55 protein-coding genes (1 of these 55 cut by a window edge) are annotated in these 55960 nt (G+C 71.3%); 14 read left to right on the top strand and 41 right to left on the bottom strand.

The annotated features are described in order from the left end of the window. The 17 genes from ACFOVU_RS01600 to ACFOVU_RS01520 all read right to left on the bottom strand — a co-directional run. Nucleotides 1-899 carry the 5' portion of a polyprenyl synthetase family protein gene (locus ACFOVU_RS01600; protein WP_378529459.1) on the bottom strand. 106 nt of this gene lie to the left of the window's left edge, so the window shows 899 of its 1005 coding nt (coding positions 1-899); it begins with the start codon at nucleotides 897-899; its stop codon lies off the left edge, out of view. Between the two features lie 139 nt (nucleotides 900-1038). Further along, nucleotides 1039-2685: an NADH-quinone oxidoreductase subunit NuoN gene (gene nuoN, locus ACFOVU_RS01595; RefSeq protein ID WP_378529951.1), complete on the bottom strand. Its 1647-nt coding sequence runs from the start codon at nucleotides 2683-2685 to the stop codon at nucleotides 1039-1041. Between the two features lie 8 nt (nucleotides 2686-2693). Further along, complete coding sequence (locus ACFOVU_RS01590; protein WP_378529458.1) at nucleotides 2694-4253, bottom strand: NADH-quinone oxidoreductase subunit M; 1560 nt, start codon at nucleotides 4251-4253, stop codon at nucleotides 2694-2696. Next, complete coding sequence (nuoL, locus tag ACFOVU_RS01585; RefSeq protein ID WP_378529457.1) at nucleotides 4253-6202, bottom strand: NADH-quinone oxidoreductase subunit L; 1950 nt, start codon at nucleotides 6200-6202, stop codon at nucleotides 4253-4255. The genes ACFOVU_RS01590 and nuoL overlap by 1 nt, the downstream gene beginning before the upstream one ends. A gap of 14 nt (nucleotides 6203-6216) precedes the next feature. Further along, nucleotides 6217-6516: an NADH-quinone oxidoreductase subunit NuoK gene (gene nuoK / locus ACFOVU_RS01580; protein ID WP_378529456.1), complete on the bottom strand. Its 300-nt coding sequence runs from the start codon at nucleotides 6514-6516 to the stop codon at nucleotides 6217-6219. Next, the gene (locus tag ACFOVU_RS01575) at nucleotides 6504-7346 is read right to left on the bottom strand and encodes an NADH-quinone oxidoreductase subunit J (protein ID WP_378529455.1); all 843 of its coding nucleotides are present in this window, start codon (nucleotides 7344-7346) and stop codon (nucleotides 6504-6506) included. Before ACFOVU_RS01575 ends, nuoK begins: the two co-directional genes overlap by 13 nt. Further along, the gene (gene nuoI, locus ACFOVU_RS01570) at nucleotides 7343-7870 is read right to left on the bottom strand and encodes an NADH-quinone oxidoreductase subunit NuoI (RefSeq protein ID WP_378529454.1); all 528 of its coding nucleotides are present in this window, start codon (nucleotides 7868-7870) and stop codon (nucleotides 7343-7345) included. The genes ACFOVU_RS01575 and nuoI overlap by 4 nt, the downstream gene beginning before the upstream one ends. Then, complete coding sequence (gene nuoH, locus ACFOVU_RS01565; protein ID WP_378529950.1) at nucleotides 7863-9224, bottom strand: NADH-quinone oxidoreductase subunit NuoH; 1362 nt, start codon at nucleotides 9222-9224, stop codon at nucleotides 7863-7865. Before nuoH ends, nuoI begins: the two co-directional genes overlap by 8 nt. Further along, nucleotides 9224-11689 (bottom strand): NADH-quinone oxidoreductase subunit G, encoded by a 2466-nt coding sequence (locus tag ACFOVU_RS01560; protein ID WP_378529453.1) that lies wholly within the window; start codon nucleotides 11687-11689, stop codon nucleotides 9224-9226. Before ACFOVU_RS01560 ends, nuoH begins: the two co-directional genes overlap by 1 nt. A gap of 34 nt (nucleotides 11690-11723) precedes the next feature. Then, nucleotides 11724-13025, bottom strand: a complete 1302-nt coding sequence (gene nuoF / locus ACFOVU_RS01555) for an NADH-quinone oxidoreductase subunit NuoF (protein ID WP_378529452.1) — start codon at nucleotides 13023-13025, stop codon at nucleotides 11724-11726. Further along, nucleotides 13022-13732: an NADH-quinone oxidoreductase subunit NuoE gene (nuoE, locus tag ACFOVU_RS01550; RefSeq protein ID WP_378529451.1), complete on the bottom strand. Its 711-nt coding sequence runs from the start codon at nucleotides 13730-13732 to the stop codon at nucleotides 13022-13024. The genes nuoF and nuoE overlap by 4 nt, the downstream gene beginning before the upstream one ends. Further along, on the bottom strand, nucleotides 13729-15030 hold the full coding sequence (locus tag ACFOVU_RS01545; RefSeq protein WP_378529450.1) for an NADH-quinone oxidoreductase subunit D: 1302 nt from the start codon (nucleotides 15028-15030) through the stop codon (nucleotides 13729-13731). Before ACFOVU_RS01545 ends, nuoE begins: the two co-directional genes overlap by 4 nt. Before the next feature lie 40 nt (nucleotides 15031-15070). Then, the gene (locus tag ACFOVU_RS01540) at nucleotides 15071-15805 is read right to left on the bottom strand and encodes an NADH-quinone oxidoreductase subunit C (protein ID WP_378529949.1); all 735 of its coding nucleotides are present in this window, start codon (nucleotides 15803-15805) and stop codon (nucleotides 15071-15073) included. Between the two features lie 32 nt (nucleotides 15806-15837). Next, nucleotides 15838-16398 carry a NuoB/complex I 20 kDa subunit family protein gene (locus ACFOVU_RS01535; protein ID WP_378529449.1) on the bottom strand — a complete coding sequence of 187 codons (561 nt, stop codon included), beginning with the start codon at nucleotides 16396-16398 and terminating at the stop codon, nucleotides 15838-15840. 99 nt (nucleotides 16399-16497) lie between these two features. After that, nucleotides 16498-16857, bottom strand: a complete 360-nt coding sequence (locus ACFOVU_RS01530; protein ID WP_378529448.1) for an NADH-quinone oxidoreductase subunit A — start codon at nucleotides 16855-16857, stop codon at nucleotides 16498-16500. Between the two features lie 165 nt (nucleotides 16858-17022). Continuing rightward, nucleotides 17023-18336 (bottom strand): geranylgeranyl reductase family protein, encoded by a 1314-nt coding sequence (locus ACFOVU_RS01525; protein ID WP_378529447.1) that lies wholly within the window; start codon nucleotides 18334-18336, stop codon nucleotides 17023-17025. Nucleotides 18337-19006: 670 nt separating this feature from the next. Further along, nucleotides 19007-19717 (bottom strand): demethylmenaquinone methyltransferase, encoded by a 711-nt coding sequence (locus tag ACFOVU_RS01520; RefSeq protein ID WP_378529446.1) that lies wholly within the window; start codon nucleotides 19715-19717, stop codon nucleotides 19007-19009. Between the two features lie 187 nt (nucleotides 19718-19904). Here ACFOVU_RS01520 and ACFOVU_RS01515 point away from each other — a divergent pair, with 187 nt between their 5' ends. Further along, nucleotides 19905-21242 carry a hypothetical protein gene (locus tag ACFOVU_RS01515; protein WP_378529445.1) on the top strand — a complete coding sequence of 446 codons (1338 nt, stop codon included), beginning with the start codon at nucleotides 19905-19907 and terminating at the stop codon, nucleotides 21240-21242. Between the two features lie 195 nt (nucleotides 21243-21437). Here the strand turns inward: ACFOVU_RS01515 and ACFOVU_RS01510 are convergent, their stop codons facing one another. Beyond that, complete coding sequence (locus tag ACFOVU_RS01510; protein WP_378529444.1) at nucleotides 21438-22244, bottom strand: maleylpyruvate isomerase family mycothiol-dependent enzyme; 807 nt, start codon at nucleotides 22242-22244, stop codon at nucleotides 21438-21440. A 413-nt stretch (nucleotides 22245-22657) separates the two neighbouring features. Here ACFOVU_RS01510 and ACFOVU_RS01505 point away from each other — a divergent pair, with 413 nt between their 5' ends. Continuing rightward, nucleotides 22658-23791, top strand: a complete 1134-nt coding sequence (locus tag ACFOVU_RS01505; RefSeq protein ID WP_378529443.1) for a DUF222 domain-containing protein — start codon at nucleotides 22658-22660, stop codon at nucleotides 23789-23791. Here the strand turns inward: ACFOVU_RS01505 and ACFOVU_RS01500 are convergent. The 5 genes from ACFOVU_RS01500 to ACFOVU_RS01480 all read right to left on the bottom strand — a co-directional run bounded on the left by ACFOVU_RS01500 (nucleotide 23727) and on the right by ACFOVU_RS01480 (nucleotide 28996). Beyond that, complete coding sequence (locus ACFOVU_RS01500) at nucleotides 23727-25226, bottom strand: tyrosine-type recombinase/integrase (protein ID WP_378529442.1); 1500 nt, start codon at nucleotides 25224-25226, stop codon at nucleotides 23727-23729. The genes ACFOVU_RS01505 and ACFOVU_RS01500 overlap by 65 nt on opposite strands. Beyond that, nucleotides 25223-25423 carry a helix-turn-helix transcriptional regulator gene (locus tag ACFOVU_RS01495; RefSeq protein WP_378529948.1) on the bottom strand — a complete coding sequence of 67 codons (201 nt, stop codon included), beginning with the start codon at nucleotides 25421-25423 and terminating at the stop codon, nucleotides 25223-25225. The genes ACFOVU_RS01500 and ACFOVU_RS01495 overlap by 4 nt, the downstream gene beginning before the upstream one ends. A 246-nt stretch (nucleotides 25424-25669) precedes the next feature. After that, nucleotides 25670-27259 (bottom strand): replication initiator, encoded by a 1590-nt coding sequence (locus ACFOVU_RS01490; protein WP_378529441.1) that lies wholly within the window; start codon nucleotides 27257-27259, stop codon nucleotides 25670-25672. 335 nt (nucleotides 27260-27594) lie between these two features. Then, nucleotides 27595-28152 carry a class IV adenylate cyclase gene (gene cyaB, locus ACFOVU_RS01485; RefSeq protein ID WP_378529440.1) on the bottom strand — a complete coding sequence of 186 codons (558 nt, stop codon included), beginning with the start codon at nucleotides 28150-28152 and terminating at the stop codon, nucleotides 27595-27597. A gap of 22 nt (nucleotides 28153-28174) precedes the next feature. Beyond that, on the bottom strand, nucleotides 28175-28996 hold the full coding sequence (locus ACFOVU_RS01480) for a helix-turn-helix domain-containing protein (protein ID WP_378529439.1): 822 nt from the start codon (nucleotides 28994-28996) through the stop codon (nucleotides 28175-28177). A 149-nt stretch (nucleotides 28997-29145) separates the two neighbouring features. On the opposite strand from ACFOVU_RS01480, the gene ACFOVU_RS01475 reads away from it, so the two are divergent. The 6 genes from ACFOVU_RS01475 to ACFOVU_RS01450 all read left to right on the top strand — a co-directional run bounded on the left by ACFOVU_RS01475 (nucleotide 29146) and on the right by ACFOVU_RS01450 (nucleotide 33104). Next, nucleotides 29146-29397 carry a hypothetical protein gene (locus tag ACFOVU_RS01475; RefSeq protein ID WP_378529438.1) on the top strand — a complete coding sequence of 84 codons (252 nt, stop codon included), beginning with the start codon at nucleotides 29146-29148 and terminating at the stop codon, nucleotides 29395-29397. After that, the gene (locus ACFOVU_RS01470; RefSeq protein WP_378529437.1) at nucleotides 29394-29786 is read left to right on the top strand and encodes a hypothetical protein; all 393 of its coding nucleotides are present in this window, start codon (nucleotides 29394-29396) and stop codon (nucleotides 29784-29786) included. Before ACFOVU_RS01475 ends, ACFOVU_RS01470 begins: the two co-directional genes overlap by 4 nt. Before the next feature lie 198 nt (nucleotides 29787-29984). Then, nucleotides 29985-30116, top strand: coding sequence for a hypothetical protein (locus ACFOVU_RS01465; RefSeq protein WP_378529436.1), 132 nt, complete (start codon nucleotides 29985-29987; stop codon nucleotides 30114-30116). 596 nt (nucleotides 30117-30712) lie between these two features. Further along, the gene (locus tag ACFOVU_RS01460; protein WP_378529435.1) at nucleotides 30713-31105 is read left to right on the top strand and encodes a hypothetical protein; all 393 of its coding nucleotides are present in this window, start codon (nucleotides 30713-30715) and stop codon (nucleotides 31103-31105) included. A gap of 572 nt (nucleotides 31106-31677) precedes the next feature. Next, nucleotides 31678-32163, top strand: coding sequence for an HNH endonuclease (locus tag ACFOVU_RS01455; protein ID WP_378529434.1), 486 nt, complete (start codon nucleotides 31678-31680; stop codon nucleotides 32161-32163). Between the two features lie 674 nt (nucleotides 32164-32837). After that, entirely contained in the window at nucleotides 32838-33104 is a 267-nt protein-coding gene (locus ACFOVU_RS01450) for a hypothetical protein (RefSeq protein ID WP_378529433.1), read from the top strand. A gap of 66 nt (nucleotides 33105-33170) precedes the next feature. Here the strand turns inward: ACFOVU_RS01450 and ACFOVU_RS01445 are convergent, their stop codons facing one another. Both ACFOVU_RS01445 and ACFOVU_RS01440 read right to left on the bottom strand, forming a co-directional pair. Then, complete coding sequence (locus tag ACFOVU_RS01445) at nucleotides 33171-34325, bottom strand: M20 family metallopeptidase (protein WP_378529432.1); 1155 nt, start codon at nucleotides 34323-34325, stop codon at nucleotides 33171-33173. Nucleotides 34326-34436: 111 nt separating this feature from the next. Then, the gene (locus tag ACFOVU_RS01440; RefSeq protein WP_378529431.1) at nucleotides 34437-35987 is read right to left on the bottom strand and encodes an AbgT family transporter; all 1551 of its coding nucleotides are present in this window, start codon (nucleotides 35985-35987) and stop codon (nucleotides 34437-34439) included. Nucleotides 35988-36121: 134 nt separating this feature from the next. Here ACFOVU_RS01440 and ACFOVU_RS01435 point away from each other — a divergent pair, with 134 nt between their 5' ends. Beyond that, nucleotides 36122-37174 (top strand): Lrp/AsnC family transcriptional regulator, encoded by a 1053-nt coding sequence (locus ACFOVU_RS01435; protein WP_378529430.1) that lies wholly within the window; start codon nucleotides 36122-36124, stop codon nucleotides 37172-37174. Nucleotides 37175-37217: 43 nt separating this feature from the next. Here ACFOVU_RS01435 and ACFOVU_RS01430 read toward each other — a convergent pair whose 3' ends face one another. After that, nucleotides 37218-37592, bottom strand: a complete 375-nt coding sequence (locus ACFOVU_RS01430) for a DUF4229 domain-containing protein (RefSeq protein WP_378529429.1) — start codon at nucleotides 37590-37592, stop codon at nucleotides 37218-37220. A gap of 397 nt (nucleotides 37593-37989) precedes the next feature. Between ACFOVU_RS01430 and ACFOVU_RS01425 the strand changes: the two genes are divergently transcribed. Together ACFOVU_RS01425 and ACFOVU_RS01420 are read left to right on the top strand one after the other, a co-directional pair. Then, on the top strand, nucleotides 37990-38184 hold the full coding sequence (locus ACFOVU_RS01425) for a BldC family transcriptional regulator (RefSeq protein WP_067971446.1): 195 nt from the start codon (nucleotides 37990-37992) through the stop codon (nucleotides 38182-38184). Between the two features lie 74 nt (nucleotides 38185-38258). After that, complete coding sequence (locus tag ACFOVU_RS01420; RefSeq protein WP_378529428.1) at nucleotides 38259-38609, top strand: PLD nuclease N-terminal domain-containing protein; 351 nt, start codon at nucleotides 38259-38261, stop codon at nucleotides 38607-38609. Between the two features lie 112 nt (nucleotides 38610-38721). Here the strand turns inward: ACFOVU_RS01420 and ccsB are convergent, their stop codons facing one another. The 12 genes from ccsB to ACFOVU_RS01360 all read right to left on the bottom strand — a co-directional run bounded on the left by ccsB (nucleotide 38722) and on the right by ACFOVU_RS01360 (nucleotide 49962). Then, on the bottom strand, nucleotides 38722-39708 hold the full coding sequence (ccsB, locus tag ACFOVU_RS01415; protein ID WP_378529947.1) for a c-type cytochrome biogenesis protein CcsB: 987 nt from the start codon (nucleotides 39706-39708) through the stop codon (nucleotides 38722-38724). A 45-nt stretch (nucleotides 39709-39753) separates the two neighbouring features. Continuing rightward, nucleotides 39754-41337 carry a cytochrome c biogenesis protein ResB gene (gene resB / locus ACFOVU_RS01410; RefSeq protein ID WP_378529427.1) on the bottom strand — a complete coding sequence of 528 codons (1584 nt, stop codon included), beginning with the start codon at nucleotides 41335-41337 and terminating at the stop codon, nucleotides 39754-39756. A gap of 2 nt (nucleotides 41338-41339) precedes the next feature. Further along, the gene (locus ACFOVU_RS01405) at nucleotides 41340-42176 is read right to left on the bottom strand and encodes a cytochrome c biogenesis CcdA family protein (protein ID WP_378529426.1); all 837 of its coding nucleotides are present in this window, start codon (nucleotides 42174-42176) and stop codon (nucleotides 41340-41342) included. Beyond that, nucleotides 42173-42835 carry a TlpA family protein disulfide reductase gene (locus tag ACFOVU_RS01400; protein WP_378529425.1) on the bottom strand — a complete coding sequence of 221 codons (663 nt, stop codon included), beginning with the start codon at nucleotides 42833-42835 and terminating at the stop codon, nucleotides 42173-42175. The genes ACFOVU_RS01405 and ACFOVU_RS01400 overlap by 4 nt, the downstream gene beginning before the upstream one ends. Nucleotides 42836-43017: 182 nt before the next feature. Then, a complete protein-coding gene (locus ACFOVU_RS01395) occupies nucleotides 43018-43221 on the bottom strand; it encodes a helix-turn-helix domain-containing protein (protein WP_114400174.1) in 204 nt (67 codons plus the stop codon). Between the two features lie 239 nt (nucleotides 43222-43460). Then, nucleotides 43461-44297 (bottom strand): phosphatase, encoded by an 837-nt coding sequence (locus ACFOVU_RS01390; RefSeq protein ID WP_378529424.1) that lies wholly within the window; start codon nucleotides 44295-44297, stop codon nucleotides 43461-43463. A 149-nt stretch (nucleotides 44298-44446) separates the two neighbouring features. Next, complete coding sequence (locus tag ACFOVU_RS01385; RefSeq protein ID WP_378529946.1) at nucleotides 44447-45607, bottom strand: acetoin utilization protein AcuC; 1161 nt, start codon at nucleotides 45605-45607, stop codon at nucleotides 44447-44449. A gap of 138 nt (nucleotides 45608-45745) precedes the next feature. Then, a complete protein-coding gene (proC, locus tag ACFOVU_RS01380) occupies nucleotides 45746-46540 on the bottom strand; it encodes a pyrroline-5-carboxylate reductase (protein ID WP_378529423.1) in 795 nt (264 codons plus the stop codon). A gap of 105 nt (nucleotides 46541-46645) precedes the next feature. After that, nucleotides 46646-47578, bottom strand: a complete 933-nt coding sequence (locus tag ACFOVU_RS01375; protein WP_378529422.1) for a proline dehydrogenase family protein — start codon at nucleotides 47576-47578, stop codon at nucleotides 46646-46648. Between the two features lie 52 nt (nucleotides 47579-47630). Then, a complete protein-coding gene (locus ACFOVU_RS01370; RefSeq protein ID WP_378529421.1) occupies nucleotides 47631-48368 on the bottom strand; it encodes a DedA family protein in 738 nt (245 codons plus the stop codon). 119 nt (nucleotides 48369-48487) lie between these two features. Further along, complete coding sequence (locus ACFOVU_RS01365) at nucleotides 48488-49078, bottom strand: TetR/AcrR family transcriptional regulator (protein ID WP_378529420.1); 591 nt, start codon at nucleotides 49076-49078, stop codon at nucleotides 48488-48490. Between the two features lie 5 nt (nucleotides 49079-49083). After that, nucleotides 49084-49962, bottom strand: a complete 879-nt coding sequence (locus ACFOVU_RS01360; protein WP_378529419.1) for a sugar phosphate isomerase/epimerase family protein — start codon at nucleotides 49960-49962, stop codon at nucleotides 49084-49086. Nucleotides 49963-50207: 245 nt separating this feature from the next. Between ACFOVU_RS01360 and ACFOVU_RS01355 the strand changes: the two genes are divergently transcribed. Then, a complete protein-coding gene (locus ACFOVU_RS01355; RefSeq protein WP_378529945.1) occupies nucleotides 50208-50795 on the top strand; it encodes a class I SAM-dependent methyltransferase in 588 nt (195 codons plus the stop codon). Nucleotides 50796-50830: 35 nt separating this feature from the next. Here ACFOVU_RS01355 and ACFOVU_RS01350 read toward each other — a convergent pair whose 3' ends face one another. After that, the gene (locus ACFOVU_RS01350; RefSeq protein ID WP_378529418.1) at nucleotides 50831-51727 is read right to left on the bottom strand and encodes an SGNH/GDSL hydrolase family protein; all 897 of its coding nucleotides are present in this window, start codon (nucleotides 51725-51727) and stop codon (nucleotides 50831-50833) included. Nucleotides 51728-51927: 200 nt separating this feature from the next. Between ACFOVU_RS01350 and radA the strand changes: the two genes are divergently transcribed. Further along, nucleotides 51928-53295, top strand: coding sequence for a DNA repair protein RadA (radA, locus tag ACFOVU_RS01345; RefSeq protein ID WP_378529417.1), 1368 nt, complete (start codon nucleotides 51928-51930; stop codon nucleotides 53293-53295). A 34-nt stretch (nucleotides 53296-53329) separates the two neighbouring features. Here the strand turns inward: radA and ACFOVU_RS01340 are convergent, their stop codons facing one another. After that, nucleotides 53330-54073 carry a hypothetical protein gene (locus tag ACFOVU_RS01340; protein WP_378529416.1) on the bottom strand — a complete coding sequence of 248 codons (744 nt, stop codon included), beginning with the start codon at nucleotides 54071-54073 and terminating at the stop codon, nucleotides 53330-53332. 99 nt (nucleotides 54074-54172) lie between these two features. On the opposite strand from ACFOVU_RS01340, the gene ACFOVU_RS01335 reads away from it, so the two are divergent. Beyond that, nucleotides 54173-55048, top strand: a complete 876-nt coding sequence (locus ACFOVU_RS01335; RefSeq protein ID WP_378529415.1) for an A/G-specific adenine glycosylase — start codon at nucleotides 54173-54175, stop codon at nucleotides 55046-55048. 22 nt (nucleotides 55049-55070) lie between these two features. Here the strand turns inward: ACFOVU_RS01335 and ACFOVU_RS01330 are convergent, their stop codons facing one another. Then, entirely contained in the window at nucleotides 55071-55805 is a 735-nt protein-coding gene (locus ACFOVU_RS01330; protein WP_378529414.1) for a DUF3105 domain-containing protein, read from the bottom strand. Nucleotides 55806-55960: the final 155 nt, after the last annotated feature.

The raw sequence follows: 55960 nt of genomic DNA, 5'->3' as shown, positions 1-55960 counted from the left end.
CCCGTGGACGCGCGCGCCTGCTCCATGGCCGGGTGGGCGCGCAGCAGCCGCAGCGCCTCGGCGGTCTCGTCGTCGTCGAGCGGGCGCCCCAGCAGCCCGCGCAGCCGTTCGTCGGCGGGGTCGGTGCTGCGCAGCGCGTAGAACATCGGCAGGGTGAGGACGCCCTCGCGCAGATCGGTGCCGGGGACCTTGCCCGACTCCGCTGTGTCGCTGCTGACGTCGAGGATGTCGTCGGAGAGCTGGAATGCCATCCCCAGGGCGTCACAGGCCCGGGTGATGGTGTCGATGGCCTCGGGCTCGGCCTTGCCGAACGTGGCGCCGAACTCCGCGGAGGCCGCGATGAGGGACGCGGTCTTGTCGGCGATGACGTTGGTGTAGTGGGTCAGCGGGTCGGTGCCGTCGCGCGGCCCGGAGGTCTCGAGGATCTGGCCCTGCACGAGCCGGCCGAAGGTGCGCGCCTGCATGCGCACCGCCTCGGTGCCCAGGTCGGCGAGCATCTCCGAGGCGCGGGCGAAGACGTAGTCGCCCGCGAGGATCGCCACGGTGTTGCCCCAGATCTGGTTGGCGCTGGGCTCGCCGCGGCGCAGCTCGGCCTCGTCCATGACGTCGTCGTGGTAGAGGGTGGCGACGTGCGTCAGCTCGACCACGGCGGCGGCGCGGATGAGGTCGGGCGCCGTGGGGTCGCCGAAGTGGGACGCGAGCAGGACGAGCGTGGCGCGGAACCGCTTGCCGCCGGCGGAGACCAGGTGGGTGGCTGCCTCGGTCAGGATGGGGTCGCTCGCCGCGACCGCCTCGCGCAGGACCTTCTCGACCTGGTCGAGGGAGTCCTGGACCTCCCGGGCGAGGCCGGCGTCGACACTCGGCAGAGCGAGGAAACCGCTCGGGACAGCACCGCTCACCTGAAAGCTCCACATGTCAACGGCGCGCGATATCTCCAACCGGACATATCGCGCGCTCTCGGGATGAACATAATCCGACTGCCAAGTTAGCGGACCCGGATTCAACCGCCAAAGCCACGTCCCCGGGCCGCTCCCGACGTTACCGGGTGAACCCGTCGGCGGTGGCCGCAGCCGGTTCGGCTCCCTCCTGCCCGGGCTGGGGGACGAGATTGTCCAGGACCGGCGTGGGGTACACGCCGAGCAGGAACGTCGCCGCCGCCCCGACGGCGATGGCCGATCCCGTGAGGGCGCCGGCCCTGACCACCTTCGGCCCCGCCTCTGCCGGTTCGGCGAAGAACATCAGCACGATGATGCGGACGTAGAAGAAGGCGGTGACGGCGCTGCTGAGCACGCCGACGACGACCAGCGGGGTCGCCCCAGCGGCCATCGCCGCCTGGAACACCGCGAACTTGCCGATGAACCCGCTCGTGAGCGGGATCCCCGCGAAGGCCAGCAGGAACAGCGCCAGCGCGCCGGCGAGCATCGGCGAGGTGCGCCCCAGCCCGGCCCATTGGGTCAGCTCCCCGGCCTCGGGCCCGGTCTCGTGCGTGCGGACGAGGGTGACGACGGCGAACGCGCCGATCGTGGTGAACCCGTAGGCGGCCAGGTAGAACATGGCGCCCGCGACGCCCTCGGGGCTGGCGGCGATGACCGCGGTCAGCACGAACCCGGCGTGCACGACCGAGGAGTAGGCCAGCAGCCGCTTGATGTCGCGCTGGGTGACCGCAACGACCGCGGCGAGCACCATGGTGAGGATCGCCACCACCCACAGCATCGGCCGCCACTGCTCCACCGAGCCGCCGAACGCCGAGTAGAACACGCGCAGCAGCGCGCCGAACGCCGCCACCAGCGTGCAGGAGGCCATCAGCGCCGTGATGGGGGTGGGGGCGCCCTGGTAGACATCGGGCTTCCAGTTGTGGAAGGGGACCGCGCCGACCTTGAACAGCAGGCCCACGCCCACCAGCCCGATCCCGATGAGCAGCACCGCCTCGCCGCCCTGCCCGAACAGCGGGGAGGAGCCCGAGGTGATCACGTCGTTGACGTCGGCGAAGTTGACCGAGCCGGCGTAGCCGTACACCAGCGCGATGCCGAACAGGAAGAACGCCGAGGAGAACGCGCCCAGCAGGAAGTACTTGACCGACGCCTCCTGGGAGAACAGCCGCCGGCGGCGGGCCAGCCCGCACAGCAGGTACAGCGGGAGGCTCAGCACCTCCAGCGCGATGAACATCGTCAGGAAGTCGTTGGCCGCCGGGAACAGCTGCATCCCCAGCACCGCGAACATCACCAGCGGGTAGACCTCGGTGTGCTGCGAGCCCGCCAGGACGTGGCCGCGCTCCTCCTCGCTGCCGGGCACGGTGGCCGCCTGCGCGGCGAACGCGCTCTCGCCGCGCCGGTTCTCGGCGATGAGCAGCAGGCTGATCACCGCCAGGACCAGGATGGTCCCCTGGAGGAACAGCGCGACCCGGTCGACCGCCACGCTGCCCATGGCCAGCGTGACACCGGCCTCGCCGGGCGGCAGCGACCCGACCTGGAGCACCGTGAGCACGAACGCCGCGGCCAAAGCGATCAGCGCCAGCCCGAACTGGACGGCGCGGCGGCGGGCCTGGGGCACGAACGCCTCGATGACCACCCCGGCGACGGCGGCGGCGAAGACCACCAGCATCGGGGAGAGCAGCCAGTAGTCGATGTGCGGGGGCGCCTGGGTGACCGTCGGCGCGGCGAGGGCCGCGGCGGGCGCCGGGTGGATCGCGGGGATCACTCGGTCTCTCCTTCCTGGCCTTCGGCGCTGAGGCCGGCGGCGTCGATCTCCGGCGCGGGGTCGGTGGTGCCGACCTGGCGCATGGTCTCCGCGACCGCGGGGTTGATGACGTTCAGCAGCGGCTGCGGGTAGACGCCGAAGACCACGATCAGCGCGAGCAGCGGGGCGACCGCCCACACCTCCCGCCCGGACAGGTCGCGCAGCTTGGCCAGCGCTTCAGGCGTGGGCCCGGTCATGGTGCGCTGGTACATCCACAGGATGTAGAGCGCGGCCAGCACCACGCCCACGGCGGCGATGACCGCCGGGACGGGGTAGGCGGTGAACGTGCCGATGAACACCAGGAACTCGCTGACGAACGGCGACAGCCCGGGCAGGGCGAGGCCCGCCAGGCCGGCCACCAGGAACGATCCGGCCAGCACCGGGGCGACCTTCTGCACGCCCCGGTAGTCGGCGATCTCCGCCGAGCCGCGCCGCGCGATGAGGAAGCCCACGATCAGGAACAGCGCCCCCGTGGCGAAGCCGTGGTTGACCATGTACAGCGAGGCCCCGGACTGCCCCTGGGTGGTCATCGCGAAGATGCCCAGGGTGATGAACCCGAAGTGGGAGACGGAGGTGTAGGCGATGAGGCGGAGCATGTCGCTCTGCCCGATGGCCAGGATCGCCCCGTAGACGATGCTGACCACGCTGAGCACCAGCACCGGCCAGACGAACCAGGCCGACGCCTCGGGGAACAGCTCCAGGCAGTAGCGCAGCATGCCGTAGGTGCCGACCTTGTCGAGCACGCCGACCAGCAGCACCGCTGTGCCGGGCCGCGACGACCCGGCCGCCGACGGCAGCCAGGTGTGCAACGGCCACATCGGCGCCTTGATCGCGAAGGCGATGAAGAAGCCGAGGAACAGCCAGCGGGCCACCGACGTGTCCAGGCCGGCGAGCCCGCCCTGGGGGCCGACCAGGTCGCTCCACAGGAACGTGCCGCCGTAGACGAAGACCCCGATCACGGCGACCAGCATGAGCAGCCCGCCGAGGAGGCTGTAGAGCAGGAACTTCACCGCCGCGCGGCGCCGTCCCTCGCCCCGGCCGTAGCGCCCGATCATGAAGTAGACCGGGATCAGCATGGCTTCGAAGAACACGTAGAAGAGGAAGACGTCGGTGGCCGCGAAGACCCCGATCATCATCGCCTCGAGGACCAGGATCAGCGCGAAGTAGCCCTTGCCCCGGTCGTCGGCGTCGTCGTTCTCCCGCCACGCCGCCAGCACCACCAGCGGCACCAGCACCGCCGACATCAGGATCAGCAGCAGGGCGATGCCGTCGACGCCCACGGCGTAGCTCACGCCGAACCGCGGGATCCACGGGTAGACCTCGGTGAACTGGAGGCGTTCGGCCGACGACGGCACGAACGCCGAGGCCATCGCGACCAGCAGCAGCAGGGTGGCCAGGGTGACGCCCAGGGTCACGCGCTTGGCCTGCTCCGCCTGTTCGCGCGGCATCAGCGCCACACCGAGGCCGCCCAGGGCGGGCAGCGCGATGGCGAGGGTGAGCCAGGGGATGTCGGTCATCAGATCCTCACAGCCAGCGTTGCGACGACGATGACGGCCCCGAACAGCATCGTCAGTGCGTAGGTCCGGGCGAACCCGGTCTGGGCGCCGCGCAGCCCCTGGGAGCCGTCGCGCACGCTCGTCCCGACCCCGTTGACCAGGCCGTCGACCACCTTGGTGTCGAAGGCGACCAGGGCCTTGGTCAGCACCTGGCCGGGGCGCATGAACAGCCCCTCGTTGACCTCGTTGCCGTACAGCTCCTTGCTCGCGGCGACGGTGACGACGTTGCCCGCCGGGGCGGTCCGCGCCACCGGCACGCGCGCGTACTTGAACCACGCGACCGCGACGCCGACGATCATCAGGCCCAGGGCCGCGAGGCTGGAGGCGCTGGTGAGCATGGTGGCGAGGCTGAACTCGTGGTGGTCGTCGGGTGCGCCGACAACGGGTTCGAGGAAGGCCGCGAACCGGTAGCCGAATACCAGGATCCCGCCGAGCGCGACCGACCCGGCCGCCAGCACGATCATCGGCACCGTCATCGACCGCGGCGACTCGTGGGGGTGGGCGTCCTCGGCCCACCGCTTCTCCCCGAAGAACGTCATGATCATGACCCGGGTCATGTAGAACGCGGTGAGCCCGGCGCCCAGGAGCGCCGCGCCGCCGAGGATCAGCCCGCTGGTGCCCCCGCTGGCGAAGGCGGCCTCGATGATGCCCTCCTTGGTCCACCACCCCGACATGAACGGGAACCCGATGATGGCGAGGTAGCCCAGGCCGAAGGTCACGAAGGTGACGGGCATGGCCTTGCGCAGGCCGCCGTACTTGCGCATGTCGACCTCGTCGTTCATGCCGTGCATGACCGACCCGGCGCCGAGGAACAGCCCGGCCTTGAAGAAGCCGTGCGTGATCAGGTGGGCGATCGCCACCGCGTAGCCGACCGGCCCCAGCCCGGCGGCCAGGATCATGTAGCCGATCTGGCTCATGGTGGACCCGGCCAGGGCCTTCTTGATGTCGTCCTTGGCGCAACCGATGATCGCACCGGCGAGCAGGGTGGCCGCGCCGACGATGGCCACGGCGAGCTGCGCGGCCGGGGCCACCTCGAACACCGGGCCGGAGCGGACGATGAGGTAGACGCCGGCGGTGACCATGGTGGCCGCGTGGATGAGCGCGGACACCGGGGTGGGGCCCTCCATGGCGTCCAGCAGCCAGGACTGCAACGGCAGCTGTGCCGACTTGCCGCACGCGCCGAGCAGGAGCAGCAGCCCGATCGCGGTCATGACGCCCGGCGAGCCCTCGCCCGAGGCGCCGAGCACCTCGCTGTAGGCGACCGTGCCGAAGGTGGTGAACATCAGCATGATCGCGATCAGCAGGCCCATGTCGCCGACCCGGTTGACCAGGAACGCCTTCTTGGCGGCGACCGCCGCGGAGTCCTTGTACTGCCAGAACCCGATGAGCAGGTAGGAGGCGAGGCCGACGCCCTCCCAGCCGAGGAACAGCAGCGCGAAGTTGTCGGCCAGCACCAGCACCAGCATGGCGGCCACGAACAGGTTGAGGTAGGCGAAGAACCGCCGCCGCCCCTCGTCGTGGGCCATGTAGCCGATGGAGTAGATGTGGATGAGCGAGCCGACACCGGTGATCAGCAGGACGAAGCTGATCGACAGCGGGTCCAGCAGCAGGTTCACGTCGATGGTGAAGTCGCCGACGGAGAACCAGGTGTAGACCGGGACCGACAGGCTCCGCTCTTGGGCCGGCAGGCCGATCAGCTGGACCAGCGCCACCACCGCCCAGGCGAAGCTCGCCAGGGGGAGGGCGGTGGCCAGGATGTGGCCCCAGCGGTCGGTGCGTCGGCCGCCCAGCAGCAGGATCGCCGCGCCCAGGAGCGGGAAGGCGATCAGCAGCCAGGCGTTGCCCAGGATCGCCCCGCTCGCTTCCGTGGTGATCACGTGCTGCTCGGCGGCGAGGTATACGTCAGACACAGCCACGTCGCCTTCTAGTGCTTGAGCAGGTTGGCGTCATCGACAGACGCCGACCTGCGTGTCCGGAAGATCTGCATGATGATCGCCAGTCCCACGACGACCTCTGCGGCCGCGACGACCATCACGAAGAACGCGATGACCTGGCCTTCGATGTCGCCGTGCATCCGCGCGAACGCGACCAGCGCCAGGTTGCAGGCGTTGAGCATCAGCTCCACGCACATGAAGACGATGATCGCGTTGCGCCGTACCAGCACGCCGACGGCGCCGATGGTGAACACGATCGCGGCCAGCACGATGTAATTCATCGGGTCCACGAGCGCTCCCCCTCCCGTTCTTCGGCCTCGGACGGCCGCACGCCCTCGGGGTCGCCCTCCTTGAGCCGCGTCGCGTCCGACGCGCTGCCGGCCAGCGGGATCCTGCCCTGCTGGACGTCGCGCGGGACGTCCGATTGCAGCTCCGGGTCGCGCGCGGCGAGCACCGGGTTGAGCGAGAGCGAGGACACCGATCCGTCGGGCAGCAGCGCCGGCATGTCGATGGCGTTGTGCCGCGCGTAGGTGCCCGGCCCCGGCAGCGGGGTGGGGTGGTCGCCGCGGATGCGCTCGCGGGAGACCTCCCGCTGCGTGCGGCGCTTCTTGATCCGCGTGGCGTGGGCCAGGACGAGCGCCCCCAGCACCGCGGTGATGAGCAGCGCGCCGGTGGCCTCGAAGGCGATGACGTGGCGGTAGATGACCTCGCCGGCGATCCACGGGACGTTGCCGCCCGCTTCGGCCACCCCCGCGCCCAGCCCGGCGGGCGGGCCCGCAGTGATGCGGGTCAGGCCGGTCGCCAGGGCGCCGAGGAAGCAGATCGCCACGACCGCGGTGAGCAGGCGCTGCCCGCGGATGGTCTCGACGAGGGAGTCCGCGGAGCTGACGCCCACGAGCATCAGCACGAACAGGAAGAGCATCAGGACCGCGCCGGTGTAGACGACGATCTGCACGACCATCAGGAACGGCGCTTCGTTCACGCCGTAGAAGATCGCCAGGCCGAGCATCACGCCGGCCATCATCACGGCGGAGTGCACGGCCTTGCGGCTGAACACGACGCCGATCGCGCTGAGGACGATGACCGTGCCGATCACCCAGAACGCTGCGCTCTCGGTCATGGGGTCTCCCCGTTCTCAGGGACGATGCGCCCGGACCGGTAGTAGTCGTCCTCGTGGTCGCCCATGCGCATCGGGTGCGGCGGCTGCTCCATGCCCTCCATGAGGGGGGCGAGCAGCTGCTCCTTGGTCCAGATCAGGCTCTCGCGCTCGCTGTCGGCCAGCTCGTACTCGTTGGTCATGGTCAGCGCCCGCGTGGGGCACGCCTCGACGCACAGGCCGCACAGGATGCACCGCAGGTAGTTGATCTGGTACACCCGGCCGAAGCGCTCCCCCGGGGAGAACCGCTGCTCCTCGGTGTTGTCGCCGCCCTCCACATAGATGGCGTCGGCCGGACAGGCCCACGCGCACAGCTCGCAGCCGATGCACTTCTCCAGGCCGTCGGGCCAGCGGTTGAGCTGGTGGCGCCCGTGGAAGCGCGGCGCGGTCGGGCGCTGCACCTCGGGATACTCGACGGTCGGCACCTTCTTGAACATGGTGTGGAAGGTGACGCCGAACCCCTTCACAGGGTTGAGCCAGTCAAGCACCGGTAACCTCCTCACGCTTTCCGGTCGGGGCCGGTCGGTTCAGTCGGGGTGCCTCGGCCGGGACGCTGCTGCCGTAGTGCGGCGCGGTCGCAGGCGGTACGGGGAACCCGCCGTACATCGGTTCCTCGCGCATGCGCCGCAGCTCCTCGGCGTTGTCCTCGGCGTCGGCCTGGCGGCGGCGCGCGGACGAGCGGGCCCCGGCGTAGAGCGCCGCGCCGACCACGGCCACGAACGCCACGGCGACGCCGCCGACGGCGACGGCCGGGGCGCCCTCGTTCTGGAGGATGCGCATCGCGGCCACGGCGGTGATCCACACCAGCTGCACGGGGATGAGGATCTTCCAGCCCAGCTGCATGAGCTGGTCGTAGCGGACCCGGGGCACGCTGCCGCGCACCCAGATGAACAGGAACATCACGACCAGGAACTTGCCGAGCCACCACAGCACCGGCCACCAGCCGTCGTTGGCGCCGGGCCAGAACGCGGTGATGGGCGGCGGCGCCAGGTACCCGCCGAGGAAGAAGGTCACCGAGATCGCGGCGACGGTCACCATGTTCACGTACTCCGCGAGGAAGAACATGGTGAACTTCATCGACCCGTACTCGGTCATGAACCCGCCGACGATCTCGCCCTCGCCCTCGGCGAGGTCGAACGGCAGCCGGTTGGTCTCCCCCACCATCGTGACCAGGTAGATCAGGAACGACGGGAAGAGGATGAGGCCGAACCAGACCGGTTCCTGTGCCTCGACGATGCCCGATGTGGTGAGCGTGCCGGAGTAGATGAACACCGCCACGAACGACAGCGCCATCGCGATCTCGTAGCTGATGACCTGCGCCGACGCACGCAGCCCGCCCAGCAGGGCGTACGGCGACTGCGAGGCCCAGCCGCCCAGGACGATCCCGTAGACGCCGACGGAGGCCGTGGCCAGCACCAGCAGCGCCGCGATCGGCAGGTCGGTGAGCTGCAACGGGGTGACGACCCCGAAGATGCTGACCTCGGGGCCGACCGGGATCACCGAGAACGCGACGAACGCGGGGACCGCGGCGATCATCGGCGCTGCGATGTAGACCGCCCGGTCGACCCCGCGCGGGATCAGGTCCTCTTTGAGCGACAGCTTCACGCCGTCGGCCAGCGACTGGAGGAGCCCCCAGGGGCCGAAGCGGTTGGGCCCGTGCCGCTGCTGCATCCGGCCCATGACCTTGCGGTCGGCCATGATCATCATGAGCACGCAGACCATGAGGAACACGAAGATCACGAGCGCCTTGATCAGCGTGATCCACCACGGGTCGTTGCCGAAGGCGTCGAGCCCGGGTTCGGCGGCCAGCACGGCGCCGGCCGCAGTGGGGACGTTCGTCATCACGCGCCGCTCCCTTCCGCATCGGCGGCGCCGGCGCTGATGCCGACGACCGTCCCCGCGGCGGCACCCAGGTCTCTGCGGACGTCGCAGTCGCGGGAGTTGGCGGGCAGCCACACCACGCCGTCGGGCATCTCCGCGACCACAGCGGGCACGCCGACCGACCCGGCGGATCCGGTGACCCGGAGCCGGCCGCCGTCGGCCAGGCCGATCGCGGCGGCGGTGGCGGCCGAGACGCGGGCCATGGGCGACCGCGCGGTCCCGGCGAGGTAGGGCTCGCCGTCCTCCATCCGGCCGTTGCCCAGCAGCTGGCGCCAGGTGGCCAGCACGGCCTGCCCCGGCTCGGGGGCGGGCGGCTCGGCGGGGCGGGTCAGCGGGTCGGGGACCCGCTCCCCGGTCCAGGCGCCCAGCGCCGCCAGCTCGGCGCGGGCGGCGGCGGAGTCGGGCAGCCCCAGGTGGACGTCCATCTCGTCGGCGATGGCCGACAGCACCCGCAGGTCGGAGAGGATGCCGGGGATCTTCAGCGCGTCGCCGAAGGGCCGGTCGCGCCCCTCCCAGTCCAGGAAGGTGCCGGACTTCTCGGCGACCGCCGCGACCGGGAACACCACGTCGGCGCGGTCGGTGACGCTGCTCGCCCGCAGTTCCAGGCTGACGATGAACGGCACGCGGGCCAGCGCGGCGCGCGCGGCCGCCGGGTCGGGCAGGTCGTCGAGGTCGACGCCCGCGATGACCAGGGCGTCGAGCTGGCCGTCGGCCGCCGCGGCGATGATCTCGTCGGTGCCGCGCCCCTCGCGTCCCGACAGCGAGGCCACGCCCCAGGCGCGGGCGACCTCGGCGCGGGCGGTGGCGTCGGCGACGGGCCGCCCGCCGGGCAGCAGGTTGGGCAGCGCCCCGGCCTCGATGGCGCCGCGCTCGCCGGCCCGGCGCGGCACCCACGCCAGGGCGGCGCCGGTGCGGTCGGCCAGCCGGGTGACCGACGACAGCGCGCCGGGGGTCTCGGCCAGGCGCTCCCCGGCGAGGATGACGGCGCCGTCGGCGCGCAGGTCCTCCAGGGTCTCGGGCGAGATCTCGTCGAGCCGGTCGAGGGTGCGGGCCTCGGCGCCGGGCGCGGCCGGGATCAGTGTTCCGCTGGTCTTGGTGAGGCCGCGGCTGGCGAACGCCGCGATCGAGTGGACCCGGGTGCCGTTCTTGCGGACCGCCTTGCGCAGCCGCAGGAAGACGAGCGGCGACTCGTCCTCGGGTTCGAACCCGGCGAGCAGCACAGCGGGGGCGTTCTCCAGGCGGTCGTAGTCGACCGTGATGCCGGTCCCGGCGACCCGCGCCGCCAGGAAGTCGGCCTCCTCCTCGCTGTTGGCGCGCGCCCGCATGTCGATGTCGTTGCCGCGCAGCGCGATCCGGGTGAACTTGGCGTAGGCGTAGGCGTCCTCGACGGTGAGGCGGCCCCCGGTGAGGACGCCGACCCGGCCGCGGGCGCGCTCCAGGCCGCGGGCGGCCATGGTCACGGCCTCGGTCCAGGAGGCGGTCTCCAGCGCGCGGCTGTCCTCGTCGCGGACCAGGGGGTGGGTGAGCCGGTCGGGGCGGCTGGCGTAGGTGAACGCCCACCGGCCCTTGTCGCAGTTCCACTCCTCGTTGACCTGCGGGTCGTCGCCGGCGAGGCGGCGGGTGACCTTGCCGCGCCGGTGGTCGGTGCGCTGGGCGCACCCCGAGGCGCAGTGCTCGCACATGCTGGGGGTGCTCACCAGGTCGAACGGGCGCGACCGGAAGCGGTACGCCGCACCGGTGAGCGCGCCCACCGGGCAGATCTGCACCGTGTTGCCGGAGAAGTAGGACTGGAAGGGCTCGCCCTCGGCGATGCCGACCTGCTCGTCGGCGCCCCGCTCCAGCAGCTCGATGAAGGGGTCCCCGGCGATCTGCGCCGAGAACCGGGTGCAGCGGGCGCACTGGATGCAGCGCTCGCGGTCGAGCAGCACCCCGGTCGACAGCGGGATCGGCTTGGGGAAGGTCCGCTTGACGTCGGTGAAGCGGGTCTCGCCCGCCCCGTGGGACATCGCCTGGTTCTGGAGCGGGCACTCGCCGCCCTTGTCGCAGACCGGGCAGTCCAGCGGGTGGTTGATCAGCAGGAACTCCATGATCCCGCGCTGGGCCTTCTCGGCCACGGGCGAGGTCAGGTGGGTCTGGACCACCATGCCGTCCATGACGGTGATGGTGCAGGACGCCTGCGGCTTGGGCATGCCCCGGCCGTTGCCCATGTCGGGGATCTCGACCAGGCACTGCCGGCAGGCGCCCACCGGGTCGAGCAGCGGGTGGTCGCAGAAGCGCGGGATCTGGATGCCCAGCAGCTCCGCGGCCCGGATGACCAGCGTCCCCTTGGGGACCTTGATCTGGAACCCGTCGATGGTGACGGTGACGAGATCCTCCGGCGGTACGGCGGGCACCCCGCCCGATGTCGTATTGGTCGCGACGGTCATCGCTCGCCCTCCTCTCCTGTCCGCAGCACGGTGCTCATGCTCCCCCGCCCCACACGGTCGATTTCGCGTGGTCGAACGGGCAGCCGCCGCGCTCGACGTGGTCGATGTACTCCTGCCGGAAGTACTTGATCGACGACATGACGGGGCTCGCGGCGCCGTCGCCCAGCGCGCAGAAGGCGCGGCCGAGCAGGTTGTCGCAGATGTCCAGCAGCTTGTCGAGGTCGGCCTCGGTGCCCTCGCCGTTCTCCAGCCGGTCGAGGACCTGGACCATCCAGAAGTTGCCCTCGCGGCAGGGCGTGCACTTGCCGCAGGACTCGTGGGCGTAGAACGCGATCCAGCGCCCCACGGCCCGGACGACGCAGGTGGTCTCGTCGAAGATCTGGAGGGCGCGGGTGCCGAGCATCGACCCGGCGGCGCCGACGGACTCGAAGTCCAGGGGCGTGTCCAGGTGCTCGTCGGTGAAGATCGGGGTGGACGAGCCGCCCGGGGTCCAGAACTTCAGCGAGTGGCCGGCGCGGACGCCGCCCGCCATGTCGAGGAGCTCGCGCAGGGTGATGCCGAGCGGCGCCTCGTACTGGCCGGGGCGGGTGACGTGCCCGGACAGGGAGAAGAAGCCGAACCCGGCGGACTTCTCGGTGCCCATGGAGGTGAACCAGTCGGCACCGTTGTCCACAATGCTGGGGACACTGGCGATGGACTCCACGTTGTTGACCACGGTGGGCGACGCGTAGAGCCCGGCCACCGCGGGGAACGGGGGCTTGAGCCGCGGCTGCCCGCGGTAGCCCTCCAGGGAGTCCAGCAGCGCGGTCTCCTCGCCGCAGATGTAGGCGCCGGCGCCGGAGTGCACCACCACCTCAAGGTCGAACCCGCTGCCGAGGATGTCCTTGCCCAGCAGGCCGGCCTCGTAGGCTTCGGCGACCGCGTGCCGGAGCCGGCGGATGACGTGCAGCACCTCGCCGCGCACGTAGATGAACGCCTGGGAGCACTTGATGGCGTAGGCGGAGATCGCCACGCCCTCGATCAGCTCGTGCGGGTTGGCGAGCATGAGCGGGATGTCCTTGCAGGTGCCCGGCTCGGACTCGTCGGCGTTGACCACCAGGTAGCGCGGGTTGGGGTTGTCCTTCGGCAGGAAGCCCCACTTCATCCCGGTGGGGAACCCGGCCCCGCCGCGCCCGCGCAGGCCCGACGCCTTGACGAGGTCGACCAGCGCATCGGGCTCCATCGTCACGGCCTTGCGCAGCGCCCCGTAGCCGCCGGTGGCCCGGTAGCCCTCCAGGGTGAAGGAGTCGGGGCGGTCCCAGTTGCGGGACAGGATGGGGGTCAAGGTGTTGCTCATGACGCGGCGCCGCCTTCCTGCGTGTCCTTGGCCGGCAGCGCGGCCGGGTCCGGCGCCGTCCACCCGCGCTCGCGCGCCAGCCGCAGCCCGGTCAGCGAGGGCTCGCCGGCCTGGGTGCCTTCGGTGGCGCGGCCGTCGGGGAACCCGGCGAGGATCCGCGACGCCTCCTTCCACGTGCACAGGCGGTCGGGCCCGCGGGTGGGGGTGACATCCTTGCCCAGGCGCAGGTCGTCGACCAGGCGCTTGGCGGATTCGGGGGTCTGGTTGTCGAAGAACTCCCAGTTGACCATCACGACCGGCGCGAAGTCGCAGGCCGCGTTGCACTCGATGTGCTCCACCGCGACCTTGCCGTCGTCGGTGACCTGGTCGTTGCCCACGCCGAGGTGGTCCTTTAGGGCGGTGAAGATCTCGTCGCCGCCCATGACCGCGCACAGCGTGTTGGTGCACACGCCCACGTGGTAGTCGCCGGTGGGCCGGCGCTTGTACATCGTGTAGAAGGTCACCACGGCGGTGACCTCGGCGGTGGTCAGGCCCAGCTGGTCGGCGCAGAAGCGGATGCCCTTGCTGCTGACGAACCCCTCCTCGGCCTGCACCAGGTGCAGCAGCGGCAGGAGCGCCGAGCGCTCGCGCGGGTAGCGGGCGATGATCTCCTTGGCGTCGACCTCCAGCCGCGCGCGGATCTCGTCGGAGAACACGGGGGTACTCACCGGTCCACCCCTCCCATCACAGGGTCGATGCTGGCCACCGCCGCGATGACGTCGGCCACCGTGCCGCCTTCGCACAGGGCCGCCACCGCCTGGAGGTGGGTGAAGGACGGGTCGCGGAAGTGCACGCGGTGCGGGCGGGTGCCGCCTTCGCTGACGGTCATGCAGCCCAGTTCGCCCTTTGCGCTCTCCACCGCCGCGTACGCCTGCCCGGCCGGGACCCGGAAGCCCTCGGTGACGAGCTTGAAGTGGTGGATCAGCGCCTCCATGGAGCCGCCCATGATGTGGGCGATGTGCTCCGGGGAGTTGCCGAGGCCGTCGGGGCCGAGGGCGAGCTTGGCGGGCCAGCCGATCTTGGCGTCCTCGATCATGACCGGGCCCGGCTCCAGCCGGTCCAGGCACTGCTCGATGATCCGCATGCTCTGCTCCAGCTCGGCCATGCGTACCCGGTAGCGGGCATAGACGTCGCAGCCGTCGGAGACCGGGATGTCGAAGTCGTAGGTCTCGTAGCCGCAGTAGGGCTTGGCCTTGCGCAGGTCCCACGCCAGCCCCGCGGAGCGCAGCATCGGGCCGGTGACCCCCAGCGCCATGCACCCGGCGACGTCGAGGTAGGCGACGTCGCGGGTGCGGGCCAGGAACAGGGGGTTGGCGTCGAGGAGCTTGCGCATGTCCGAGATGCGCTTGGGCATGTCGGTGAGAAGCTCGCGGATCTTGCCGACCGCGCCGTCGGGGAGGTCCTGGGAGACCCCGCCGGGGCGGATGTAGGCGTGGTTCATCCGCAGGCCGGTGATGAGCTCGAAGATGTCGAGGACCATCTCGCGCTCGCGGAAGCCGTTGGTCATGATCGTGGTGGCGCCCAGCTCCATGCCGAACGTCGCCATCGCCACGAAGTGCGACGAGATCCGGTTGAGCTCCATCATCAGCACCCGGATGACCGTGGCCCGCTCCGGGATGCGGTCGGTGATGCCGAGCAGCCGTTCGACCGACAGGCAGTAGGCGGCCTCATTGAACAGCGGCGTGAGGTAGTCCATGCGGGTCACGAACGTGGTCCCCTGGGTCCACGTCCGGTACTCCATGTTCTTCTCGATGCCGGTGTGCAGGTAGCCGATGCCGACCCGCGCCTCGGTGACGGTCTCGCCGTCGAGGGTGAGGATCAGCCGCAGCACCCCGTGGGTCGAGGGGTGCTGGGGGCCCATGTTGACCACCAGCCGCTCGGCGCCGCCGGCCTGGGCCGCGGCGACGACCTCGTCCCAGTCGCCGCCCGACGCATCTACGTATTCTTCGGTGACCTGAGTGCTCATGGCCGTACTCCCCTCCTCGCGCCGGTGGTGATCGTGGTGATCACTTGTAGGACCTCCGCTCGTCGGGCGGCGGGATGCTGGCACCGCGGTACTCCACGGGGATCCCGCCGAGGGGGTAGTCCTTCCGCTGCGGGTGGCCGTGCCAGTCGTCCGGCATCTGGATGCGGGTGAGGGCCGGGTGGCCGTCGAAGACGATCCCGAAGAAGTCCCACGCCTCGCGCTCGTGCCAGTCGCAGGTGGGGTACACGGAGACGACCGAGGGCACGTGCGGGTCGGCGTCGGGGCAGGCGGTCTCGACCCGGATCTCGGTGTTGTGGGTGAGGGAGCGCAGCTGGTAGACCGCGTGCAGCTCGCGGCCGGTGTCGTCGGGGTAGTGCACCCCGGTGACGCCGAGGCACAGCTCGAACCGCAGGTCGGGGTCGTCGCGCAGCCGGCCCATCAGGTCCAGGAGCGATTCGCGCCGCACGTGGAAGCAGATTTCGCCGAGGTCGACGACCACGCGCTCGACGACCGTGCGGTAGTCGGCGGGGGCGTCGGCCAGCGTGCGCTCCACGGCGTCGGCGATCGCGTCGAAGTCCGCCGTGCGGGGGTCGTCGGGGTCGGTGAAGGGGCGCTGCGAGCCGGGGGCGTCGGGGCGGCGGACGAGCAGCCGCCCGTAGCCGGAGGTGTCGCCGGTGGAGCCGGTGCCGAACATGCCCGTGCGGGTCACGGGCGCGCTGAGACGTTCCTCACCGGCCTTCGCGGGCAGATTCTCCGCGGACTCCTCGCCGTTCAGGTTAGGCTTGCCTTCATGCCCGTTCTTCGCGCTCACGGGGCCGCCCCTTCGGTCTTCTCGATGAGCGGGAGCGACCTGCGCAGCATGCGCTCCTCGTCCTCGTCGATCTCGCGCTGGCGGTGCGGGCCCAGCTTGGTGTTCTGGACCTTGTCGTGCAGCTTGAGCACGGCGTCGAACAGCATCTCCGGGCGGGGCGGGCAGCCGGGGAGGTAGATGTCAACGGGAACGATGTGGTCGACGCCTTGGATGACGGCGTAGTTGTTGAACATCCCGCCGCTGGAGGAGCACACCCCCATGGCGATGACCCACTTGGGTTCGGGCATCTGGTCGTAGATCTGCCGCAGGACGGGCCCCATCTTCTGGCTGACCCGGCCGGCCACGATCATCAGGTCGGCCTGGCGCGGCGTGGCGCCGAACTTCTCCATGCCGTACCTGGCGATGTCGTAGTGCGGTCCGCCCGCGGACATCATCTCGATGGCGCAACACGCCAGCCCGAACGTGGCGGGCCACATCGAGCTCTTGCGGACGAGCCCCGCGATCTGCTCGACCGTGGACAGCAAGACCCCGCTCGGCAGTTTCTCTTCAATCCCCATGCGGTGAACCCCCTTTCCGGTTGTGCCTGCGGTCATCGGATCCGTGGGCGCACCTTGGCCCGGTCCGCACCGTCGCTGCCGTCACCTGCGTCACTGCCGTCACTCCCATTCGAGCCCTCCGCGGCGCCACTCGTAGGCGTAGGCGATCGAGACGTTCACCAGGAACAGGACCATCGCGATGACCCCGAACAGCCCCAGCGCGTCGAAGTGGACGGCCCACGGGTAGAGGAAGACGATCTCGATGTCGAAGACGATGAAGAGCATGGCCGTGAGGTAGTACTTGATCGTGAACCGGCCGCCGCCCGCGGGCTGGGGGGTCGGCTCGATGCCGCACTCGTAGGCCTGCATCTTGGCGCGGTTGTAGCGCTTCGGCCCCGCGACGGCGCCGGCCACCATCGAGACCACGACGAACGCGGCGCCGATCCCGGCGAGTACGAATACGGGTGCGTACAGCTCCATTGCTAGCCGTTCCCCTTCGAGCCGATGGGGCGCGCGTGCGCCATGGCGGGGCGGGCGGGCGCCGGTGGGGCGCACCCGCTTGTGATTGCTTTCACGTACCGGGCCCTCGGCCGGTCGTCGTGCGGTGGCATCGCTGGTATCCCTCGGGGGTCGCGGGTCGCCGGGCTAGGCCGCGGGCGCCATCTTGGACAGGCCGTTGATCACGCGGTCCATCGCGTCACCCCGACTGGGTTCGGTGAGGTTCGCCAGCATCTTGAGCATGAACCGCATGAGCGTGCGCTGCGGCAGGCCCCACCGGGTGGCGTACTTCATCAGCTCGGGCTGGCCGATGGCCTTCACGAAGTAGCGGCCCAGCGTGTAGTACCCGCCGTAGACGTCGGAGAGGACCTGCGGGTAGCGCAGGAGGGCCCGTTCGCGCTGCTGCTGGGTGGCGCGGCCGTGGGCCTGGACGACGACGTCGGCGGCGATGTTGCCGGCCTCCATCGCGTAGGCGATCCCCTCGCCGTTGAACGGGTTGACCATGCCGCCGGAGTCGCCGACGAGCATCAGCCCGCGCGAGTAGTGCGGGGTGCGGTTGAAGCCCATGGGCAGGGCGGCGCCGCGGATCTGGCCGCGCTGGTTCTCCTCGGTGAAGCCCCACTCCTCGGGCATGCTCGCGGTCCAGCGGCGGAGCAGCTTGCGGTAGTCGACGTCTTGGAAGGACGCGGTGGAGTTGAGGATGCCCAGGCCGACGTTGCTGGTGCCGTCACCGACACCGAAGACCCAGCCGTAGCCGGGCAGCAGGACGTCCTTGCCGTCGGTGTTGTCCCAGAGTTCGAGCCACGACTCCAGGAAGTCGTCCTCGTGGCGGGGGCTGGTGAAGTAGGTGCGCACGGCGACGCCCATGGGGCGGTCGTCGCGCTTGCGGATGCCCATGGCCACGGACAGGCGCGAGGAGTTGCCGTCGGCGGCGATGACCAGCGGGGCGCGGTAGGTGGCGCGCTCTCCGTCGGGGGTCTTGGCGTTCACGCCGACGATGCGGTTGCTGCGCGGGTCGATCACCGGGCCGGTGACGTTGGTGCGCTCCAGCAGGTTCGCCCCGGCCTGTTTGGCCCGCTCGGCGAGGATCTGGTCGAAGTCCATCCGCGTGCGCACGAGGCCGAAGCCGGGGTACTCGGCGAGGTCGGGCCAGGGGAGTTCGAGGCGGACCCCGCCGCCGATGATCCGCAGGCCGTGGTTGCGGATCCAGCCCTTGTCCTCGAAGCCGATGCCCATGGCGGTCAGCTGCTTGACGGCCCGCGGGGTGAGGCCGTCGCCGCACACCTTCTCGCGGGGGAACGCGGTCTTCTCCAAGAGGAGGACGTCCAGCCCGGCCTGGGCGAGGTAGTACGCGGCGGTCGAGCCGGCGGGCCCCGCCCCCACGACGATGACATCGGCCTCGGCATCGGGGCGGTCCCGGACGGCCCGATCGGACGAGTGGGTGACTGCTGTCTCGCTCACGGCTAGGTCCTCGGCGTGCTCCGCGCGGCAGTGCGCTTGGGGGTGCGCTGGTGTGCGCTTTCGTGGCTGGGGCGGTAGATGCGGCTCGGGTCGGCGCCCGGCCGGGACCGGTCGACGGTCGGTCGAGTGGCGGTCGGTGGCCGGGGCGGTGGTCTGGCTGGTGGTCTGGCTGGTGGTCGGGCTGGTCGGGACGGGTGTGTAACGAAGGACTCGTACGCTTGTGAAGGACTTCACAAGGATTCCGCTCCGCAGTCTAGACCTTTCACGTCCCATGGGCGACCCCTGGCGGCCATTCATCTTGATCATGCCGTTTCTGTGACAAACGGGATGGCGAGGTCGCTACCTGGCTTTATAAGGATGACCTAAGGGCGATTTGCCCGAGATTGTCACGTGAATAGCGAAATGAACCAATAACCCTATATGAGGGAAATGGGGCGGTTCAGAGAGGCCGCGATGGGACCGCGGAACGGCCGGATGACCGCGGCGTTCCCACGGGTCACGGGAGCCGGCCGAGGGGCCGGAGAGGGAGGGGTGCGGGGGGCGGCGGGAGGGATGGAGAGGGCGGGGCGGCGACCCGGAGGGACGCCGACCGGGCGGCGCGACGCGGTCGGCTGTCGGCGAGCCGGGGACTCCGGGGGGCCTGACCTGAGCGGGCGGAACGCTGCGCGCGTCAGCTCCGGCGGTAGCCGCGGTGGAGCGCCACGACGCCCATGGAGAGGTTGCGCCACGCCACCTGGGACCAGCCGGCCGACTGGATGTTCGCGGCGAGGGCCGCCTGGTCGGGCCAGTCCATGATCGAGTTCGACAGGTACTCGTAGGCCCCGGTGTTGTCGGTGAACACGCGCGCGATCTTCGGCAGCGCCGCCATGAGGTACCCGCTGTAGAGCGTGTCGAGCGCGCCGACCGGGATGTGGCTGAACTCGCAGATCACCAGCCTGCCGCCGACCTTGGTGACGCGGTGGAGCTCGCGCAGGGCCTGCCCGACGTCGTGGACGTTGCGCAGCCCGAAGGAGATGGTCACGGCGTCGAAGGTCTCGTCGGCGAACGGCAGCGAGAGCGCGTCGCCCGCGACGAACGTGACCCCGCGCCGTGAGGCGCCGCCGCGGCGCTCGGCGCCGACCTTGAGCATGCCCTGGGAGAAGTCGCAGGCGATGACCCGCGCCCCCTTGCCGGTGAACGACTCCGAGGAGGTTCCGGTCCCGGCCGCGAGGTCGAGCACCAGCTCGCCGCTGTAGGCGTCGACCGCGTTGACCACCGCACGCCGCCACAGCCGGTCCTGCCCCAGCGACAGGACGTCGTTGACCAGGTCGTACCGGCCCGCGATGTCGTCGAACATCGCAGCGACGTCCGTGGGGGACTTGTCCAGTTCGGCGTGCGTCATGCCCCCAGCCTATGGCCGCGCCCGGTCGGTGAGGACCATTTCTTCCGCTCTCACGGCGGGTTTCGCGCCATCCCGATCTCCATTCGATTACCTTCGGTGACGGTTCGGATGTTCAACGCAACGACGGGGTGTGCGACGCCGTATCCGGCACCCGGCACCCCGGCGGAACGAACAGGAGACCTCACCCGTGCGACGCACCCGAGCGGCGCTCACCGCCGCCTTCGGCACCCTGCTGCTCATCACCGCCGCCCCGCTCGCGGCGGCGCCCGCGGCAGCGGGCGCGCAGCACGCGTCGGTGGTCGCCGACCGCCCGGTCCGGGCCGTACCGCAGGTGCTCGACGGGGTGGTGAAGTCGATCGCCCAGGTGGGCGACGTGATGGTGGCGGGCGGCGAGTTCACCCGCGTGAGCGGGCCCGAGGGCGGCCCCGCCGAGGCCCGCGACAACATCTTCGCGTTCGACCGCGCCACGGGCGCCCTCCTGCCGGACTTCGCGCCCGAGGTCGACGGGACCGTCGTCTCGGTCGCCGCGGGACCTGACTCCACGGTCATCGCGGGCGGGGACTTCCGCCGCGTGAACGGGGAGAAGCGGCGCGGCCTGGCCCGGCTGTCGCTGCGCGACGGCGAGGCCGCCGGCGGGTTCGGGGCGGTCGCCGACGACGGGGCGGTCAACCGGCTGGAGACCCACGGCGGCGCGCTCTACGTGGGCGGATCGTTCACCGGGATCAGCGGGACGCCCAAGACCGGGCTCGCCCGCCTCGATGCGCGCACCGGGGCGGTCGACCCGGCGTTCGACATCACGATCGCCGAACCGCGCCGCGGGACGCTGCGGGTCGGCGAGCTGGCGGTCAGCCCCGACGGGCGGCGGCTGGTCATCGCCGGGACGTTCACCAAGGTGGAGGGCGAGCGGCGCTACCAGATCGCGGCGATCGACACGGGGGCGGGCGCCCGGTCCGGTTCCGTGTGGGGCGGCCCATTCGGCGGGCTGCCGGGGGCGGGCGGAGGGAAGGCGAGGCTGTCGGCCTGGTCGACCGAGGTCTACGCGGCGCCGTGCGACTACTCGAACATCCACACCTACGTCCGGCAGATCGACTTCGCGCCGGACGGCTCCTACTTCGCCGTCGCCACCTCCGGCGGGCCCGAGATCAAGCCCGGCCTGTGCAAGACCGCGACGCGCTGGGAGAGCGACGACACCGCCGGCGCCCGTCCCACCTGGGTCAACCACAGTGGGGGCGACTCCCTGTACTCGGTCGAGGTGACCGGAGCGGCGGTCTACGTCGGCGGGCACCAGCGGTGGATGGACAACCCCGAAGGCGAGCGCGACAAGGGTCCGGGGGCCGTGGAACGGTCGGGGATCGCGGCCCTGGACCCGTCGACCGGCAAGGCACTGCCCTGGAACCCGGGCCGCGACCGCGGCCACGGCGCCGAGGCCCTGACCACGACCGCCGACGGCCTCTACGTGGGCAGCGACACCGAACGCCTGGCGGGCGAGCGCCACCCGAGGCTGGGGTTCTTCCCGGTGCGGTAGCGGCGGGAGCGGGGTAAGAGTGGTGGACGGACGGCCGTAGGGGCCGGCTCGGCGGAATGGCCGCGGCCCGAAAGGGTGGCCTGGCGGGGACGGCTCGGCAGGGACGCCCTGGTGGGTGGCGGTCCAGCGGTGGCAGCCCAGCGGTGACGGTCCAGCGGGGACGCCCCCGCGGGTGGCGGCCCGGGGACCGACCGGTCACCCGAAGGCGACGCGCTCCTGCCAGAAGTCGAACAGCCGCGCGTCCCCCACGACCCCGGTGCCCTCGGCCGGCTCCGGGTACCGGCGGTAAAGCAGGAGCAGCAGGTCGGTCAGCGGGCCGCGCACCGTGACGGCCGCCTCCTCGGGGCCGGGTCGCCAGGCGATCGCGTCGCCGGTGAGGTCGACCAGCCAGTCGGCGGCCACGTCGGGCGGGGCGTCGGTGGCCTGGAAGCGCAGAGTGCGGCCAGGGCCCAGGAGTTCGCGCCACTGCGGGTGGAACTCCAGCATCTGCGGCAGCGAGGCGAGGTCCAGCCACTCGTCGACGGCGTCGGCGGCGACCTCAGGGGCGACCACGTACGCCGCGCCCAGGGCGAGGGCGGCATCGGCGCGGTGGATGAGGGTCTCGTGGGCGAAGCGGCGTGCCCAGAACGCCGTCGTCCGCCCCGCGTCCGGAAGCGGGGTCCAGATCTCCATGTCGGGTCCGGCCGCGCTCAGCGTGCCCGCGAGCAGCGCCGCGCCCTCGGCCAGCCAGCCGTCGAGAACGGCGGGGTCCTCGTGCGCGTAGGGCGAGAGGTCGCGGAAGTGGTCGTCGGACGGCGGCCGAGAGGGCCGCGTCCGCACGATCTCCTCGGCCCAGCGCTGGCCGCCGCCCAGGTGGCGCACGAGCTGGCCGACGTTCCACCCCGGACAGGAGGGCACGGGGACCGTCATGTCCGCCATGTCCGCACCGGCGATGTGCGACCTCAGCAGGTCGGTCTGGGCGACGATCCCCGCGCAGAGGTGGTCGTAGGTCAGCCTGGTCATGGGGCCACCGTAGAACGCTCCACCGACAGCGGAGTGGGATGCGCCCGCCGGGCGGGTCGCCCGCGCGCATGGCCTCGTGAACGGGTGGCCTGACTCGTTGGCGGTGTCGAAGGCGGCGTACCGCCACAGTGGAATGCTCTTCGTCATGCATCCAGATCCGCAGGACAGGACGGCGCCGGGCGTGTGGGGTCGTATCGCGTGTGCCTGGGCGGCTCGGGAGTTCGGCACGGAGAAGGGTCGGGGCGGCCCCGGCGGCGGTGGGTGGAAGGGCCGCAGCCGAGCGGCAGCGTCCCGGTGGGGCCTGGGTGGGGGTGCCGCGCGTGCCCGGGTTTGCGCCCCACCAGCACGAACCACCCAGAGAAATCATCAAATAACTCCTTGTATTGCGAACAGGTGTTCGATAGAATGAGGTCATGAGCACTCCCCCCACCACCGCCCTCCGCGAGGAGGTGACCACCGACCAGCCCGAACCGCTGGCCGGTGGCCTTATGCCGGAGTGGATGCTCACCCTCGACACCGCCACCCTCACCGGCGACGAACAGCTCGACCTCATCGTCCGCGCCGAGACCTGCAAGCGGTGGCTGGAGGCCTTCCAGCTCGACGCCATGGCCACCTTCGCCCGCACCCGGGAGAAGGAAGCCCCGCCCGCCCTGCAGGTCTCCGCCGAAGAGGACGCCGCCGCCGAGATCGGCTGCGAACTCGGCATCCCGCCCGGCCTGGCCTACGCCCGCCTCACCCACGCACAAAGGCTGGGCGCGACCTTCCCCGCCGTGCGTGAGGCACTGGTGGTAGGCGACATCGACGAGTACCGCACCCGCGTGATCTGCGAGGCCGCCCCCGAGGACTGGGACCCCGCCACCACCGCCGCCTACGCCACCCGCATGCTCCACAAGATGGGCGACAAGTCCGGCCGCGCGCTGACCAACCTCGCCAAGAAGACCGTCGCGGAACTCGACCCCGCCAAGGCCGAGGAGCGCAAAGCCCGCACCATCGCCAACCGCCAGGTCCGCATCTACGACGGCGGCCCCCAGCAGGCCGGAACCGGCTCGGTCGAGATCACCGACATCGACACCACCGACGCCCTGGCCGTCCACCAGAGGATCAGCTCCATCGCCCGCGCCCTCCGAGCCGACACCCCTGGGGTGGAGGACACGGACGGCGCCACCAAGGAACTGACCCTCGACCAGATCCGCGCCGATGTGGCCGTGGGCCTGCTGCTGGGACGCCTGCCGCTGACCCTGGGGCTGGAGATCCCGGCCGATGCCGCCGAGCATGGTGTCGAGGACACCGGAGCAGAACGCGCCGAGCGGTCCGAAGGCACTGCGGCCGCCCCGGCCGCCGCTGCGTGCGCCGCCTGCGGCCGCACCCCCGGCGAAGGGCAGGGCGAGAGCCAGGGCCGGGGTCGGGGGCAGGTGGTCATCCCCGGGATGGCCACCCCCAACCCGGCGCCCTTCAGCCCGGTCGTGAAACGACATGCCCGACCTACTGTGCCTCTGAGCTGGGGGTTTCCGGGGGTTCGGGTGCCGGAGAGAGCAGGTGGCCCGTGATAGGCCCGTGGTCGGCGAACACCTGGTCAATCAGCGCGTTCGCTTCGTCTTCCAGGTGGGTGAACCAGTGTACGTAGGTCGTGAGCAGGACTTCTACGCTGTGGCCCAGGCGCCGGGCGATCTCGGTTGTCGGCACGCCGACGTTGATGAGCGTGGAGGCGTGGCAGTGCCGCAGGTCATAGACCCGCTTGCCGACACCGCGCGTCAACTCGTCGTCGGTCAGCGCTGTCTTGCGCGCCCGCTCCCACGCCCTCCGGTACACGTCACCATGGACGTCGTCACCTTCTTCGAGGCTGAACAGGCGCCCGTCCGGCGCGGCCCCGAACTCGTCCAGATGCCACCGCAGCAGCGCGGCACCCTCAGGAGGCAGCGGGATCGGACGGACCTCATCCTCGCCGCGCTGCTTCAACTCACGGGCTTGCACGCGTCCCCCATCGTCGGTCCACAGCTCCCCGATATCGGCGCGCGACGACGACGCAGTCAGACGACCCCACCCGGGGCGCGATCCCTTGGGCATGTGCTGGGGCCAGGTGACCTCATCGGCCCGCAGCGCGCGCAGCTCACCGGGGCGCATCCCGGTCAGCGCCGCGATCCCGAAGAACGCCACCAGACGCCTATCACGCGCGACGGGGGAGGCCACGACGGCGCCGAGGATGCGCTGTACCTGCTCCAGGTCGGGGGTGGTGTGGGGGTTGACCGCCAGTTCCTTGCGGGTCTGCTGGAACCGCACACCCATCAGCGGGTTGGAGGCGATGATGCCCCGCGCCACGGCGTGTTGCAGGCAGGCGCGCAGGATCTTGCGCCGGTTGCGCATGGTGGTCGGGCTGCACCGGCCCTTGCCCACGAGCTTGGCCCCCGTGGCGTCCACGACATCGGTCACCGTGTCCAGGTCGCCCAGCTCGGCGACCGGGCGCGAGACCGATTCGACCCACGCCAGGATCCGGGCGACCTCAGCGGGGCGCTTGCGGGGTTCAGCGGTGCGCTGGCCCGAAGCGTTCTCGGCCACGGTGAAGCTCAGCCCGTAGTTCACGATCGCGCGGCGCACCGCAAGGTCGCTTGCCGGGGCAGGGGTCTTCTTCACCTTCTTGGCGTCGACGTGCGCCAGGATCAGCCGCATCAGCATCTCGGACCGGTTGCTGCGCGTCTTGGGCGCCGAGTCCACCCACCGCGCCTGCGTGAAGGCGATGGCGTGCGCGAAGAACGTCTCCGCCGACCGCAGCCACGACACCGGCTCACACGTCACGGGGTCGAACGCCTCACCGTCGCGCGCAGCCGCGTGCAACGCCTTCTCCCTGTTCTGGGCCAGGGCTTTCGTCTTGAAGCTCTTGGACTTCACCCGGTCATCGACGCGCCACCGCAGCTCCCACGGCTTCGACCGGTTCTCGCGCTTACGCGGCTCCCAGAATTCGACCTCTTGCCCGCGCGGAGTCTTCATTGACCATTCCCTTCGCTGTAGTAATCGTGGGCTTTAGCCCATTCTATAAAGTCCGCCCAGCGAATTCGAATATGCCCGCCCGGGGACCTGAATACGCGTGGGCCCACCCCGTCATGGATCCACCGATACACCGTCCGGCGACTGAATCCCAGCTCAGTGGCCATCTCGGAGGGCGACAGCGACCTTTCACGCCCCATTCCTGCACCACCCCGCACCGATCCCACGGGCCAGCCACGGGCCACCAGAAAACGCACCCCAATTCCTGTCCGCAACCGGACAGCGACTTTCGGACGTTTCTTTTGAAATAGGTTGACAGGAAACGCCGAGGTCGATCCACCTGCCGTCCCCCGACCACCCGCCCCAACACCCGGCGGAGCCGAGGTGCAAAAGAAGCGCTACGCGCTCAGTATTTGCTGTTCCAATGGCGCGCGAAGTCGTCAAAGTCACGGCCGCACACCAGAAGGACGCGCTTCGCGCGGCTCTTTTCCAGAGCTGCCGCCCTGGGGCACAGGAAGATCGCACCACTCCCGCATCTCGGCCTCACGCCGGAGAAGATCGCGGTACTCAGCCAGAGCGATGGCGTGCGCCTCAGCCATACGCTCCACCAGGCCCAGGTCACACGACTTCAGGTAGCCCTTGCCCGTATAGGTGAACTCCCGCACCACCACCGGCCCGTCACCGCCGTCGTCGGCACGGGCGCTGTCGTCGGTGGCCCAGGGGTCCGGCGTCCCCTCCTCCGCGCGCTGCCGGGCACGCCACTGCCGCCGCACCGCCCGCAGCGCCCCCATGGTCACGCTGTACCGCCGGGACTTGGTCGCGAAATGCCCCCTGAAGCCCAAGGTGTGCGCCCACCGCCGCAGGTGCTCCAGGTCCTTCCGGCCCCCCAGCTTCCAGCACGTCTCCACCATCCTCGTGAGGTGCGGCCCGATCTTGCGCCGCAGATACTGCGAGTGCAGGACGGTGATCCGCCGCGCCAGCGCCCCCGACTCCCCGGCGGCGTCGCTCGCGGTCTTCGTGCTGTACTTCGCCAGATACGCCGCAAGGCGCTTGCTGTCCCCGGCCGGGCCGCCCGCCGACACGTCGCTGATGTCGCGTTGCGAACCCCACTGCGCGACCCGCATGACGCCGTCCGGTGAGGGCATCGCGACCGAGGCCCGGTCGACCGCCGACGCCACCGCCTCAGCCAGCATCGCGGCCGTTGCCCATGCGGGGGGTGCGACGATCCGCGACCGGTCGCAGGGGTCCACGCCATCCAGGCGCACGATGACGTGGAAGTGCGCCAGGCCCCGCCGCTGCATCTCCATGACCTTGATGTAGGAGACACGCAACAGGTCGCCAAGCCCCGACTCCGAGACACGCTCACCCGTCACCGCCGACGCCAGCCGCGCCAGCGCCCGGTTCACCGCAATACGCGTCCGGTGCCACAACGCCCCCGCCGCCGCGTTCCACAAGACGCTGCCCACGTAGTCGTAGCAATCCGCACACAGCGGGCTACCGACGATGTGATGCCCCGGGTCGTGGACCAGCCCGCACCCCACCGGCCGCCCGTGCACGCACTTCCGGTGTGGGCCCGACCGGGGACGGCACACCCCACCACCGGCCGGGGCACGGTGCACCGGCCCGAAGCTGGGCGCCGTCAGCGTCACGAACAACCTCGGGTGCTCCGCCACCGACGCGGGAACCCCCGACTCCGCCACCGCCACCCCACGCGGCCCCGCCGTCTCCGTGTCGGCACCGGGCCGCCCCCGCACCCCCGCCGCAACCACATTCCACATGTCCCGGCGGTACGTCTCCGCGCACGACGGGCACACCGACGCCCGCCGGTCACCGCACGCGATCAACAACGTGTGGTCCGGCTGGTCCCTGGTGTCATAGGACGCCCGCACCTCACCCGTAGCGGCATCGACTGCCGCCGCACCGCCGGAGACCCGAACCGGCGACGAACAGTGCCCCGTCCGCTCCACCTGCCGACGCCACGCCCCGTAATCCTCCGCCGTCACCCGATCCAACAACGCCCGCTCGCCCGGAGACATCCCGCCCGCCGCTGGCACCCGAACCACCCCGCCGTCTGTCCACACTCCGACCCATCGGGACCGCCATGGCGAGGCCGACGACCACGCCGCCCGCGCACCGCAATCCCCTTCACTTCGAGTCTGCGGGGAAATGCCGGATTCCAGCCGCCGACTTTGCGGTAAATCCGCGGGCGAGGAAACCCCCTGGTCACAGGCATCTGAGACCAGGCGCACCCTGCCGGCGGCGATGGAGAACAGCCGGGATTCCTACCGCACGGCCGTCGGCAGGCCGCTCGCGTAGGAGCGCACAGGGCAGCGGGCCGCGTTTCCGGATTGGGGCGAGGGCGATCGGCTCGCTAGGCGCGCTTCTGCCTCACGGCGTCGGTGTACTGCTCGGTCGTGAGGTCGTCATCGTTGATCCCCAAGTCGGCAATGACGCGTCGCACCGCCGCGAGCCCTTCAGTCAGTTCTTCGTCGGCAACGAGGGTTTCGACTTCCAGGAACGTCCCATCGAGTTCCGGGACGGTGACGAGGGTCGCGGTGAACTCTCGGTCTTCTGCCGTGAACGTGAAGTTCGCGCAGTGCTTGACGAGCCGGACGTGGTGCTCGAAGCCGAGGCCATGCAGGATCTCATCCAGGACTTCCGGTGACCCGACGCGCGTCTCATGCTCGGGTTTCGAACCGCTCGCCTCATCAACGGCAGGTGCCTTGTAGGTCAGCAGGACGCGACGGTCGGTGTCCCACTCCACGACACGTACCCGGAGTTCGCGCCCCTCGCTGGTGAGTTCTTGGCCGGGTCGGTCGTAGTAGGTGTCGCGGTAGACGGCGGTCCGCTCGATGGCGCGGGATCGGAGCCTCTCCCGTGTGTCCTTGACGTTGCGTACCCGTGCCTTCAACTCCGCTTCGATCGGCACTGCTGTCCCTTCACGTGCTCGCTCAGATCATGCGACGCGCGGACCGGCGCACCTCTTCAAGCTCGCGTCGGATTCCGCGATGTAGGGCACCGTAAGGCGTCGCGGCGAGCTTGTACATGGCCGACTCATGTCCTTCCCACTCATCGCCGAACGACGACACGTACATGACGTCGTCCAGGGAAATCACGCGCCACACAGGAAGCGTCGAGTACACGTAGACCTCGATCGGTCCGTCATCGGCGAGTTCCCGAAGCTGGGCAAGCGCGAGCCGGATACCCGCCGTGAACGTCTCGGTGGACTCGCCGATTTCCTCAGCCCGGCGCGCAGACACCGGTGAGTCCGGGTCGAGCAGCAGGACGCGCAGCAGGATCCGGCCAGCGCGAACGGATCCGCGAAGGAGCGAGTCGTTGAGCCCGATGATGCCGAGTCCACGCACGGCAAGGATGTCCATCGTGCTGGCCTGCGCTGCGTCTGCCCTGATCTGCGCGACGGCGGAAGCCTGTGAGGGGAAGACGCTCAGGATCTCGGCCCGTCCCGCCGCGCCAAGGTGGTCCAGCCCGGCCGGATGCTTGGGAGCCAGGCCGAGCAGCACCCGCGCCTCATCGGGCATGCCCATCCCATCGGCGATCCGCTCGAACACCTCCAGCGAGGTCACCATGCGTGACCCGTTGATGATCTCCGAAACCCGGGCTTGCGTCGTTCCGATGGCGGCACCGATGCGCGACTGCGACGCCCCGTGACTGCTCGCGAGGCGGAGCAGGGCAGCGATGTCGCGAGTCCGCAGGATGGCGCGGGTCTCTTCATCGCGCCATACCCGGCCGGGAAGCTCCATGAGGGCGGTCATGCGGAAGAGGTTATCTCACCGTGAGATCCCCGTCAGGGGATGGGCGAGCCCCTACCTGACCCGGCAACGTCTGGACAGCAAGGGCCCCCGCGACGAACTGTCGGAGCGCGTCCGGGGGCGTGGCCACCAGCTGTTGAGGAGCTGATGACATGACGCACCTTACCGCCCTACTCGTGCTCGTCTGCCGGGTTGTTTGGCCCCCGCACACCGGGACCAGGGTCCGTAGCCGCAGAGCCCCCAGCTACGAGGCCAGGCACCGCCTGAACTCCGCACCGCACCAGCCCGAGCCCGCACCGGTCGTCAACCGGATCGAACTCGCACCCCCCGCCAACGTGGTACGCGGCGGCTACGCCGCGTGGGAGACCGGCGCCTACAGCGCTCACGACCTGGTGGCCGCGTGATGCACACCCAGGCCCCCAAGGTCAGCACCAGCGAACGCGTCTTCCACTCCGGCGCCGAGGTCGCCGACGCACGCGCGTGGCTGACGGCGTTGCTGCCCATCCGCGCCGGGATCCCCGACGACACGGCCGCCGCCGCCGTGTTGTGCCTGTCGGAGGCGATGACCGCCGCCATGGCCCGCACCGGAGCCGTCATGCTCTCGGTGTCGCTGGGCGCCGACTGGCTCTACGTCGAGGCCCGCCCCGCCGAAAGCGTGTGTGCCCGCGCGCCCCGGCCGCCTGCCGATGCCGACACCCAGCGGTACGCCACCGCGCTCATCGAGGCGTTCACCGACGTCTGGGGTCGACTCCCCGACGACGGGGGCGTGTACTTCTACCTGGGCTGGCCCTGAACCGGGGTGTGTCCCTGCCCGAGCGCGGAGGGCAGGCAGGGGCACGCCCCCCGTGCTCCGCTCCCTGGTGGACACCGTCACCCGGGGGCGGGCCGGTCGCCGGGCCCGGACCCTGCCCGGTGGCCGTCACCCCGATCGAAGAGAGCTGGTCTGACGTTGGAGCCCTGCTGGGAATGTGAGGGGCCGGTCACCGCCCCCGTGCACTACGACATCTCGGTGTTCTGCTCCCATGCGTGCGTGGAGCGGTGGAAGGCGTTCAAGCAGGTGCACCACGCCATCGAGCAGGGCGCCGAGCGCGCGGAGGAGAAACAGCGGAAAGGCTGGCGGTAGAGACCGGCCAGGGGACCGCACCCGCGCCGTCCGACGGGGAGGGCAGGGGCTGGGATCGTCGGTCAGCTTCCCCCTACAGGATCAAGGAAGCCGCCCGCGCTACGCGCGGGCGGCTTCGGCGCGACCCGCGCCCGGGGCCGGACATCGGTCGGGGCCGGGCTTGCGCACATCCGCCTGCGCGCGGCCTCCTGCGTCGGCCGTGCTCGGCGGCGCACGCAGCCCGCCCCCTCCCCGTCCTCCCCGCCGCTGCGAACCGACACGCCGCGCGTGGCCGGGGCCTGCTCCCGCCCGCGCGCACCGCTCACCCGATCATCCGGGATACTCCACCTGCTGACGACGGGAGCCGAAGGGGGAGCCGCGTGAGCCTGCGCGGGCGACTTCGGCACCACCGCGCCCGGGGGCGGCCATGGGTCGGGGCCGGGCTTGCGGACATCCTCGCGACTGCGCGCGCGACTGCGTCGCGTGCTCGCGCGGGCGCCCGCCACCCGGCCCCTCCCGGACCTCCCCGCCGCTTCGACCTTGCCCGCCGCGCGTGGCCGAGGCCGTTTCCGCCCGCACACACGTGTACTGCCACCTGGCCGGGTATCGTCGCCCCCATGGCCGACCAGGAGCCCCGCCCGATCACCGACGCGCCCAGCGAACGCGCCCGTCAGCGTCTTGAGGATGCCGCCCAACGGGCCGAGGACCGGCACCAGGAGGAACGCGCCGCCAAGGTCGCCGACCACCTCAAGGCCACCGGGGCCGTGGTGATCCCCGCCGCCGACGACGCCGAGCGCAAGCAGGCCCGCAAGGTCGCGCGCCGGGCAGGGGGGATCATCGGCCGCCGGGTACGCACGACCACCGTCGAGGGCGGCATCGGGGTGTGGGACGACGACCGGGGCAACCATCCGTTGCAGGCCCAGGCCGACGAAGCCCGCACCAACCGGCTCATCGAACAGCAAGGACCCCTGTTCCCGTGGCTGAACGGCGACGACACCACCCAGGGGTGACCGGGCGTCCGGATCTGTCCACGTCCACGACACGACGCGGGACCCGAAGATCGGGGGCCAGTTGGGCAAAGACCCGGTGGAGCCCGAAGGGCCCCAACCGCTCAGCGAGCGTAGCGGCCCCCGATCACCCGCGCCGCGCCGCTCCCGCGACCAGATCCCGCCACCCTCCGCACGCGCCGCCCGCCGCTGTCGGCAACGACCCCACACGGGCGACCCGCAGCGGCGCCCACCGCCGACACCGGGCACTTCAGGCCCCGAACGGGCACCGCGCCGCGCGGGAACGGCACGACGCGGCATCGAGCCACGCCGCACCGTCCGCCCCGGACCCCGCAGCCACCCGCCGACGACGGGGACCCCGCACGGGCCAGGGCGCGTCCGCCCAGGTCAGCCGGGGGTTCTGGCCCGTGTATGGCCCGGGAAGCTTGGCCAACCCCGACATACGCTGACCTACCCTGGCACACCACGCGACCCCCGAACCGGCTTCGCCCCAGGTCAGACAGCAGACGGGGGACGTCGGCAAACACACCGACGCCCCCCGCTCACCCGTCACTTCCCCGGTCGGAAAATTGCACGTGATCATCCCGCTCTCGGCGCTGCCGAAGGAAATGGGCGGGAGCGAGTCCCGCGCCCTGGGGGAGATCGCCGGGCACGGGCCGATCCTCGCAGAAGCGGCCCGGGACCTGGCCAAGGGCGCCACCTCCAAGGCCACCCGCTGGTGCTACACCGTGGTCGACGACGACGGAAACCCGGTGGCCGATGGCACCACCGCCTACCGGCCGCCCCCACTACTGCGCTCCCATATCGATTCCCGGGACCGGACCTGCCGGTTCCCCCACTGCAACCGCCCCGCAGTGGAATGCGATGCCGACCACACCATGCCCCACCACCTGGGCGGGTCTACCAGCGCGGCAAACTTGGCCGCCCTGTGTCGGCGGCACCACCGGCTCAAGCAGCACCCGGCCTGGTCGTTGACGCAGCCCTCCCCGGGCACCCTGGTCTGGCGCACCCCCCACAACCGCACCCACACCACCACCCGCGACCCCTACCCCAGCCAATAACCACCCGGAAGCCGGGAAGGGGGACCGGGAAGGGACCAGGGAGGCCGGGGAAAGAGGGAGGAACCCCCGAGGGGCCCGAACCTCCCCACCACCGGCCGTCGCTGCCCGCTTGAACCCAAGCCACCGCACAAGCTGGACCGTTACCGCCGTCCCGGGGCCCTACCCGCCGTCGCCGCCCGCTTGGACCCCAACACCCGATCGACCGAACGATCCGAGCCCGCCCCAACCCCTCACCGCCGCCGCTGCCGCTGCCCGCCTGAACGCCGACCCCGCACCACCCGGACCGTCAACGCCGCCCCAGGCCCCTCGCCGCCGTCGCTGCCCGCTTGAATCCCAACACCGCGACCACGCAGACCATCCGCGCCCAGCCCGGCCCGGTCGGCTACGTCCTCTCCGCACTGGCCTATGGCGCGCTCTTCCGCAAAACGACCTTCACCACGTTTCCTATTCGGGCTTCAGGCGTTCCATGATGCGCCTCCACCGCGCCAGAATGAACCTCCTGCTCCAAAATGAACCACCTCTGGCGCACTTATTGCAGGCCAGGGCGTTACCCGAAATGCTTTCCGCATGAATTTCTCAACCCATCGAAAGACCCGGCGGCACAGGCTGGGGAGAATTCGTCCCTATTCGTTCCGCCGGGAGCAGCTGCACGAAGCCGGAAGGTGGTGACGGCGGTGACGTACGAGCAGAGGTTTCCCGGGTGGGCCGATCACGCGCGGAAGATGCGGGAGCGGACCGAGGACATCCTCTCCGCCCACAAGGGGTTCGAGATCCCCTTGGACACGATCGCCTCGGCCGTGCTGCTGGTCAGCGAAGCGACTACTCATGCAGCGCGTCACACGGCATGTGGCCGCAGCGGCGTCTTCAAGGTCACGCTGAAGATCGACACCCATCGGATCACCATCGAGTCGACGACGAAAAATGTCCCGTCGGCGGGGTGAACCGCGTGTGGCCGGTCCTGCCCCCGGAGGGGTGGGGGCAGGACCGGCCACGCATTGCTGGAGACCCTACCCCTCGGCGAGGCGGAGGAGGGTTCCGGCGAGGAGGGCCGTGCGGTCGGGGATGTCGGGCACGGTGATGTGCTCGTGGCGGGCGTGGGCGCCGTCGCCCATCGCGCCCATTCCGCACAGGACCGGGCGGCCGAGGGCTGCGATGAAGTTGGCGTCGCTGCCGCCGCCGACGTGGGGCTGGCCGAGGGGGCCGCGGAGGTCGGTCGCGACGGTGTCGGCGATCTCGAACAGCCGACGGCTCTCGGCGCCCGGCGTCATCGGGGGGCGGTTCCAGCCGCCGCCGACGGTGAGGCGGACGCGGGCATCACGCGGGCGGAGGGCGGCGAAGACCTTGTCCAGCCGCTCCATCTCGGCGGTGTCGGTGACCCGGATGTCGATCAGGCAGCTCGCGTGCCCGGCGATGACGTTGCGGGCGGTGCCGCCGGTGATGGTGCCGATGTTGACCGAGGTCCCGCGGTCGAGGTCGGCGGCGTCGACCAGGGTCTGGACGGCGTCGGAGAGCCCATGGATGGCGCTGGCCCCCCGGGCGGGGTCGAGGCCCGCGTGGGACTCGACGCCCTCGGCGGTGACGGTGAAGATCCCGGTGCCCTTGCGGTGGGTCTTGGCCGCCCAGCCGCCGCCGGGCTCGGTGACGATGGTCGCCGCCACGCCCGCCGAGGCGCGCTCCACGTGCGGCCGGGACCAGGCGCTGCCGAGCTCCTCGTCGCCGTTGAAGAGGAACCGGACGGTGGGCCGCGGCAGGCCGAGCTCGCGGAGGGCGCGCAGGGCCCACACCCCTTGGACGATGCCGGACTTCATGTCGAAGACCCCGGGCCCGGTGGCGGTGTCGCCGTTGACCGTGAACGGCCACCCCTCGATGGTCCCGGCCGGCCACACGGTGTCGTAGTGGCCGACCAGGAGCACGGTGGTGGGGGTGGTGCCGGTGATGACGGTCTCGACGACGTCGCCGTGGTCCTCGGCGCGGCGACGGACGGTCTCGGCGGGGGTGGCGCCGAGGCGTTCGGGCAGCCAGGCCGTCAGGTGGTCGGCGGCGGCGTCCAGCAGTGCCTTGTCGGCGCTGGGCGACTCGCGTTCCACCAGGGTCCGGATGTCATCGAGGATGCCGGCGCGGTGCTCGCCGAGCCAGGTCGCCAGGGCGGCGGTGTGGGGCATGGGGTTCCCGTCTCCTGTTTCTTCGTGGCAGGGGTGGCCCGGCGGCCGGCCCCGGCCGCACCCGGGGCCGGCGCCGTGCTCCCCCTGTCTCCTTGCGTGGGGTCCGGTGGCTTAGGGGATGGGCGCGCCGGGGCCCAGGGGGATGCCGAGGGCGTACCAGGCCAGGAACAGCAGCACCCAGGCCACCAGGAGGCTCATCGCGATGGGCAGGGTCAGGGAGATGAGGGTCCCGATGCCCGCGTTGGGCCGGTAGCGGCGGATGAAGCCGAGGGCCAGGACGAAGTAGGGGCTCATCGGCGTGATGCAGTTGGTGCAGGAGTCGGCGATCCGGTAGAGCGCCCAGGTGACCTCCGGCGGGATGTCCAGGAGCATCAGCATGGGGACGAGGATCGGCCCGATCAGCGACCACATGGCCGAGCCGCTGGTGATGATCAGGTTCATCAGGCTGACGAGCACGATGAAGCCGAGGAAGAGCACCAGGGGGCTGACGCCGATGCTCTCCAGGGAGCGGGCTCCGGAGATGGCGATGACCTCGCCCAGCCCGGTCCACCTGAAGTAGGCGAGGAACTGGGAGACCGCGAAGAACAGCACCATGATCGGGGCGAGTTCGCGCACGCCGTGGGCCATCAGGTCGGGGATGTCGCGGGCGGCGCGGACGACGCCGACCGCGCGGCCGTAGGCGACGCCGGTGCCGAAGAACAGCAGCGCCAGGAAGACGGCGATGTTCTGGATGAGGGGCGATGCGACGATCTCACCCGCCTCGCCGCGCAGGGGTGAGCCGGTGGGGACCATCGCCAGGACGAGGGCGCCGATGATGACCACCGCGGTGATGCCCGCGTTGCGCAGGCCGCGGCGCTCGTCGGCGGAGAGGGTGAGGTCGGGCAGGTCCTCGGTGTCGGCCTGCTCGGGGCTCTCGGCGTTCATGGCCGCGACGCGGCGCTTGAGCACGGTCTCGACGACGACGGTGATGACCACCGACAGCACGATCGAGGAGACCAGCGAGAAGTAGTAGGTGGCGACGGGCGTCACCAGGTAGTCGGGGTCGATCGTGTGCGCGGCGGCGGTGGTCAGCCCGGCCAGCATCGCGTCGCTGCCGGTGACCAGGGGGCTGGCGTTGTTGCCGCCGGAGACGGCCACGAACGCCACGACGGCGCCGAGCATGGGGCTGCGCCCGATGGAGCGGTAGGCGATCGCGCCCAAGGGGATCATGACGACGAACGCCGCGTCCGAGGCGATGTGGGAGATCATCCCCGTGAACGCGATGACGAACGTGACCAGCCTGGCCGGCACCCGCGAGAGCGCGGCGCGCAGGATCGCGGCGAGCAGCCCGGCCTTGTCGGCGACCGCCACGCCGAGCATCACCACGAGGATGACGCCCAGCGGCGGGAACGTCACGAAGTTCTCGATGGCCCCTTCGACCATCATCCGCGCGCCGGCCTCGGAGACGAGGCTCTGGACGGCGACGGTCTCGCCGTCGGCGGGCGAGACCACCGACACGTCGAGCGCGCTGAGCAGCCAGCTGATGAGCGTGATGGCCGCGGTGAGGATCACGAACAGCCAGAAGGGGTGCGGCAGCTTGTTGCCGACCCGTTCGATCACGGCGAGTGCGCGCAGCACGAAGCCTGCGGAACGCGGAGGGGCGTCCCCCGTCTGTGTGGTCACCGTCGGTCCCTTCTGCCCTTGACCAGGGGTTTGGTGCAATGTTCCCCAATAAGACGGCAGATAGGTTGTTCGTGTCAAGATCGAGTCGATCAACGGTGATATCGCCCGTGTTAATTCACCGGTACGATCGGCTCATGCTCCCCGCTCCTCCGGCGGCCGAGGACGGCCTGCTCGACGACACCGACCTCGACCTCATCGCAGCGCTCCAGATCGCGCCTCGCGCGCCGGTCAACGCGCTGGCCGAGGCCGTCGACAGCTCGCCGAGCACGATCGCGCGGCGGATGGCCCGGCTGCGCCGCGAGGGGCTGCTGCGGGTCGTGGGGCGCCTGGACTGGCCGCTGATCACCACGGAGAACCCGCGGCTGGTGTGGATCCGGTGCGCGCCGGGGCGCTCGCAGGAGGTCGCCGGGCGCATAGCGGAGCTGGAGGAAGTACAGACCCTGCTGATCACCACGGGCAGCGCCGACATCTACTGCACCGTGTATCCGCTGCTGGGCAGCGACATCTTCGACCTGCTGACCCGGCGGCTGCCCGGGCTGCCCGGCATCGTCTCGACCCAGTCGATGCTGGTGCTGCGCACGCAGTCCATGGGCCAGTCGTGGCGGCTGCGCCGCCTGTCCGGGGACCGGGTGGCGGCGCTCGCCGGGTTCGGCGACCAGGTGCGCCAGGAGCCGCTGACCGGCCTGCACCAGCTGAACGCGATGGAGCTGCGGGCGCTGGAGCTCCTCGCGGCCGACGGCCGGGTCTCAGCGGCGGAGGTGGCGCGTGAGCTCCAGGTGAGCCGTTCGGCCGCCTACCGGATGACGCAGACCCTGCTGGAGAGCGGGGCCGTGTGGCCCCGTGTGGAGATCGAGCCGGCGGCGCTGGGCTACCCGCTGAACGCCCTCATGGCGCTGACCGTGCGCCCCCACGCGATCCCCGATGTCCTGGCCCGGCTCGGGGACCATCCCTCGGCGCGCTATGTGGCGATGGTGGCGGGGTCGTCGTCGGTCATCCACTACGGGGTGTTCCGCGACGAGCAGGACCTCGCCCGCTTCACGACCGACGACCTCGGCGCCTCGGCCGACATCACCGCGCTGGACACATGCGTTGCCGTGCGGGTCGTGCGCCGGCACTGGATGGCGCGCCACGGGGCGCGGCTGGGCGAGCGCCTGCCGGGGTTCCCGGGGCGGCTCCTGCGGGGCTGAGCGGGCCCCTCGGGGCCGTTCGCCGCAGGGCTGGAGGGAAGCCTCAGGCCCCCGTGTTCTCCTTCGCCGACGCGCCCGCGTCCGCCTTTTCCTTCTCCGCCGCGTCTTCCTTGGCCGCCGGGTCCTCCTTGGCGGCCGGGCCCTCCTTCGCCGCCGCGTCCTCCTTGGCGCCCGGGTCCTCCTTGGCCGAGCCGGCCTCGATGCGGTCCCCCATTCCACGCATCTTCGCCAGGCCTTCGGCCACGACCGAGGACATCGCGTCGCGCTGAGCGGACAGCAGAACGTAGCTCACCATGCCGCTGATCAGGAACGCGAGCGCCAGGGCCAGGAAGTCGCGGGCGCCCAAGAGGTAGACGACGCCGAACGCGGCGCCGAAAAGCAGGAGCCGGGCCGCGGTGTAAACGAGGACGCTACGCATGAAAAGTGCCTCACAACGGATGATTCAGGAATAGATTGAGGGCTGAGCGATGTGCGTCGGCGGGACCGCCAGGTGCCGCCGATGCCGCCGCGTGCGCGAATCCCGTGCGTGCGGCACCGCGACCGCCCTTCCTCCCAGGGTAAGGGCCACTCGCCGGCAGGGCGCTACCACCCCTGCGCGGGCGGGGTCGCGGCGCGGGACCGGGGCGGAATGCCGATCATGGGACGTCGTTAAACCGACAGTCCATATCGAAGGTTACGTTCCGGTTACATATCGCGCACTCGCCACGTCTTCCCCCCGTTTTTTACGAAAACTAGGGAGGAAACGGACTATCTCATGCACACTAAGGGATCAAACGCCCGCCCTCACACGCGATGGCGGGCCCCGAAGGGGGATTGTGAAGGTGGAAAGAGGAAGCGAACGCTTGCTGACCCCCGGAGAGGTGGCCTCCCTCTTCCGGGTCGACCCCAAGACGGTCACCCGGTGGGCCGCGTCGGGACGGATCAGCAGCATCCGCACGCCCGGCGGCCATCGCCGGTTCCGCGAGTCCGAAGTCCGAGCACTGCTGCACGGGGAGCCCACTGAGACGTGACCTGACCCCCGCCGGGACGCTCCGGCTCCTCCATCCGGCACCCCAGGGGGACGATCGGCGGATAGGCTGAACGCATGGTGTGGCTCGTTGGACTGATCACGCTGCTCACGATCGTGCTCTGGGTGTACGCGTTCTTCGACGCGCTCACCACCCCCGCTGGCGAAGTGCGCACTCTGCCAAAGATCCTCTGGCTTGTCGTCGTCGCGCTGCTCACGCCGGTCGGCCCGCTTCTCTGGCTGTTCCTGGGCCGCCCCCGCGCCTCGGACGTCACAGCGCCGCCCGCGCCCTCCGCCCAGGCCGACTCGATCGAGCACCTCGACCCGTCCGACTTCAATACGCCGTCCGGCAGGGAGCATCCCGTCGGCCCGGACGACGACCCGGAGTTCCTGCGCCGACTGAACCGGCGCATCAACCCCGAGGACTGACGACGACCGGCAACAGCGGCAGGCGACGGACGACCACGGACTACGACGGACAACACTGTGGGGCCACCCCGGCGGGGGTGGCCCCTTGTACGTTCCCGGTGTTCCGGCCGGATCAGGCGTAGCTGTGCAGGCCGCTGAACATGTAGTTCACGCCGAAGAAGTTGAACAGCAGGCACGCGAACCCGACCAGCCCGATCCAGGTGGCCTTGTTCCCGCGCCAGCCCGCGGTCGCCCGGGCGTGCAGGTAGGCGGCGTAGACCACCCACGTGATGAAGGACCAGACCTCCTTGGGGTCCCAGCCCCAGAACCGGCCCCAGGCCTCGTCGGCCCAGACGGCGCCGGCGATGATGCCGAAGGTCCAAAGCGGGAACGCGAAGAGGATGAACCGGTGCGATACCCGGTCCAGCAGCTCCGGGCTGGGCAGCTTCGCCGCGATGCCGGCCACGGTCTCGCCCGCCGCCCGCTTCAGCTCGGTGCGCTTGGCGACCAGGTAGGTGACCGCCGCCGACCCCGACACCAGGAACCCGCCGGTGGCGAGGATGGCCGCCGAGACGTGAATGGCGATCCAGTAGGAGTGCAGCGCCGGGACCACCGGCCCCGCCTCGCTGTAGAGCCAGCGGGCGGCGATGCCGAGCAGCAGTACCACCGGCACCAGCACGAACGTGCCGAGGAAGCGCGCCTGGTAGCGGACCGCCGCGAAGAGGAACGCCCCCACCGTGCACAGGCAGATCGCCACGACGAACTCGAACATGTTGCCCCACGGCCAGCGGTCGGCCGCCAGCCCGCGGGTGACGATCTGCCCGGCGTTGAGGAGGAACGCCAGGCCGGTGACCACGAGGGCGACCACGCCGACGACGTGCCGGGACGCGCTGGCCTCGGGCTCGTTGTGGCGGACGTTGACGGTCATGTCGTCGTCGAGGTCGACGGTGCCCGAGGCCCCGGCCGCGGGGACCGCCCCCGTGCTCGCGCCCACGGCCACCAGCCGGGAGCCGCGCAGCCGTTCGCGCCGGCCGAACGCGGCCTCGATCGCGAACAGGAACAGGGCGAGCGCGTAGGCCACGATCATGGCGATGATCAGGCCGTCGCTGATCGATGCCATGTTCTGGTCGACCGCCGCCTCAGCGGCGAACTGCTGCACCACCGGCTACTCCTTCGTGCCTTCGTCGTCGGCCGCGGGCCGGTCCCGCAGCCGGTCCCGGAGGGCGAGGCCGAGTTCGTGGAACCCCGCGGTCGCCCCGGCGCCTTCGCTCTTGCTCAACCCCGCGACCTCGACCACCGTACGCCCGTCGTCGCCGGTCCGGGCACGGACCCAGGCGCGGCGCGGCCGGACGAACAGGGTGCAGATGAGCCCGATCACGGCCGCGGAGGCGGCGATGAGCGCGGGGAGCCGGGCGGGGTTGCTGTTGACCTGCATGCTGATGTATTCGCGGTAGCCGGTGAAGGTCACCGTGCCCGCGCCGTCGGGAAGCTCCCAGACGTCGCCCGGCCGCAGCTCCGGGGAGGTGCCGAGCTCGGTCATGGCGTCGGTGTCGAGCCGGTAGACCGACTGCGAGGCGCCGGTGTCCATGCCGAGGTCGCCGGTGTAGCCGGTGAGCGTGACCACGGGGTCGCGCGGGCCGGGGAAGTCGGAGATCAGGGTGCCGTCGGCGGCCTGGGCGGCCGAGGGCACGAAGGCCCCGCTGAATCCCAGCTGCTCTCCCCCGGTGTCGGGGACCTTGATGACCCCGTCGGAGGTGAAGGTCGCGGTGTCGCGGGGCAGGAACGGCACCGGCTGGTCGAACACCACCTCGCCGTCGGGGCCGGTCACCTCGAACTCGGGCGCGTATCCGTTGCCGAGGAGGTAGACCTGCGCGCCGTCGACCGACAGCGGGTGGTTGACCTGGAGCCGGTGCGTTCCCTCGGCGTCGCCGGGTGCGGCGGTGTAGGTGAGGTCGGCGGCGAAGGAGTCGGCCTGGCCCTGGAGGTCGCCGCCTTCGAGATAGGTGGCCTCGAAGTCGTCGACGGTGAAGGAGAACGGCTGGAGGTCGGCGGCGTCGACCGCGGTGCCGGGGTAGAACGCGTCGTAGGCGGGGACGGTGTTGGCGAAGCCGTCGCCCTCGACCACCAGCATGTTGCCGCGGTAGCCGAGGAACGAGCCGGCGCCCAGCGCGATGAGCAGCCCCAGCAGGGCGATGTGGAAGACGACGTTGCCGGTCTCGCGCAGATGGCCGCGCTCGGCGCTGACGGAGTCGGCGTCGGTGTCGGTGCGGTAGCCCTTGAGCAGCGCGCGGGCCTCGGTGAGGACCCGTTCGGGCGGCGCGCCGGTGGTGAAGCGCGCGGAGTAGGGCATCCGGCCGAGGTTGCGGGGGGTCTTGGGCGGGCGGGCGCGCATGGCGCGGTAGTGCGCCGCGGCGCGCGGCAGCACGCAGCCGGTCAGCGAGATGAACAGCAGCAGGTAGATCGCCGCGTACCAGGGCGATGAGTAGACGTCGAACAGGTAGAACCGGTCGAACCACGGCGCGAGGTCGGGGTTGTCGGTGTAGTAGTTCTGCACCTGGTCGACGCTGACCCCGCGCTGGGGCAGGATCGATCCCGGGATGGCGCCGACCGCGAGCAGGAAGAGCAGGATCAGCGCCGTGCGCATGGAGGTGAGGATCCGCCACGCCCACCGCGCCCAGCCCGCGGGTGAGAGCCGCGGCAGGTCGACGGGGGTGGGGTCGCTCGGGGCGTCGGTCGTGGTGGAAGCCACTGCTATATCACCGTCGTGTAGTCGGCCACCCAGCGCTGGATGACGGCAGTGAAGTCGGTCCAGACACCGGTGACCAGGAGCAGGCCGATGACCACCAGCATCGCCCCGCCGGTCACGATGACCGCGCGGTAGTGGCGCTTGACCGCGTCGAAGGCGCCCAGTGCGCGGCGGTAGAGCAGGGCCGCGAGGATGAACGGCAGCCCCAGCCCCAGGCAGTAGACCAGGGACAGCAGCGCGCCGCGGCCGGCGCTGCCCTCGGTGAAGGCCAGGGTCTGCACGGCCGCGAGTGTGGGGCCGATGCAGGGGGTCCAGCCCAGGCCGAACAGCACCCCGAGCATGGGCGCTCCGGCCAGGCCCGCCCGGGGCAGGCGGTGGAACCGGAACTCCCGGGTGAACCCGGGGACGACGCCCATGAACGCCAGGCCCAGGACGATGGTCAGGGCGCCCAGGACGCGTTGGATGGGCTCGGCGTAGTCCAGGAGCAGCCCGCCGATGCCGCCGACGAACGATCCGACCGCGACGAACACCGCGGTGAAGCCGGCGATGAACAGCAGGCTTCCCGTGAGCATGGTCCACCTGCGGCCGGCGAGCTCTTCGTCGGCCGAGACGAGGGTGGCGGTGGCGCCTCCCTCGCCCTCTGCGGCCCCACCGGCTGCCTCCTGCGCCGCGGCGGCCCGGCGGCGGGCGGCGTAGTCGGCGCCGCTCATGCCGGTGACGTAGGAGAGGTAGCCGGGCACGAGCGGCAGCACGCAGGGCGACAGGAAGGAGACCAGGCCGGCGGCGAAGGCCAGCGGGACGGCGAGGAGCAGCGAGCCCTGGATGACGGTTTCGGCGATCATTCCGGCGCCCGGTCTCCGGCGGCGGCCGGGTCGCCGCCGTCGCCGCCCTCGTCGGTGTCGCTCTCGCCGCCCTCAGCGAGAACGGTCTCGACCAGGCCCGTGAGCTGGTTGTAGGTGGTCTCGCCGATGACGCGGGCGGCGATGCGGCCCTCGCGGTCGATCACCAGGGTGGTGGGGACCGCCTGCGGCGGGACGGTGTCGCGGAACGCCTGGGAGACCTCGCCGGGCTGGTCGTAGAGGCTGGGGTAGGGGACCTCCTGGGCCTGCTCGAACGCGCGGGCCGCGGTCTCGTTGTCCTTGATGTTGACGCCGAGGAAGTCCAGGCCGGCGTCCTTGTGGTCGTTGTAGACCTCGTCGAGGACCGGGGCCTCGGAGCGGCAGGGGCCGCACCAGCTGGCCCAGAAGTTCAGCACCAGGACGTCGCCGCGGTAGTCGGCGAGGCTGACGGGGTCGCCGTCGAGGGTCTCGCCCTCGATGTCGGGGGCGGTGGAGCGGTCGTCGGCGTCGAACTCGGTGGCGGTGCCGTCGCCCTCGATGTAGCGGCCGTCGGTGGTGCCGTTCTCGGATTCGAGCCCCCCGGCGCATCCGGCGGTCAGGGTGACCAGCGCGGCCAGCGCGGCGGCGGCGCGCACGCGGGCACCGGGTGGAGAGCAAGGCATCGCAGGGGTCCTCAAAGAAGGAGGTGAGGCGGGCACGGTGTCATCAACGACAAAGTGTAGTAGACGCCGTGCCGACGTCTCGGCCCCCCTGCACAACGCGCATCGCGCCTCGTCACAGACGGTGCGCACCCGGAGGGCGGTGGCGGGGTGGCACCGCCCTCATCGGGTCTGCGCGGTCGAGGTCAGCCCGCCTCGACGAACGCCTCGCGCAGGTAGTCGTGCACGGCGCGCTCCGGTACCCGGTACGAGCGGCCCACGCGGATCGCGGGGAGCACACCGGAATGGACCATCCGATAGACGGTCATTTTCGAAACACGCATGATCGTCGCGACCTCGGCCACGGTCAGGAACCTGACCTCGTCCAGAGGAGCCTTACTCCCACTCATCTTCCGACGCCCTCACTTCCGGACGTGAGCGTAGGTGTCACTGCATCTGCCTACCGGCACGAGTCGACCCCGTAGCGGCCACGTCTGGGGACTCGTGGCCACTACACCCCGTCGCCGTGCCGATGTGTCAATCGGTAACTGCTGACACGTCCTGTTTCAGAGTAGATCCGGGTGCACTCCATTGAAAGGGCGGGTTTGCTGTCGGTGCAGCTACATGAGGGCGGGGGGTCTGGTGAGGTTTAGGGGGTGGGTATAAAAGCGCCGCCACTGCTCCCCTGGCCGTCCAGCCCGGCGCGGTGGAGCACGTAGGCCGATAGCGGACGGTAGTCCTCGGTGGTGTATCCGTCGTCGAGGGGGACGGTCGCGACGAGTTTTCCCTCGTGCTCGCCGAGGAAGAGTGCCGGATCGTTGGAATCGGCGAAACCGAGGGTCGGGACCCCCGCCTCCCCCGCCGCACCGGCGAAACCATGGTCGGCGATGACCAGCTGCGGCCATGGCTCGCCGCGGTCGGAGAGCTCGGTGAGGGCGGCCCGCATGGCGAAGGGGTGGTGGCTGTGGCGCGGGGACCGGCCGTCCATGACCATGCCGATCCGGTCGCGCCAGACCAGCACGCGGCGGTGCGGCGGCTGCTCGGTGGCGACCTCGTAGGCGTAGCCGGCCGCCGCGGTGACGACCTCGCAGCCGCGCTCCTCCAGGGCGATGGCCCACTCGCGGTAGATGTCGGCGAGGTTGCGGGGGTGCCCGGTGGCGAACATGACGCGTTCGCGGCGCTGCGCGGCCTCGGCGAGCCGGTCGGCCACGGCCTCCAGCGCGTCGACGGTGCGGTCGGGGTCGATGGTGTCGATGCCCCAGAGGTAGGACTCGTCGGCGACGACGCCACAGCGCTTCGACATCAGCGACAGGACCTCGGAGAACGACCACTCGTGCGCGAAGGTCAGCCCGAACTGGTAGTACGGGTCCTTATGGCAGAGTCTCCGGTAGTGCCGGAGGTTGTTCTGCCGCGGCGTGTCCACATGCCCGGCGATCCCGGTGCGCACCAGGTGAGCGATGAGTTCCGCGCGCGAAGGCGGCGTCACCTGCGTCCCCCTTCCACTCGCAGACCGTGCTTTCGGGCAGGATGCACCACAAAACGCGACGCCTCCGCCCGAGCGGTCGTCATACCCTGTTCATACCCGGTTCAACTCTGCCCACGGGTAACGATCGTCCCGATCACGCGTCACCCGCGTCACAGGCTCGGGTCCATTCCGTGGCTGGGGAATACCGCCCGCCGGGTGGCCTGAATCGCCTGGTCCACGGGGTCGTCGGGGTCGAACCCGGCCTCGAACGGGGTGAACTCGGCGGTCCGGCCGTCGGTCATGTACAGCGGGGGGACCTCCCCGGTGCGCTCCCGGACGAAGCGCCGCCATTCGGCGGGGGTCTCGGCCTGCGGGTCGATGTCGACCCCGGCGACCTCGGCGAGCAGGTGGGTCCACGCCCGCGGCACGACCTGCACCAGCTCGTACCCGCCGCCGCCGAGCACCACCCAGCGCCCGCCCGCGGTCTCCTTGGCCAGCCGGTGCAGCGCACGGTAGGTGCGGCGCTGGCCGTCGAGGCTGAGGGTGAGGTTGGCCATCGGGTCCAGGGCGTGGGTGTCGGCGCCCTGCTGGGTGACCAGCACCTCGGGCTGGAACTCGGCCAGCAGCGGCGGGACGACCGCGTCGAACGCGCGCAGCCAGCGGGAGTCGTCGCTGCCGGCGGGCAGGGCGACGTTGACCGCGTAGCCCTCGGCCGCGGGGCCGCCGGTCTCATTGGGCCGCCCGGTGCCGGGGAAGAGGGTCAGGGGGGACTCGTGCAGGCTGATGGTGAGGACCCGGGGGTCGTCGTAGAACATGGTCTGCACGCCGTCGCCGTGGTGGACGTCGACGTCGACGTAGGCGACCCGCTTGGCCCCCTGCTCCAGCAGCCAGGCGATGGCGAGGGCGGCGTCGTTGTAGACGCAGAACCCCCAGGCGTTCTTGGGCATGGCGTGGTGCAGGCCCCCGGCGATGTTGGCCGCGTGCTCGGTCTCGCCGTTCCACACCGCGCGCGCCGCCGCCACCGATGCGCCCCCGACGAGGGCGGCGGCGTCGTGCATGTCGGGGAAGACGGGGTTGTCGGAGGTGCCCAGGCAATAGGGGGCGTCGGGCTGGAGGGTCTTGCCCGCGCGCTTGACGGCTTCGATGTAGCCGGGGTCGTGGATGAGCTGGAGGAGGTCGTCGGAGGCGGGCTCGGCGTCGATGAACCGCACCTGAGGGGCGTCGAAGACCCCCAGCTCACGGCTGAGGGCCATGGTCAGCTCCACCCGGACCGGGTTGAGCGGGTGTTCAGGACCGAAGTTGTACGACGTCAGCCCGTCGTTCCAGGCCATGTGAAGCGAACAGCCCATGGGCCCTCCCAGCCGGTCGAGTGGTGCGCGCGTGGGGTGGGTCACCCCGCCTGCCGTACACAGTAGCCAGATGCGCGCACATGTTCTCAAACGGGGGCGGGGGCGGGATGATTCCCCGGGTCAGCCCTCCGACAGCTCCCTGCTGCGGTCCCGGGCCGCCTCGATGGCGTCGGTGAACGCCGTGCGCACGCCGTGCCGCTCCAGCTCGCGCACCGCCGCGGCGGTGGTGCCCCCGGGCGAGGTCACGGCCTCGCGCAGGACCACGGGGTGCTCGCCGGAGGAGTCGAGCATGGTGGCGGCGCCGCTGATGGTGCGGGTGACCAGGCGGTGGGCGGTGGACCGGGTCATGCCCATGGCCACTCCCGCCTCGATCATGGTCTCGGCGATGAAGTAGAAGTAGGCGGGCCCGCTCCCCGACAGCGCGGTGACGGTGTCCATGTGGCGTTCGGGGACCCGGACGACGTCGCCCACGGCGCGCAGCAGCGCCTCGGCGTGGTCGAGCTGGTCGACGGTGGTGTGCACGCCGCCGGCGATGGCGGTCATGCCCTCGCCGACCAGGGCCGGGGTGTTGGGCATCGCGCGGACCACGGCGATGCCGGCGCCGAGGTGCTTCTCCAGCAGCGACGTGGTGATGCCCGCCGCGATCGAGATGACCAGCGGGCCGGGCCGCAGCTCTGCGGCGAGGTTGTCGAGCAGGTCGACCATGTCCTGCGGCTTGATCGCGAGGATCAGCGTGCCGGCCCGCTGCGCCGCCTCCGCGGCCGGTACGACGGTGATGCCGTACTTCGCGCGCAGGTCGTCGGCCCGGGGGCCGTGCGGTTCGGTGACGAGCAGGTCGGCGGGGTCGTGCCCGGTTGCCAGCAGCCCGGCGAGCAGCGCCTCGCCCATCTTGCCGCCGCCAATGATCGCGATCATCTGTTTCCACCTTTCGGACCCTTCCCACGGTAGCGGGGGTGGAAGGGCCCGGCGTACGCGGTGACCAGCGGCGGGGTCAGGAACGGCAGCGGACCGCCCGGGTACTCAGGAACGCGTCACGACCGCCCGCGCCGCGAAAGAGACGTTCGCGGGGCGCTCCGCCAGCCGGCGGGCGAGGTAGCCGTACCACTCCTGCCCGTAGGGCACGTAGACGCGCACCCGGGCGCCAGTGGCGGCCAGCCGGCGCTGCTCATCGGGGCGGACGCCGTAGAGCATCTGGTACTCGAACGCATCGGGGCCGCGCCCCGCGCGTTCGGCCAGCATGCCCGCGATCGCGATCAGCCGGGGGTCGTGCGTGGCGACCATGGGGTAGGCGTCGCTCGCCATGAGGAACCGCAGGTGGCGCACGTAGGCGGAGTCGACGTCCCGGTGGGCGGTGTAGGCGGTGGCCGGGTCGGGGGCGTAGGCGCCCTTGCACAGGCGGATGCGGGCGCCCGCGCCGGCCATGGCGGCGAGGTCGTCGGCGGTGCGCCGCAGGTAGGACTGGAGCACGCAGCCCAGGTCGGGGTGCTCGGCGCGCAGCCCCGCCACGATGCGCAGCGTGGCGGGGACTGCGGCGGCGTCCTCCATGTCGACGGTGACGGTCGTGCCGTGCGCGGCCGCGGCCTCGCAGACGCGCCCGATGTTGGCGGCGGCCAGCGCCTCCCCTTCGGGCCCGAGCCCCAGCCCGACCGCGGTCGGCTTGACCGAGACCTCGGCCCGGCGGGCCAGCCCGGCGTCGCCGATGCGGTCGAGGAGGGCGAGGTAGGCGCGGGTGGCGGATTCCGCCTGTGCGGGGTGGGCGGTGGCCTCGCCGAGGTGGTCGATGGAGGTCGACAGGTCGTCGGCGGCGAGCCGGCGGGCCGCCTCGAGGGCGTCGCCGATGTCCTCGCCGGCGACGAACCGGCCGACCAGCCGCCGGGCCGGGCCGGTGCCCGCGACGAGTGCGCGCAGGCGCTCGCTTCCCGCCGCGGCCAGCAGGGTCCGCCGGAGCACCATGGCCCGCCCCTCCCTCGTCGGGTCGCCTCCTTCCGAGGCTACGCCCCGGAGGTCAGCGAGGGGTGGAACTGTGCTGGTCGTCCTGCGTGCCGCCGGCGGGCAGCACCCCGCGGCGGATGAGGATCTGCTTGCGCACGCGGACGACGACGAACCACAGGACGAGCAGCGCGACGATCACGACGACGACGTTGCTCAGCACGCCGCTCCACTCCTCCAGCACCGGCTTGATCGCCGGGCCGAAGGCGTAGCCCAGGCCGATCCAGATGCTGTTCCACACGGCGCTGCCGACGGTGGTGTAGAGGGAGAACTTCCAGAACGACATGCGCTCGATGCCCGCGGGGATCGAGATGAAGCTGCGCACCATCGGCACGCAGCGGCCGACCAGGACCGCGATGCCGCCCCAGCGGGAGAACACGCGCTCGGCCTTGTAGAAGTCCTCGACCTCCAGCAGCGGGGTCTTCTCGACGATCCAGCGGGTGCGCTCCCGGCCCAGGAGCGCGCCCAGGAAGTAGAAGCCCCAGGCGCCGAGGAGGGCGCCGATGGTGGCGGCCGTGATGGCCAGCCAGACGTTCATGTGCCCCTCGTAGGCGAGGAACCCTGCGCCCGGGAGGACGGCTTCGCTCGGCATCGGGGGGAAGAAGGTCTCGATCAGCAGGGCCAGGCCCACGCCGACCTCGCCGAGGTCGGTCATGAGTTGCAGGACCCAGCCGATGAAGCCCTCGTAGCCCTCGGAAGGGTCGATGGGTGTGCCGGTGCCGGGCGAGAGCGGCAGGAGCCGGAGAGGATTCATGTCGTCTGTCGTTCTTTCCGCAGCCGAATGGGGGTCTCGGACGAGGGCCGGTCGTCGGGCGGCACCGCGCGGCGGCCCCGACGGGGGATCAGGCCCTGATGCGTCCTTGCCCGCCCAGCCTACGTTGTCGGTGGTGCGGCGGCGCCGATCAGCGCGCCCAGGGCCGGGGAGTACTCGCGCACGATGTCCTCGTGGCCGGCCGAGGCGACGGGTTCGATGCGGAGCACGTAGCGCAGCACGATCAGGCCCAGGAGCTGCGATGCGGCGGCGGTGGCGCGCAACGGCGGCACCCCCAGCTCCGCCGAGACCTGCTGCACCACCATGTCGCTCAGGAAGTCGCGGATCACCCGGGCGGTGCGGTCGTCGGCGACCGCCGAGCGGATCAGCCCCACCATCGTCGCCTGGGTCTCGGGCGCGTCCCAGATCCGGAGCAGGCCCCGCAGGACGGAGGGCGCGGGGTCCGGCCCCGCCTGCGCCAGGATCTCCCGGATCACCGTGGCCGGGTTGTAGGGGAGCCGCATGGCCGCGACGAAGACGTCCTCTTTGCTGCCGAAGAAGTGGTGCACGAGGGCGGGGTCGACCTCTGCGGCGCGGGCGATGCCGCGGATGGTCGCGCCGCCGAAGCCCAGCTCCGCGAACTGCTCGCGGGCGGCGCTCAGGATCTGGTCGCGGGTGCGGGTCGCCCCGGGGCGTCGTCCGGTCCGTGCCATAGGCGCTAGGGACGGGGGTCGCCGGAGACGGTGCCGTCGGCGCCGACGGAGAACCTGCGGGGCGGCACGGCCTGCGCGCGGGCGCCCGCGGCGAAGTGCAGCCGGGTGAACGCCAGCGCCTCGGCCAGTTCGAGCTGGCGGGACTCGCGGTCGGGGGCCTTGCGGGTGCTGACCTCCAGCACGATCTGGCCCTCGTAGCCGGTGGCGGCCAGGTGTTCGAGGAGCTCGGCGCAGGGCTGGGCGCCGCGGCCGGGGATCAGGTGCTCGTCGAGGTTCTGGCCGCCGGTGCCGTCGGCCATGTGCACGTGGGAGAGCCGGCCGCCGAGCTTGTGGGCCATGTCCATGGCGTCGGAGCGGGACATGGCGGTGTGGGAGAGGTCGAGGGTGACGTCGGGGTAGTCGCGGTCGAGCGGGTTCCAGCTCGGCGCGTAGGGCACGACCTCCTTGTCGCGCATGTGCACCGGGTACATGTTCTCGACGGCGAAGACGACGTCGGTCTCGTCCTGCATGCGGGCGATGCCGTTCTCGAACTCCCGTGCGTAGTCGCGCTGCCAGCGGAACGCCGGGTGGACGACAATCGTTTTGGCTCCGAGGGCTTCGGCCATCTGCTTGGAGCGGATGAGCTTGCCCCACGGGTCGCGGCCCCAGACACGCTGGGTGATGATCAGGCACGGTGAGTGCACGGCGAGGATCGGGATCCGGTGGTAGTCCGACAGCCGCCGGAGCATGTCGATGTCCTGGCTGACGGGGTCGGAGGAGACCAGGACCTCGATGCCGTCGTAGCCGAGGCGTGCGGCGATCTCGAAGGCCGCCGGGGTCTTCTCAGGGTAGACCGACGCCGTCGAGAGCACGACGGGCGCGTCTGGAACCTGGATGGCGCTCACTCCAACAACACTATGCGGTACCGGGGCGAGTTGGCCCACCCCGCGCACACGTGGTCCGCCGTGTACCCGGCGCGGGCCTGATGAGGGCACCCCGGCCCGCCCCGGATCCCCCGTGTACTCCCTATGCTCGGCGGGTGACGACAGCGATCCCGGGGGCGGTTCCCAGCCCCAATATCTGGAACACCCCGCAGGTCTATGAGCTGGAGAACGAGGCGGTCGACCCCGATGGCGTGATCGAGGCGGCGATGGCCGGCATCCGGAGGCGCTCCGGCGCCCACGTGCTGGACATCGGCTGCGGGACCGGCTACCACCTGCCGCTGTTCGCCGAGGACGCGCTGCGGGTCACCGGCGTGGAGCCGCACCCGGTGCTGGCGGGCACCGCGCGGGCGCGCACGCACGGGCTGGGCAACGTCACCGTGCACACGGGGGTGGCGCAGCGGCTGCCCGTGCCCGACGCCTCGGTGGATGTCGCGCACGCCCGATGGGCGTACTTCTTCGGCCCCGGCTGCGAGCCGGGGCTGGCCGAACTCGACCGGGTGATGCGGCGCGGCGGGGTGGCGTTCATCATCGACAACGACGCCACGCGCTCGACGTTCGGCGGGTGGTTCCGCCGCTTCCTGCCCACCTACGACCCGGCGGCGGTCGAGCGGTTCTGGAGCGCGCGGGGGTTCCAGCGGGAGCCGCTGACCATGCGCTGGCGCTTCGAGCGGCGCGCCGACTTCGAGGCGGTCGTGCGGATCGAGTTCACCCCCGCCCTCGCGGACCGGATCATCGCGGGCCACGAGGGGCTGGAGGTGGACTACGCGGTCAATCTGTGGTGGCGCAGGTACTGAGCGGGTGCGCCCGCTTCTGATCCCGGAATGCCCGGTCAGACCTGCGGCGCCGGCTCCCCGCCGCCGAGCGCGGTGACCACGCGCGCGCCGGCCTCGGCCATGCCGTCGGCGTTGGGGTGCACCGGCGCGGCCGCCTGGGAGGGGAAGATGCCCTCGACCCACTTGTCGGCGTTGTCGGCGCAGACGTCGTGGCCGCGTTCCATGACGTCGACGAAGACGGCCCCGGCGTCGGCGGCCTCCTTGGCGATGGCGGCGTTGAGGTCGGTCTGCGCGCCGTCGAGGTAGGCGACGTCCTCCCCGGCGATCGGCACCTCGGGCCAGCAGCCGCCGGATTCGGGCAGGATCTGGAGGTAGCCGACGACCGCCACGGTGGCGTCGGGGCTGCGTTCGCCGATGCCGTCGAGCACCTCGGCGACGCGTGCCGCGGTCTCGTCGACGCGGGCGGCGAGCTCGTCGCCGTCGCGGGTGTAGTACTCGGCGCAGGGGCCGCCCTCGGGGTCGGTGGCGCTCAGCGCGGCGCACTTGAGCAGGATCTCGACGAAGCCGAAGTCGTTGCCGCCGATCTGGAGGCTGACCAGCGTGGTGTCGGGGGCGAGAGCGTCGAACTGGGCCGGGTTGTCGGGTCCGGGGAACTGTTGAGGGGCGGTCATGTCGTCGGTGACGGCGCCCGAGCAGCTGACGTCGGTGAACTCGCCCGCTCCGAGGGCTTCGGCCACCAGGGCGGGGTAGTTGGCGCCCGAGCGCAGGCACAGGGCGGGTTCGCCGGTCGGCGGGGGGACCAGGGGGCCGGCGGTGAAGGAGTCGCCCAGCGCCACGTAGCGGTCGGCGAGCCCGGCCGGCGCGGCGTGGGCGGGGGACGCCGCGAAGCTGAGCACGCCGGCGAAGCCGAGTGCGGCGGCGGTGAAACGGCGGGCGGTGGTCCTGGGCGACACGCGGCGCTCCTCAGCTGGGGGACGGGCTGCTGCCTTGAATGTGACCGGCGGGTAACCTCGGGTCAACATTCCAGGCCGATTCCGGCCATGGACTTGACGCACATGGATGAATACGCACGGTAATCGTCATTCGGTGGGGTTGTCCACACGCCGCGCGGTTCCCGGGCCCGGCCGTCACCGCCAACCGCTAGCGTGCATCCATGGCCAAGGCTGCGAAGACCACGTTCCGCTGCGCCGAATGCGGCTGGACCACGTTCAAATGGGCCGGGCGCTGCGGCGAGTGCCAGGCGTGGGGCACGATCGAGGAGTCCGGGGCGCCCACCTCCACGGTGATCGCGCCCGCGCGGGTGCGCACCCCGGCGCGCCCGATCACCGAGATCGACGTCGAGACCGCCCACGCCATACCCACCGGCCTCGACGAGCTCGACCGTGTGCTGGGCGGCGGCGTGGTCCCCGGCGGCGTCATGCTGCTCGCCGGCGAACCCGGGGTCGGCAAGTCCACCCTGCTGCTCGAGGTCGCCGCGCTGTGCGCCGACTCCGGCCCGGTCCTCTACGTCACCGGCGAGGAGTCCACCGGGCAGGTCCGGCTGCGGGCCGAGCGCCTGGGCGCGCTGTCCCCCAAGCTCTACCTGGCCGCCGAGACCTCGGTGGCGTCCCTGGTCAGCCACGTCGACAGCGTGGCGCCGGGGCTGCTCATCGTCGACTCCGTGCAGACCATGAGCTCCCCCGATGTCAGCGGGGTCCCCGGAGGGGTCACCCAGGTCCGCGAGGTCGCCGGGGCGCTCATCCGGCTCGCCAAGGAGCGGGGCATCGCCACCGTGCTGGTCGGGCACGTCACCAAGGACGGCTCGATCGCCGGGCCCCGGCTGCTGGAACACCTGGTCGACGTCGTCCTGCAATTCGAGGGCGACCGCCACTCCCAGCTGCGGCTGCTGCGCGCCGTCAAGAACCGCTACGGCCCCACCGACGAAATCGGCTGCTTCGAGCTGAGCGACTCCGGGATCATCGGCCTGCCCGACCCCAGCGGCCTGTTCCTGACCCGCCGCAACGAGCCCGTCCCCGGCACCTGCGTGACCGTCACCCTCGAAGGCCGCCGCCCCCTGATCGCCGAGGTGCAGGCGCTGGTGGCCACCACCAACATGCCTCAGCCGCGGCGGGCCACCTCAGGGCTCGACACCGCGCGGGTCAACATGGTCATGGCGGTACTGGAGCGGCGGGCCCGCGTGCGGATCGCCAACGCCGACGTCTACGCCTCCACGGTGGGCGGCGTCCGGCTGGGCGAACCCTCGGTCGACCTCGCCCTGGCGCTGGCCGTCGCCGGATCGGTCCGCGACGACCCCCTGCCCAAGGGGCTGGTCGCCATCGGCGAGGTCGGCCTCGCCGGCGACGTCCGGGCGGTCAGCGGCGTGCAGCGGCGCCTGGCCGAGGCCCAGCGGCTGGGGTTCACCCGCGCGATCGTCCCCCAGCACAGCGAGGAGCCGGTCCCCGGGATCGAGGTCGTCGGGGTCGACGACGTCGGCGGCGCGCTGAGGGCCGCGTTCCCCGCACGGCAGCGGAGCAGGGGGTAGGGCGGCCGGGGGCCGAACGCCCCCGGCCGGACCGCTAGTTCAGGCGGAACACAGCGGGTTCCGTTCCCGTGTCGTAAGTGCCGTGCAGGGTCGCCACGTAGGTCCCTGGCCGGTCGGCGTTGACGTCGTCGTCGCGGCAGTCCGTCCAGGAGCGCTTGCGGTCCCAGGTGTAGGTGGCGGTGTGGGGCACACCGCGTCGCACCTGCACCTCGTCGGAGGTGTCGCCCTCCACGCAGTCGGCGGTCGAGAAGATGCGGTCGTCGCCCGAGGTGATCCGCAGCTCCATGCTCTCGGGGCCGACGTCCACGGTGCAGGTCTGCTCGCCGGTGTTGACGACGTTCAGCTCCAGCTCGGGTTCGGCGTCCCAGGCGTAGTCGTCGCGGTCGGTGCCGACGGTGACCACGATGTCCTGCGGACGACAGGGGTCACTGTCGCGCTCGGGCGCGGGCACCTCGGCGGCGGCCGCTCCGGAATCGCCGCCGGAGCCCCCTTCGCCCTCGGCCTCCTCGGCCGCGTCGCCCTCTTGTGCGTCGCCGTCCTCGCCGGCGTCACCGGATGGGCTGGAGCCGTCACTCGGGGACGGAGACGGTGGGACACTGGGCGGGGACGAGGGTTCGGCCGACTGCGACGGCTCCGGCGCGGGGTCCGCGCCTTCGCCCGCCGTCTGCTCGATGTCCGATGACGACGGACGCGTACATGCATATGTGATGAGCGCCACAACTACGAGGAGTCCCAGCAGCACGAATACGCGCCGCTTCCAATACGTTTCAGGGCTCACGGGTCGTGGTTGCCCGGCACTTGACGCCATGGGGCGTAGTATTCCGGGTTTCCCGGCGCGGCACCTACTCAACCCGCCGATCTCCACACCGATTGAAACATGAACGACAACCCCTACAGCACAGCCGTTCTCGCCTGGTATCAGGCCAATGCTCGCGACCTGCCCTGGCGCCATGAGGGCGCCTCCCCCTGGTCGGTGCTGGTCAGCGAGATCATGCTCCAGCAGACCCCGGTGGTGCGCGTGCTGCCCGCGTGGGAGGCCTGGATGGAGCGGTGGCCGACCCCCGCCGATCTCGCCGCAGCCCCGTCGGGCGAGGCCGTGCGCATGTGGAACCGGCTCGGCTATCCGCGGCGCGCGCTCAACCTGCACGCGTGCGCCCGCACGATCGTGGAGCGGCACGGCGGCGAGGTCCCCGACGTCCACGCCGACCTGCTGGAGCTGCCCGGTGTGGGGCCCTACACCGCGGCGGCGGTGGCCAGCTTCGCCTACGGACAGCGGCACGCGATCCTCGACACCAACGTGCGCCGGGTCCTGGCGCGCGCGGTCACAGGCGTGCAGTACCCGCCCAAGGCGCAGACCCGTGCCGAAGTCGCGCTCGCCGAGGCGCTGCTCCCGCCCGAGGCATCGGTGGCCGCCCGCTGGGGTGTAGCGGTGATGGAGCTGGGCGCACTGCTGTGCACCGCCCGCTCCCCCGCCTGCGGTGACTGCCCGATCTCCGGCGACTGTGCGTGGCGGGCGGCGGGGCGGCCGGCCTACGACGGGCCGCCGCGGCGCGGGCAGACCTATGCCGGCACCGACCGCCAGGTCCGCGGCAAGCTGCTGGCGGTGCTGCGGGACGCCTCGGGTCCGGTGCCCAAGTCCGCGCTGGACGCGGTGTGGGACCTGCCGGTACAGCGCGAGCGCGCGCTCGATGCGCTGGTTGCCGACGGCCTGGTCGACCCGCTGGACGACGGCCGCTACGCGCTGCCGGGCTAGGCCGCGCGGCCCCGTTCCGGGGTCAGACCGTCATGGGCTCGTCCATGCCCGAACAGGGGGCACCGGGTTCGGGGGTCTGCTCGCCCTGTTCGTAGGTGCTGAGGAACTCGGGGATCCGCGGGTCCTCGGCGGACTCCAGAACGAGCTGCTTGCCCCACGCCGACAGCACGACCGGGCCGGGAAGGTCGGCCACCGGGCTGATGACCAGGTAGGAGCCGGGCGTGTAGAGGCCGTGCAGCCGCTCCAGGTCGGCGTCGGGCAGGCCGGGGTCGTGGCTGATCCACACGGCGCCGTGCTCCAGGGAGTGCACGGCGTTCTCGGCGGGGACCTCGTCGTCGTAGACGCCGCAGTTGAGCCATTCACCGGCGTGGGGGCCGCCCACCGGCGGGTGCTGCGGGTAGTCGACCGGCGCGTCGGTGTGGTCGGCGGAGAGGCCGGCGAAGGTCTGCACGCCGTCGATGTCGCCGGGTTCGGCGTAGGCCTCGGGCGGGGCGGTCCCGGGCTGGCCGGCTGCGGGCTGGCGCAGGAACAGGAAGTAGGCGGCCGCGCCTCCGCCGCCGATCAGCACGACGAGCGCCAGGACGACCCCGCCGATGATCCAGGGGACTGCACTGCTGCGGCGCCGCGGCGGCGGGCCGCCGGGGTGACCGGGGGGCGGCGGCGGGCCGTAGGGCTGGGGACCGGGGGCCTGCGGGCCAGGGGCGTGCTGCGGCCACTGTCCGGCGCTGGGGCCGTGGGGCTGGGGAGGGTTCGCCACGGTGGCACCCTACCGGGCAGGTGCCGGACACGCTGAAAGGGCGGCCCCGGAGGGGGCCGCCCTTTCAGCATTGCAGCAGGGGTGTGGTGGAGGTGGGACTACTCGTTTCCGGTGGTGCCGGCCTCGACACCCGCCGTCTCCAACACCGCATCCGG

Source organism: Nocardiopsis sediminis, from assembly GCF_042650565.1.
Lineage (GTDB): Bacteria > Actinomycetota > Actinomycetes > Streptosporangiales > Streptosporangiaceae > Nocardiopsis_B > Nocardiopsis_B sediminis.
This window is presented reverse-complemented; position numbering and strand designations above follow the sequence as displayed.

Excerpts from the sequence above, each read along its gene's own strand:
- ACFOVU_RS01435 (WP_378529430.1), top strand. The coding sequence starts at position 36,122 with ATGCTCCCCGCTCCTCCGGCGGCCGAGGACGGCCTGCTCGACGACACC.
- ACFOVU_RS01335 (WP_378529415.1), top strand. The coding sequence starts at position 54,173 with ATGAACGACAACCCCTACAGCACAGCCGTTCTCGCCTGGTATCAGGCC.
- ACFOVU_RS01460 (WP_378529435.1), top strand. The coding sequence starts at position 30,713 with ATGGCCGACCAGGAGCCCCGCCCGATCACCGACGCGCCCAGCGAACGC.
- ACFOVU_RS01420 (WP_378529428.1), top strand. The coding sequence starts at position 38,259 with ATGGTGTGGCTCGTTGGACTGATCACGCTGCTCACGATCGTGCTCTGG.
- ACFOVU_RS01490 (WP_378529441.1), bottom strand. The coding sequence starts at position 27,259 with ATGTCTCCGGGCGAGCGGGCGTTGTTGGATCGGGTGACGGCGGAGGAT.
- ACFOVU_RS01495 (WP_378529948.1), bottom strand. The coding sequence starts at position 25,423 with ATGGGGCGTGAAAGGTCGCTGTCGCCCTCCGAGATGGCCACTGAGCTG.
- ACFOVU_RS01480 (WP_378529439.1), bottom strand. The coding sequence starts at position 28,996 with ATGACCGCCCTCATGGAGCTTCCCGGCCGGGTATGGCGCGATGAAGAG.
- ACFOVU_RS01385 (WP_378529946.1), bottom strand. The coding sequence starts at position 45,607 with ATGGCCTGGAACGACGGGCTGACGTCGTACAACTTCGGTCCTGAACAC.
- ACFOVU_RS01535 (WP_378529449.1), bottom strand. The coding sequence starts at position 16,398 with ATGGGGATTGAAGAGAAACTGCCGAGCGGGGTCTTGCTGTCCACGGTC.
- ACFOVU_RS01365 (WP_378529420.1), bottom strand. The coding sequence starts at position 49,078 with ATGGCACGGACCGGACGACGCCCCGGGGCGACCCGCACCCGCGACCAG.
- ccsB (WP_378529947.1), bottom strand. The coding sequence starts at position 39,708 with ATGGCATCGATCAGCGACGGCCTGATCATCGCCATGATCGTGGCCTAC.
- ACFOVU_RS01575 (WP_378529455.1), bottom strand. The coding sequence starts at position 7,346 with ATGACCGAGAGCGCAGCGTTCTGGGTGATCGGCACGGTCATCGTCCTC.
- ACFOVU_RS01520 (WP_378529446.1), bottom strand. The coding sequence starts at position 19,717 with ATGACGCACGCCGAACTGGACAAGTCCCCCACGGACGTCGCTGCGATG.
- nuoH (WP_378529950.1), bottom strand. The coding sequence starts at position 9,224 with ATGACGAACGTCCCCACTGCGGCCGGCGCCGTGCTGGCCGCCGAACCC.
- ACFOVU_RS01560 (WP_378529453.1), bottom strand. The coding sequence starts at position 11,689 with ATGACCGTCGCGACCAATACGACATCGGGCGGGGTGCCCGCCGTACCG.
- ACFOVU_RS01500 (WP_378529442.1), bottom strand. The coding sequence starts at position 25,226 with ATGAAGACTCCGCGCGGGCAAGAGGTCGAATTCTGGGAGCCGCGTAAG.
- ACFOVU_RS01505 (WP_378529443.1), top strand. The coding sequence starts at position 22,658 with ATGAGCACTCCCCCCACCACCGCCCTCCGCGAGGAGGTGACCACCGAC.
- ACFOVU_RS01475 (WP_378529438.1), top strand. The coding sequence starts at position 29,146 with ATGACGCACCTTACCGCCCTACTCGTGCTCGTCTGCCGGGTTGTTTGG.
- ACFOVU_RS01375 (WP_378529422.1), bottom strand. The coding sequence starts at position 47,578 with ATGGTGCTCCGGCGGACCCTGCTGGCCGCGGCGGGAAGCGAGCGCCTG.
- ACFOVU_RS01445 (WP_378529432.1), bottom strand. The coding sequence starts at position 34,325 with ATGCCCCACACCGCCGCCCTGGCGACCTGGCTCGGCGAGCACCGCGCC.
- radA (WP_378529417.1), top strand. The coding sequence starts at position 51,928 with ATGGCCAAGGCTGCGAAGACCACGTTCCGCTGCGCCGAATGCGGCTGG.
- ACFOVU_RS01510 (WP_378529444.1), bottom strand. The coding sequence starts at position 22,244 with ATGACCAGGCTGACCTACGACCACCTCTGCGCGGGGATCGTCGCCCAG.
- proC (WP_378529423.1), bottom strand. The coding sequence starts at position 46,540 with ATGATCGCGATCATTGGCGGCGGCAAGATGGGCGAGGCGCTGCTCGCC.
- nuoF (WP_378529452.1), bottom strand. The coding sequence starts at position 13,025 with ATGAGCAACACCTTGACCCCCATCCTGTCCCGCAACTGGGACCGCCCC.
- ACFOVU_RS01590 (WP_378529458.1), bottom strand. The coding sequence starts at position 4,253 with ATGACCGACATCCCCTGGCTCACCCTCGCCATCGCGCTGCCCGCCCTG.
- ACFOVU_RS01545 (WP_378529450.1), bottom strand. The coding sequence starts at position 15,030 with ATGAGCACTCAGGTCACCGAAGAATACGTAGATGCGTCGGGCGGCGAC.
- ACFOVU_RS01530 (WP_378529448.1), bottom strand. The coding sequence starts at position 16,857 with ATGGAGCTGTACGCACCCGTATTCGTACTCGCCGGGATCGGCGCCGCG.
- ACFOVU_RS01395 (WP_114400174.1), bottom strand. The coding sequence starts at position 43,221 with ATGAGTGGGAGTAAGGCTCCTCTGGACGAGGTCAGGTTCCTGACCGTG.
- ACFOVU_RS01400 (WP_378529425.1), bottom strand. The coding sequence starts at position 42,835 with ATGCCTTGCTCTCCACCCGGTGCCCGCGTGCGCGCCGCCGCCGCGCTG.
- ACFOVU_RS01430 (WP_378529429.1), bottom strand. The coding sequence starts at position 37,592 with ATGCGTAGCGTCCTCGTTTACACCGCGGCCCGGCTCCTGCTTTTCGGC.
- ACFOVU_RS01405 (WP_378529426.1), bottom strand. The coding sequence starts at position 42,176 with ATGATCGCCGAAACCGTCATCCAGGGCTCGCTGCTCCTCGCCGTCCCG.
- ACFOVU_RS01355 (WP_378529945.1), top strand. The coding sequence starts at position 50,208 with ATGGCCGGCATCCGGAGGCGCTCCGGCGCCCACGTGCTGGACATCGGC.
- ACFOVU_RS01370 (WP_378529421.1), bottom strand. The coding sequence starts at position 48,368 with ATGAATCCTCTCCGGCTCCTGCCGCTCTCGCCCGGCACCGGCACACCC.